Source organism: Paenibacillus nuruki, from assembly GCF_963311185.1.
Classification (GTDB): domain Bacteria; phylum Bacillota; class Bacilli; order Paenibacillales; family Paenibacillaceae; genus Saccharibacillus; species Saccharibacillus nuruki.
In genome coordinates this window covers 1079560-1137230 of the sequence record NZ_OY725677.1, presented here as the reverse complement: position 1 = coordinate 1137230, position 57671 = coordinate 1079560, and the positions used below count along the sequence as shown (strand labels likewise).

61 protein-coding genes and 1 other annotated feature (2 of these 62 only partly in view) are annotated in these 57671 nt (G+C 39.6%); of the genes, 5 read left to right on the top strand and 56 right to left on the bottom strand.

The features are described 5' to 3' along the window. Positions 1–308: the beginning of an ATP-dependent DNA helicase DinG gene (dinG, locus tag RCP16_RS05115; protein ID WP_069327947.1), read on the bottom strand. Its footprint begins 2587 nt before the window's first position; 308 of the gene's 2895 nt are visible here — the first part of the coding sequence; its start codon is at positions 306–308; its stop codon lies beyond the left edge, outside the window. A 454-nt stretch (positions 309–762) separates the two neighbouring features. On the opposite strand from dinG, the gene RCP16_RS05110 reads away from it, so the two are divergent. Then, on the top strand, positions 763–4482 hold the full coding sequence (locus RCP16_RS05110) for an S-layer homology domain-containing protein (RefSeq protein WP_308641795.1): 3720 nt from the start codon (positions 763–765) through the stop codon (positions 4480–4482). A 414-nt stretch (positions 4483–4896) separates the two neighbouring features. On the opposite strand, the gene panD is transcribed toward RCP16_RS05110, so the two are convergent. From panD to RCP16_RS05060, 10 genes are all read right to left on the bottom strand, one after another. Next, positions 4897–5280 (bottom strand): aspartate 1-decarboxylase, encoded by a 384-nt coding sequence (gene panD / locus RCP16_RS05105; protein ID WP_308641794.1) that lies wholly within the window; start codon positions 5278–5280, stop codon positions 4897–4899. Further along, the gene (gene panC / locus RCP16_RS05100; protein WP_273594321.1) at positions 5273–6178 is read right to left on the bottom strand and encodes a pantoate--beta-alanine ligase; all 906 of its coding nucleotides are present in this window, start codon (positions 6176–6178) and stop codon (positions 5273–5275) included. The genes panD and panC overlap by 8 nt, the downstream gene beginning before the upstream one ends. Further along, on the bottom strand, positions 6175–7047 hold the full coding sequence (gene panB / locus RCP16_RS05095) for a 3-methyl-2-oxobutanoate hydroxymethyltransferase (protein ID WP_308641793.1): 873 nt from the start codon (positions 7045–7047) through the stop codon (positions 6175–6177). The genes panC and panB overlap by 4 nt, the downstream gene beginning before the upstream one ends. Before the next feature lie 611 nt (positions 7048–7658). After that, positions 7659–8630 carry a biotin--[acetyl-CoA-carboxylase] ligase gene (locus RCP16_RS05090; protein WP_308641792.1) on the bottom strand — a complete coding sequence of 324 codons (972 nt, stop codon included), beginning with the start codon at positions 8628–8630 and terminating at the stop codon, positions 7659–7661. Continuing rightward, entirely contained in the window at positions 8627–9949 is a 1323-nt protein-coding gene (locus RCP16_RS05085) for a CCA tRNA nucleotidyltransferase (RefSeq protein ID WP_308641791.1), read from the bottom strand. Before RCP16_RS05085 ends, RCP16_RS05090 begins: the two co-directional genes overlap by 4 nt. Before the next feature lie 12 nt (positions 9950–9961). Further along, complete coding sequence (bshA, locus tag RCP16_RS05080) at positions 9962–11122, bottom strand: N-acetyl-alpha-D-glucosaminyl L-malate synthase BshA (RefSeq protein WP_069327940.1); 1161 nt, start codon at positions 11120–11122, stop codon at positions 9962–9964. 125 nt (positions 11123–11247) lie between these two features. After that, on the bottom strand, positions 11248–11949 hold the full coding sequence (gene bshB1, locus RCP16_RS05075; protein WP_273594325.1) for a bacillithiol biosynthesis deacetylase BshB1: 702 nt from the start codon (positions 11947–11949) through the stop codon (positions 11248–11250). Beyond that, positions 11949–12368 carry a methylglyoxal synthase gene (locus RCP16_RS05070; RefSeq protein ID WP_069327938.1) on the bottom strand — a complete coding sequence of 140 codons (420 nt, stop codon included), beginning with the start codon at positions 12366–12368 and terminating at the stop codon, positions 11949–11951. The genes bshB1 and RCP16_RS05070 overlap by 1 nt, the downstream gene beginning before the upstream one ends. A gap of 23 nt (positions 12369–12391) precedes the next feature. After that, a complete protein-coding gene (gene dapB, locus RCP16_RS05065) occupies positions 12392–13195 on the bottom strand; it encodes a 4-hydroxy-tetrahydrodipicolinate reductase (RefSeq protein WP_069327937.1) in 804 nt (267 codons plus the stop codon). A gap of 36 nt (positions 13196–13231) precedes the next feature. Beyond that, a complete protein-coding gene (locus RCP16_RS05060) occupies positions 13232–13579 on the bottom strand; it encodes a nucleotide pyrophosphohydrolase (RefSeq protein ID WP_069327936.1) in 348 nt (115 codons plus the stop codon). A 210-nt stretch (positions 13580–13789) separates the two neighbouring features. On the opposite strand from RCP16_RS05060, the gene RCP16_RS05055 reads away from it, so the two are divergent. Continuing rightward, positions 13790–14662, top strand: a complete 873-nt coding sequence (locus RCP16_RS05055; RefSeq protein ID WP_069327935.1) for a YitT family protein — start codon at positions 13790–13792, stop codon at positions 14660–14662. Positions 14663–14870: 208 nt separating this feature from the next. Here the strand turns inward: RCP16_RS05055 and RCP16_RS05050 are convergent, their stop codons facing one another. The 39 genes from RCP16_RS05050 to RCP16_RS04860 form a co-directional block, all read right to left on the bottom strand. Next, entirely contained in the window at positions 14871–15509 is a 639-nt protein-coding gene (locus RCP16_RS05050; protein WP_308641790.1) for a DUF1405 domain-containing protein, read from the bottom strand. 298 nt (positions 15510–15807) lie between these two features. Next, positions 15808–16047, bottom strand: a complete 240-nt coding sequence (locus RCP16_RS05045) for an IDEAL domain-containing protein (protein ID WP_069327933.1) — start codon at positions 16045–16047, stop codon at positions 15808–15810. A 24-nt stretch (positions 16048–16071) separates the two neighbouring features. Beyond that, positions 16072–16578, bottom strand: coding sequence for a gamma carbonic anhydrase family protein (locus tag RCP16_RS05040; RefSeq protein ID WP_069327932.1), 507 nt, complete (start codon positions 16576–16578; stop codon positions 16072–16074). Between the two features lie 97 nt (positions 16579–16675). After that, positions 16676–17257: a histidine phosphatase family protein gene (locus RCP16_RS05035; RefSeq protein WP_308641789.1), complete on the bottom strand. Its 582-nt coding sequence runs from the start codon at positions 17255–17257 to the stop codon at positions 16676–16678. 162 nt (positions 17258–17419) lie between these two features. Continuing rightward, positions 17420–18046: an anti-sigma factor family protein gene (locus RCP16_RS05030; protein WP_069327930.1), complete on the bottom strand. Its 627-nt coding sequence runs from the start codon at positions 18044–18046 to the stop codon at positions 17420–17422. Then, positions 18043–18642, bottom strand: coding sequence for an RNA polymerase sigma factor (locus tag RCP16_RS05025; RefSeq protein WP_069327929.1), 600 nt, complete (start codon positions 18640–18642; stop codon positions 18043–18045). The genes RCP16_RS05030 and RCP16_RS05025 overlap by 4 nt, the downstream gene beginning before the upstream one ends. A 536-nt stretch (positions 18643–19178) precedes the next feature. Continuing rightward, a complete protein-coding gene (locus RCP16_RS05020; RefSeq protein WP_308641788.1) occupies positions 19179–19628 on the bottom strand; it encodes an ASCH domain-containing protein in 450 nt (149 codons plus the stop codon). A 394-nt stretch (positions 19629–20022) separates the two neighbouring features. Continuing rightward, complete coding sequence (locus RCP16_RS05015) at positions 20023–21120, bottom strand: prephenate dehydrogenase (RefSeq protein ID WP_069327927.1); 1098 nt, start codon at positions 21118–21120, stop codon at positions 20023–20025. A 114-nt stretch (positions 21121–21234) separates the two neighbouring features. Then, entirely contained in the window at positions 21235–22332 is a 1098-nt protein-coding gene (gene hisC / locus RCP16_RS05010; RefSeq protein WP_069327926.1) for a histidinol-phosphate transaminase, read from the bottom strand. Positions 22333–22410: 78 nt separating this feature from the next. After that, positions 22411–23238: a tryptophan synthase subunit alpha gene (trpA, locus tag RCP16_RS05005; protein WP_371748180.1), complete on the bottom strand. Its 828-nt coding sequence runs from the start codon at positions 23236–23238 to the stop codon at positions 22411–22413. Continuing rightward, entirely contained in the window at positions 23235–24428 is a 1194-nt protein-coding gene (gene trpB / locus RCP16_RS05000; protein WP_308641787.1) for a tryptophan synthase subunit beta, read from the bottom strand. Before trpB ends, trpA begins: the two co-directional genes overlap by 4 nt. After that, positions 24428–25099, bottom strand: a complete 672-nt coding sequence (locus RCP16_RS04995; RefSeq protein WP_308641786.1) for a phosphoribosylanthranilate isomerase — start codon at positions 25097–25099, stop codon at positions 24428–24430. Before RCP16_RS04995 ends, trpB begins: the two co-directional genes overlap by 1 nt. Then, positions 25092–25907 carry an indole-3-glycerol phosphate synthase TrpC gene (trpC, locus tag RCP16_RS04990; protein ID WP_308641785.1) on the bottom strand — a complete coding sequence of 272 codons (816 nt, stop codon included), beginning with the start codon at positions 25905–25907 and terminating at the stop codon, positions 25092–25094. The genes RCP16_RS04995 and trpC overlap by 8 nt, the downstream gene beginning before the upstream one ends. Then, positions 25897–26937 (bottom strand): anthranilate phosphoribosyltransferase, encoded by a 1041-nt coding sequence (gene trpD, locus RCP16_RS04985; protein WP_308641784.1) that lies wholly within the window; start codon positions 26935–26937, stop codon positions 25897–25899. Before trpD ends, trpC begins: the two co-directional genes overlap by 11 nt. A gap of 54 nt (positions 26938–26991) precedes the next feature. Then, positions 26992–28548 (bottom strand): anthranilate synthase component I, encoded by a 1557-nt coding sequence (trpE, locus tag RCP16_RS04980; protein WP_069327921.1) that lies wholly within the window; start codon positions 28546–28548, stop codon positions 26992–26994. A 623-nt stretch (positions 28549–29171) separates the two neighbouring features. Beyond that, positions 29172–29543 (bottom strand): chorismate mutase, encoded by a 372-nt coding sequence (gene aroH, locus RCP16_RS04975; protein WP_137220632.1) that lies wholly within the window; start codon positions 29541–29543, stop codon positions 29172–29174. 3 nt (positions 29544–29546) lie between these two features. Further along, positions 29547–30641, bottom strand: coding sequence for a 3-dehydroquinate synthase (gene aroB, locus RCP16_RS04970; protein ID WP_308642446.1), 1095 nt, complete (start codon positions 30639–30641; stop codon positions 29547–29549). 8 nt (positions 30642–30649) lie between these two features. Continuing rightward, positions 30650–31819: a chorismate synthase gene (aroC, locus tag RCP16_RS04965; protein ID WP_069327919.1), complete on the bottom strand. Its 1170-nt coding sequence runs from the start codon at positions 31817–31819 to the stop codon at positions 30650–30652. A gap of 313 nt (positions 31820–32132) precedes the next feature. Next, positions 32133–32936: a CheR family methyltransferase gene (locus RCP16_RS04960; protein WP_069327918.1), complete on the bottom strand. Its 804-nt coding sequence runs from the start codon at positions 32934–32936 to the stop codon at positions 32133–32135. Positions 32937–32987: 51 nt separating this feature from the next. Further along, a complete protein-coding gene (gene ndk / locus RCP16_RS04955) occupies positions 32988–33431 on the bottom strand; it encodes a nucleoside-diphosphate kinase (RefSeq protein ID WP_069327917.1) in 444 nt (147 codons plus the stop codon). Between the two features lie 354 nt (positions 33432–33785). Continuing rightward, positions 33786–34760, bottom strand: a complete 975-nt coding sequence (locus RCP16_RS04950) for a polyprenyl synthetase family protein (RefSeq protein ID WP_137220633.1) — start codon at positions 34758–34760, stop codon at positions 33786–33788. After that, positions 34757–35626, bottom strand: coding sequence for a menaquinone biosynthesis protein (locus tag RCP16_RS04945; protein ID WP_137220857.1), 870 nt, complete (start codon positions 35624–35626; stop codon positions 34757–34759). The genes RCP16_RS04950 and RCP16_RS04945 overlap by 4 nt, the downstream gene beginning before the upstream one ends. After that, entirely contained in the window at positions 35607–36239 is a 633-nt protein-coding gene (locus RCP16_RS04940) for a UbiX family flavin prenyltransferase (protein WP_371748179.1), read from the bottom strand. Before RCP16_RS04940 ends, RCP16_RS04945 begins: the two co-directional genes overlap by 20 nt. After that, positions 36230–37105, bottom strand: coding sequence for a UbiA-like polyprenyltransferase (locus RCP16_RS04935; RefSeq protein ID WP_308641783.1), 876 nt, complete (start codon positions 37103–37105; stop codon positions 36230–36232). Before RCP16_RS04935 ends, RCP16_RS04940 begins: the two co-directional genes overlap by 10 nt. Before the next feature lies 1 nt (position 37106). After that, positions 37107–37829 carry a demethylmenaquinone methyltransferase gene (locus tag RCP16_RS04930; RefSeq protein ID WP_069327913.1) on the bottom strand — a complete coding sequence of 241 codons (723 nt, stop codon included), beginning with the start codon at positions 37827–37829 and terminating at the stop codon, positions 37107–37109. Positions 37830–37890: 61 nt separating this feature from the next. Continuing rightward, the gene (locus tag RCP16_RS04925; protein ID WP_308641782.1) at positions 37891–38751 is read right to left on the bottom strand and encodes a heptaprenyl diphosphate synthase component 1; all 861 of its coding nucleotides are present in this window, start codon (positions 38749–38751) and stop codon (positions 37891–37893) included. Positions 38752–38998: 247 nt separating this feature from the next. Next, entirely contained in the window at positions 38999–39235 is a 237-nt protein-coding gene (gene mtrB / locus RCP16_RS04920; RefSeq protein ID WP_069327911.1) for a trp RNA-binding attenuation protein MtrB, read from the bottom strand. Positions 39236–39333: 98 nt separating this feature from the next. Continuing rightward, positions 39334–39606 (bottom strand): non-specific DNA-binding protein Hbs, encoded by a 273-nt coding sequence (gene hbs / locus RCP16_RS04915; protein ID WP_069327910.1) that lies wholly within the window; start codon positions 39604–39606, stop codon positions 39334–39336. Positions 39607–39794: 188 nt separating this feature from the next. Further along, entirely contained in the window at positions 39795–40169 is a 375-nt protein-coding gene (locus RCP16_RS04910) for a 2Fe-2S iron-sulfur cluster-binding protein (RefSeq protein WP_069327909.1), read from the bottom strand. 12 nt (positions 40170–40181) lie between these two features. Beyond that, positions 40182–40802, bottom strand: a complete 621-nt coding sequence (locus RCP16_RS04905; protein WP_069327908.1) for a hypothetical protein — start codon at positions 40800–40802, stop codon at positions 40182–40184. Between the two features lie 74 nt (positions 40803–40876). Next, on the bottom strand, positions 40877–41920 hold the full coding sequence (locus tag RCP16_RS04900; RefSeq protein ID WP_069327907.1) for an NAD(P)H-dependent glycerol-3-phosphate dehydrogenase: 1044 nt from the start codon (positions 41918–41920) through the stop codon (positions 40877–40879). Continuing rightward, a complete protein-coding gene (gene plsY, locus RCP16_RS04895; RefSeq protein WP_137220637.1) occupies positions 41913–42548 on the bottom strand; it encodes a glycerol-3-phosphate 1-O-acyltransferase PlsY in 636 nt (211 codons plus the stop codon). The genes RCP16_RS04900 and plsY overlap by 8 nt, the downstream gene beginning before the upstream one ends. Before the next feature lie 12 nt (positions 42549–42560). Next, entirely contained in the window at positions 42561–43886 is a 1326-nt protein-coding gene (gene der, locus RCP16_RS04890; RefSeq protein ID WP_069327905.1) for a ribosome biogenesis GTPase Der, read from the bottom strand. Between the two features lie 328 nt (positions 43887–44214). After that, positions 44215–45450, bottom strand: coding sequence for a 30S ribosomal protein S1 (rpsA, locus tag RCP16_RS04885; protein ID WP_069327904.1), 1236 nt, complete (start codon positions 45448–45450; stop codon positions 44215–44217). A 73-nt stretch (positions 45451–45523) separates the two neighbouring features. Beyond that, on the bottom strand, positions 45524–46102 hold the full coding sequence (locus RCP16_RS04880; RefSeq protein WP_069327903.1) for a lysophospholipid acyltransferase family protein: 579 nt from the start codon (positions 46100–46102) through the stop codon (positions 45524–45526). 3 nt (positions 46103–46105) lie between these two features. Then, positions 46106–46807 (bottom strand): (d)CMP kinase, encoded by a 702-nt coding sequence (cmk, locus tag RCP16_RS04875; RefSeq protein ID WP_371748177.1) that lies wholly within the window; start codon positions 46805–46807, stop codon positions 46106–46108. Between the two features lie 111 nt (positions 46808–46918). Then, positions 46919–47563, bottom strand: a complete 645-nt coding sequence (locus RCP16_RS04870) for a flagellar brake protein (RefSeq protein WP_273594339.1) — start codon at positions 47561–47563, stop codon at positions 46919–46921. A 195-nt stretch (positions 47564–47758) separates the two neighbouring features. Then, on the bottom strand, positions 47759–48457 hold the full coding sequence (prsW, locus tag RCP16_RS04865) for a glutamic-type intramembrane protease PrsW (protein ID WP_069327900.1): 699 nt from the start codon (positions 48455–48457) through the stop codon (positions 47759–47761). A 132-nt stretch (positions 48458–48589) separates the two neighbouring features. Then, positions 48590–49201 carry a genetic competence negative regulator gene (locus RCP16_RS04860; protein WP_069327899.1) on the bottom strand — a complete coding sequence of 204 codons (612 nt, stop codon included), beginning with the start codon at positions 49199–49201 and terminating at the stop codon, positions 48590–48592. Positions 49202–49599: 398 nt separating this feature from the next. On the opposite strand from RCP16_RS04860, the gene RCP16_RS04855 reads away from it, so the two are divergent. Beyond that, entirely contained in the window at positions 49600–50505 is a 906-nt protein-coding gene (locus tag RCP16_RS04855; protein WP_137220640.1) for a polysaccharide deacetylase family protein, read from the top strand. 104 nt (positions 50506–50609) lie between these two features. Here the strand turns inward: RCP16_RS04855 and RCP16_RS04850 are convergent, their stop codons facing one another. After that, positions 50610–51053 carry a hypothetical protein gene (locus RCP16_RS04850; protein WP_069327897.1) on the bottom strand — a complete coding sequence of 148 codons (444 nt, stop codon included), beginning with the start codon at positions 51051–51053 and terminating at the stop codon, positions 50610–50612. Further along, complete coding sequence (locus tag RCP16_RS04845; protein WP_069327896.1) at positions 51050–51643, bottom strand: type II CAAX endopeptidase family protein; 594 nt, start codon at positions 51641–51643, stop codon at positions 51050–51052. Before RCP16_RS04845 ends, RCP16_RS04850 begins: the two co-directional genes overlap by 4 nt. A 234-nt stretch (positions 51644–51877) precedes the next feature. Further along, positions 51878–52107, top strand: a binding site (T-box leader). A gap of 213 nt (positions 52108–52320) precedes the next feature. Between RCP16_RS04845 and serA the strand changes: the two genes are divergently transcribed. Next, positions 52321–53913 carry a phosphoglycerate dehydrogenase gene (gene serA, locus RCP16_RS04840; RefSeq protein ID WP_069327895.1) on the top strand — a complete coding sequence of 531 codons (1593 nt, stop codon included), beginning with the start codon at positions 52321–52323 and terminating at the stop codon, positions 53911–53913. A gap of 188 nt (positions 53914–54101) precedes the next feature. On the opposite strand, the gene RCP16_RS04835 is transcribed toward serA, so the two are convergent. Together RCP16_RS04835 and RCP16_RS04830 are read right to left on the bottom strand one after the other, a co-directional pair. Further along, on the bottom strand, positions 54102–54434 hold the full coding sequence (locus RCP16_RS04835; RefSeq protein WP_308641781.1) for a hypothetical protein: 333 nt from the start codon (positions 54432–54434) through the stop codon (positions 54102–54104). Positions 54435–54494: 60 nt separating this feature from the next. Continuing rightward, positions 54495–54701 carry a DUF6199 family natural product biosynthesis protein gene (locus tag RCP16_RS04830; protein ID WP_308641780.1) on the bottom strand — a complete coding sequence of 69 codons (207 nt, stop codon included), beginning with the start codon at positions 54699–54701 and terminating at the stop codon, positions 54495–54497. A 139-nt stretch (positions 54702–54840) separates the two neighbouring features. On the opposite strand from RCP16_RS04830, the gene RCP16_RS04825 reads away from it, so the two are divergent. Beyond that, entirely contained in the window at positions 54841–55839 is a 999-nt protein-coding gene (locus tag RCP16_RS04825) for a hypothetical protein (RefSeq protein WP_308641779.1), read from the top strand. 252 nt (positions 55840–56091) lie between these two features. Here the strand turns inward: RCP16_RS04825 and RCP16_RS04820 are convergent, their stop codons facing one another. Beyond that, on the bottom strand, positions 56092–57510 hold the full coding sequence (locus tag RCP16_RS04820) for a HAMP domain-containing sensor histidine kinase (RefSeq protein ID WP_069327894.1): 1419 nt from the start codon (positions 57508–57510) through the stop codon (positions 56092–56094). Next, positions 57511–57671, bottom strand: partial view of a response regulator transcription factor gene (locus tag RCP16_RS04815; RefSeq protein WP_308641778.1) — the final stretch only. Its footprint extends 556 nt past the window's final position; the window shows 161 of its 717 coding nt (coding positions 557–717); its start codon lies beyond the right edge, outside the window; it ends in the stop codon at positions 57511–57513. It abuts the gene before it with no gap.

The window sequence follows — 57671 nt, the reverse complement described above, 5'->3', positions numbered from 1 at the left end:
GTCTGATCCAAAGCTCGTTGTAAAAATCCTAAATCAAATCCAACGTTATGCCCAACAAGCACAGCGTCTTCTAGTAGAGGAATCATCTCCAAAATGACATCATCCAACTCTGGAGCGTCGACTACATCTTCATTTTTAATTCCAGTTAAACCTTCTATAAAAGGAGGAATAGGCACTCCTGGCTTCACCATAGAAGAATATACGGTGGAAATACTTAAATCATGATCTATAATGGCAAGCCCAACTTGAATAATATCATCGGTGGACTGAGTACCTGTGGTCTCAAAATCCAGTACGGCAAATTTCATGGATGTCTAAATCCTCTCCTTGCTGTCGTCTCAACCTGATGTCGAAATGTTCACCTATCAGCATACCAGAAGAAGACGGTTTTGAAAATCAAAGGGTGGGTGGTTATTTAAATTTTAGCTTTTCTAGGGGTGGCGCTGCGAGGAGAAAATCGTTCTTGTCGTCGCTTGTTGTAAATGAATCCTTTAAATGACTGCTTCACAGTCAGGATTCATTTACAAAGGCGAGCGCTTCGCTCTTTCAGAATGATTTTCTCCTCTCCGCTGGTGTAGGTGGATAAGCATAATTTTGAATAACTCGTTTAGGAAGAAGCAGGAAATGAGGAACATATATAGAGTTACATAAAATATCATATAGCTTTAAATTGTGTGAATTTTAATTTACCCATATTGAGTAGCATCTGTTATATTAGTAAAGGATTTCAATATAATTATAAATGGAGGGAATTAAAGTAAAATGAGAAAGTTTATGATGATGTTTTTGGTGTTGGTGGTGACATTAATGGGGTCAGCGCCTGCCACGCTTTTTGCAAGTGAGGAAGGAACAAGTAATTTGATAGCAAGTAAAGAAAGTCAGGATTTAAGTTTCTTAAATTTATTTCTTTATGGAGACTATAATATGACATTAAAACAGGGAGAAGCTTTTATTGAAGAAGGCTGGAGTGTAGCAGACAGTGTATATAGTGAAAATGAGTTAAAAATAAATATTACATATACATTAAATTCTGTTCCAGTAAATCAAATTGATACTAATATACCTGGAATATACGTAATCACATATATTGCAGAAAATCCAGCTGGAAAACGTTCTTATCCTCAACAACGTACTATTGATGTTGTTGCTACTGAAAAACAGAAAGATCTTGATCAGCTAAATATCCGTGGTGCGTTAGGTATGGCATATCATAATGGTTCTGTCTATATTGCACAAGGCAGTTCAGGAATATCAAAAGTCGAATTAAGCTCTGGAACAGTTACTTCTATCGTGTACGGTGGATACTATGCCGATAATGTTGTTACTGTTGCTTTCAATCAAGCTGGCGACCTATTTTATACCTTAGAAAACAAATCACTCATCAACAAGATAGATGCTCAATATTTACAGGATGCTGCGTTAACTCCAGAACAATTTAAGAAATATAGTTCACTTTATTTAGATCTTAGTGACAAAGCATCTGATGGTAACGATCCTATAAAAAATATTTCTAATATTGCATTCAATTCTCAAGATCAGCTTTACATTGCTGTTCCGCTTGATTTTTTTGACACTACTCTTTATAGATGGAATTCAAATGATCAATTGTTGGAAAGAGTCACACAAGAAGACCTTGAAGATTTACAAGTGATGACATTCGACGAAAATGATAATCTATTCTTTAAAGCTACTTTATATAAACCAGATTTTTCAGACCGTGGATTTTTCAAAATTTCTGCCAATGAATTAAAAAACTTACCAGTAGCTGATACATCTTTCAAATCATATCTCGAAATTAATACAATGAATATTAATTCAGACGGCATCGTTTTTTTACCTGATGGTCGAGGTTATTATAGTGAAAATGGTAAAATAAAAGCAATTTTCCCTCGCTCCGCACCTTTAATTGCCTTAAAAGGAAATTATAATCCTGTTCTTTTTGCTGGAGATACTTATATTGAAGAAGGAGTAACAGTACAAGATGCTACCTATTCTAAACTGGATGTAAAAGTCACTTATACTTTGGATAGTAAAGCTATATCTTCTATAAATACGTCTATTCCAGGCGAGTACACGGTTCATTACAACGTGACCAATCCTGCAAATATCTCAGCGCTAGAAGTAACAAGAAGAGTAACTGTTAAACCTCTTCCTTTAAGTATAGAAGGATTAGATATTCGCAAGATAGCAACTATGACTGCTTGGAAAGATCACTTATATATTGCAGATTTTCAAAAAGGATTTTATGAGGTTATTAAAACCAGTACTGGTTACAAAAGATCGTTGCTTGCTGCCACCCCTCTGGCAAATGCTGTAGCTGTAGATCAACAAGGTAATTTATTTTTCTCGATGATTGCTTATCACTATATCTTTAAATTAGATGCTAAATATTTAAATCGTTCAACCCCATTAACCCAAGAAGAGCTTTTGACATTAAGCCAACCTTATTATCATTTTAAAGATACAGGACCGGTTTATATAGATGGGTTAGCTTTTGATCATCAAAATCAGCTTTATATGTCAGTAACTAAAAATAAGATGAGCCAAATTTTGAAAATGGATGGTTCTACTGCTACCACTCCGACATTAGTAATTGATTACCCTAATCGCACAAATGATATTGATATAAGTCCTGCTGGAAATTTATATATTAATGCAGATAATAGAAATGTATTTCAAGCAAAATCTTCATTATTAAAAAAATTACCTCTTGATATTAATGATTTAGTAGATATGGGAAGAAATGATAATAATAACAGCATCGTTTTCTTACCTGATGGTACTGCTTATGGAAGTAGTATTCAGCGCAGTGTAACTGGAGAACAAGTTATTCAAAAATTAGACTTTACAGATCCTAAGCAAACTGTAGATGTTACTGGTATTACACTAAGTACTTCTACACTTACAATCAATAAGAAAGATCAACCTGTAACTCTTCAAGCAACCGTTGCTCCTGTTAACGCAACTCAAGCAGATATCACTTGGATGAGTAGCAATGAGAAAGTAGCACTGGTGAAAAATGGAATGGTTACACCTATCGCTAAAGGAACTGCAATCATTACAGCAACTACTGTAGATGGCAATTTTAAAGCAACTGCAACAGTGAACGTCAAAGAATCCGATGATAAAAATACCAATTCATCGAATACAAATGGTAATTCTAATGTAGCAACCAATACTAGTAAATCAACTGTACTATCTGCTAATAATATAAGTAGCACAACACAAATATCTTTAGCAAATGGACAGCCGCAATCCAGTATTTTATTTTCTACAGACAGATTACAAACAGAAATTAATAAATTACAAGCAAACAATCAAAAAACAGCAACTATTACTATTCCAAACACTGCTAATTCATTGAAAATGACGATGCCGCAAACAGCTTTAAACAGTCTAAATCAAGCTAATATGAACTTGGATTTTAATACAGAACATGTTCAATTGGCTATTCCAACAGCATCATTACAATCGTTGAAAAACGATTTGCAATTTCAAGTCATTCCTTTAACCTCTTCTACCGATCAAAATGCTGTGAAGTTACGTGCACAACAACAATCACTTGTTAAAAATGTATCCAAAGATGGAAATATCACAGTCGTTGGTACACCGATGAATATTGAAACGAATTTGCAGAATCAGTCAGTAGATCTGGTTATGCCTGTAGATACTAATACTATTCCTCAAAATGCAATTGCTAAAACAGAATGGTTACAAGAACTTCGCATTTTTGTAGAACATAGCAATGGAGAGCATGAGTTAATTCAACCGATTGTAGTTAATGAAGCTAACGGTCAGACGGGTTTGAAATTTACAGTGACTGCGTTTAGCATATTTACCATATTGGATATTCCATCTTCCAAAGTGGAAACAACGACACCAATCCAAGCTAATCCATCAACTGTTAGCCAAAATGTGTACCAAGCTTATATTCAAGGATATAGTGATCAAACATTCCGTCCGAACCAACAAGTGACTCGCGCTGAAATGGCTTCTATGCTATCTCGATTAAGTACACATTCCACATCTGAGCAATCTATAACTTCTTACTCAGATGTTCCGAGTTCGCTGTGGGCTCACCAAGCGATTCAAGATGTACAAACCAATGGCTTGATGAGTGGACTACCTGATGGTACATTTAAGCCCAATCAAGCGATTACACGCGCTGAGATGGCAACGATCATCAGCCGCTGGCAAAAACTAAGTGGCACAGGAACATCAAATGCTACAGATATTCAAAACAACTGGGCTATTGCTGATATTAAACGAGTGAATCAAGCTGGATTTATGCAAGGTCTAACGCCAACAGCATTTAAACCTAATCAACCACTCACTCGTGCTGAAGCCGTAACCACTCTTAACCGTGTACTCAAATTAGATAAAACTCAAAACTCAACAACCCAATGGACTGACGTTCCATCCACCCACTGGGCAAAAGCAGCTATTATAGCCGCTTCATCTAACTACACCATCACTGATTAACATATATCCTCTATCCATAAAAAAAGAAGAAGCATCCTAAAAAGGATACTTCTTCTTTTTGCATTATCGACCAACCTCATTTCTATCATTTCAAAACAAAAAAGAACCTAGTCCCTTACCCACCAGATCCTCCCACTAACACAATCCTTCAATCTATAAAATGTTCTCCTACCAAGAATGCCCTTGGCAAGCCAACCTGAATAAACTATTTGTGAACAGCGTATTAGCTACCCGCTCTAGCGAAGGTAATGGAAATTGTTCTGAAAGAGCGAAGCGATCGCCTTTTGACTATAATCCCTATCGCTATGCGGTATATAACAGGGATTATAGTCAATCAGCGACGACAAGAACAATTCCATTCCCGAAGCGAGGTAACTAAAAACGCCCCCACCAAGCCTTATTCAACCCTCATTCTTACATAATCGTTGCGTGAACTTCTTTGTGAGCTTCCATAACTGCTTTGTTCGTTTCATCAACGAATACTAGCGTCGGACGGTGAGTGGCTAATTCCTCAGCACTCATCATCGCATACGAAATAATAATCACAGTGTCACCCGGCTGTACTAGACGTGCTGCTGCACCATTTAAACAGACAACTCCGCTCCCACGTTCACCTACGATCACATACGTTTCCAAGCGAGCACCATTGTTATTGTTAACAATTTGTACTTTTTCATTTTCAAGCAAATCTGCCGCATCCATTAAATCTTCATCTATCGTAATACTACCTACATAATTCAAGTTTGCTTCCGTTACTGTAGCACGGTGAATTTTGGATTTCATCATTGTTCTATACATGTAGCGCAACACCTTTCGCTTCCAGAATAACATTATCGATCAGACGGGTACGTCCGAATTTGACAGCCAATGCAATAATCACTTCATGATCCAACTCAGCTAAAACAGTATGCTCTGCCAACGATTCTAACCGTGGAAAACTTAAAATATCTGCATAATCAACCTCAGCAATGGTTGATTGAGCAATCGATGTACGCAGGAATTCACGTACTTGTCCTGCTGTCATATCCTCTTGATCACGAATCTGTTGCTGTACATTATTTAAGGAACGTGAAAGCACTAATGCTTGTTCGCGTTCTTCACGAGATAGGTACACATTACGAGAACTTAGTGCCAGTCCATCTTGTTCACGAACAATCGGACAAGGGACAATGTCCACATCCATATTCAAATCAGTCACCATTTGACGAAGCACAGCAACTTGTTGTGCATCTTTTGTACCGAAGAACGCATAATCAGGCTTTACAATATTGAAAAGCTTGGTGACTACAGTCGATACCCCATCAAAATGACCTGGACGCGAAGCACCACACAGGGTATCTGTGAGATCAGCAACAGTGACATGGGTTTTGATTGGTGTAGGATACATATCTTCAACATCTGGCATAAAGACCAGATCGACTCCATTTTTTTCAGCTAATGCAAGATCACGCTTCTCATCACGAGGATAACGTTCGAAATCTTCATTCGGTCCAAATTGAATCGGATTAACGAAAATACTGATCGCTACAATATCGCTCATTTCTGTTGCTTTTTGCATTAGACTAGCATGTCCATCATGCAAAAATCCCATTGTTGGAACAAGTCCAACTGTTGCTTCATGATCTATCGTCGAACGTTGTTTGCGTAATTGTTTGACTTCGGTTCTCATTTCGGTGATGCTACGTACTACTTTCACGATTGAGTCTCCACCTTCCGTTTGGCTCCATACAATGATCCTAATGCTTCTTGATCTCCACTAAACACATGCTGTTCTGTTGGGAATGCGCCGCTTCTCACTTCATTGACATACTCTTGCAAAGCCGTACGAATGGTATCGCCTATATCCGCATACGTTTTAACAAATCGTTTTTCACGGTAAGACGATGTGTATTTCACTGCATCGTGGAACACTAGCACTTGACCATCACAACCACGACCTGCTCCAATACCAATTGTTGGAATCGATAACTTTTGGCTAATGGTTGTCGCTGCTTCTTCGGTAACAAGCTCTAACACAATTCCAAATGCGCCTGCCGCTTCTAATGCCAGAGCATCGTCCAATAAACGTTGTGCATCTTTCTCGTCTTTCCCTTGAATCCGGTATCCGCCAATCTGATGTACCGATTGTGGAGTTAGACCGATATGCGCAATAACCGGCACACCTGCTTGTACAATCGCTTTGACGGTATCTGCAATCTCTGCACCACCTTCAAGTTTGATTGCATGAGCATGACCTTCTTGCATTAATCGACGAACACTTTTTAATGTCTCGTCAATACTTCCGTGATACGTCATAAAAGGCAAATCAGCTACGATAAACGTAGATCCTGCGCCGCGAGCAACTGCACGCGAATGGTATACAATATCATCTATAGTTACAGGAATCGTCGAATCATATCCAAGCACGACATTACCTAACGAATCTCCAATCAATAACATATCTACTCCTGCTTCTTCGGCAAGCTGAGCGGTTGGATAATCGTAGGCGGTAATCATCGTAATCGGATGACCTTCCTGTTTCATTTTTTTCATTTTCAAAATATTAAGCGGCATTTTGGCTGCCATGGTGACATCAAGCTCCTTTTAAGTTGGGTATAGTCTTTCGGACAAAATAAAAAACCTTTTAGTCTAGTCGTTCACTAAAAAGGTCCTGAGTCCAAAAAAGAGTCACTTTGCGATCATCTCTCCTGTCTCGGTCCTATAAAACGGCTCAGAGCAGAATTGAATGTAAGCCAACACCTCGCTTCACATGTGTATCCTGGATGGGATACCTATTCAGTTAGTACTCTAATCTGCGACTCAAAAATTGTAGGTTTATTTCTGCTGAATAACAGTGATCTTTTCAACAGACAGATAACCTCGGTAATTGAGTGAACATTAGAGTGGCTTGCATAATGCGCTTATATTGCCAAGCGCTGATAGAAAGATATTTTGCTTCGCAAAAATCATTTTCTCATTGAACTGGGGCGCGCTTATATTGCCAAGCGCTGGTAGAAAGATATTTTGCTTCGCAAAAATCATTTTCCATTGAACTTGGTCGCGCTTATATTGCCAAGCGCTGGTAACATCAAGTTAACATCAAAAAGTACGGTTCGGTCTTGCCGATACCGTCTTCCGATATAGTATAACAGAACAAATACTCAAATTCACTAGTTTGGCTCACAATTATTTTTAAATTAAAATTCGATATCTCCTGAATAAATAGGAACCACCTGATCATCAGCAAGACGTAGTAACAGTTCACCGTTCATCCCTAGACCTTGAGCAATCCCTTGTAAAGAACCTTGTGCATTGTGGACTTGAATCGATTTGCCGATTGAAATCGCCATACTTTCCCATAAAGCTGCAATGGGTGTGAATCCTTCTTCTGCATACAATTGATACAATGTTTCTAGTTCAGAGATCACTTCAGCAACAACAACTGTACGATCTACAATCTGACCGGATTCGATTCGTAGAGAAGTGGCAATCGACTGTAAATGTTCTGGCAGATCTTCTGCTGTTAAGTTAGCATCTATACCGATACCTGCAATCGCATAACGTACACGTCCATCTTCCGCTGCCGATTCGATCAGAATACCGCATACTTTGCGTCCATCTATTAATAGATCATTCGGCCATTTAATGCCGATATCTAATTGTGTGATGTTACGTAACGCTCTACATACCGCTACAGCAGCCAGTAATGTTAATTGAGACATATACTGTAATGGTTGTGTCGGACGCATCACCAGACTCATCCAGATGCCTCTACCGGATGGGGAAAAGAAAGGTCTTCCTTGTCTGCCACGACCTGCGGTCTGTTCTTCAGCAATTACTAATGTCCCTTCAGCGGTCTGTTGTTCTGCAAGAGTTCGTGCTTCATCCTGTGTAGAAAGTACAGATTCGAATAAATGTAGAGGCTGACCCCACGAACCTTTTTCACTTAATGCTAATTGTAGAGCTGTGACATCGAATCGATCCGGACGACGTGTGATCCGATATCCTTTGCGAGAAGTCGAGTCAAATTCATACCCTTTTTCTTTCAAACGATTAATTCCTTTCCAGATGGCTGTTCGACTCACCGACATGCGGCGACTGATTTCTTCACCTGAAATATATTGTCCTGGATGTTCATTCAGCAATTGAAGCAGATGTTCATCATTCATCGTAATCCCTTCCTTACTAAGGCCTGATCTGCATAATGTAATATAGCCTCTTTGTTATTTTCCAATTGCCCTGTAGCAACAACAAGTAGAATCTCATTAAATAATTCGCCCAACCATTTTCCAGCGGGAATCTTTACATATTCCAACACTTCTTGTCCTTTAATCGGTAGATCAGCTAGACTGTAAATCGTTAACTGCTCTAACCAACTATCTGCTTGCTGTCCGATGGTAGATAATCGTTGTTGATATGTGGATGGTAAAACAGCATACAGTGTACGCCAGTGTTGCGCAATCTCTTTCCCATAATCCAATACACAACTGACAAATCTCACATAAGACTGATCGATGCTGGATGTTGACTCTATAACCACTTCATTCTCTACCAGTGATACAGATTCTTGTTCTACTATTCCATCATATAAGCGCTGATTCATTCGTATGATTTTAGATGCTTGATCTGTGATTGTATTTGGAAATGTCCATGATTTGAAATATTGCTTGATCTGTTGTTCATCTATACCTAACGCTAATGCAATCAATGTCCAACGCAAAACCAATGGCGATGAGGGTAATGATTCTAATGAGCGTAGTAAATCAAGATTCAACTTTTCGCAAGGTACATCGACTTTCATATAAGGAATCAATCCACTGCTTAACAGCAATTCAATTCCATGATACGGATATGGACCTGCTATCATTTTTTCCATTTCGACACGAATACGTTCAGTAGCAATATGTTTGATTAAAGCTTGATGATTGAAAAGCGCTTGCCATGTCTGCTGTTCAATCTCAAAATCAAACACCGAAGCAAATCGAATCCCTCGTACCATCCGTAATGCATCTTCTTCAAACCGTTCATCCGCTATACCTACACAGCGAATAATTCCATTGCGTAAATCTTCGATGCCATGAAAAGGATCGACGTACTCTCCATCTATCCCCCGTGCAATAGCATTCATTGTAAAATCACGTCGGCGTAAATCTTCACTCAGTTCACGCACAAATTGTACCTGTTCTGGACGACGATGATCGACGTATTCCGTTTCCGTACGGTATGTAGTCACTTCAAAAGGCTCATTTTCAATCAAAACGGTAATTGTACCGTGTTCTAATCCTGTCGGAATGGTACGTTCAAATAAAGCCATCACCTGCTCTGGTGTGGCATTGGTTGCAATATCCATATCATTGACCGGTCGCCCCATTAATTCATCACGTACACATCCACCTACAAAATATCCTTCATATCCCTGATCAGTCAAACGGCGGAGCAGAGATTGTCCCTGCTCCGCCGTTTGCGGATCTACCCATTTCCATTGCATGGTATAATCCCCTCAACCACATACCGGAGAAGGCTGAGACAATTCACGTCCAAGTACCCGGTAGTAAATTTGTTCATATTCAGCCATCATGCGTTCGTTGCTAAATTCACGTTGCGAACGATCCAGACAATTTTTGATCATCGTCTGCATCAACTGATGGTTGGTTAATAATTCGATGGCATGTTCTGCCATTTTGTCTGTATCACCAATCGGCGCAAGATAACCCGTTTCTCCATGAATAATCAATTCAGGAATACCGCCTGCTTGTGAACCTACAGTAGGTACACCGCATGCCATAGCTTCTAACGCTACCAAGCCAAAGCTTTCTTTTTCCGAAGGCAGTAACAAAATATCAGCTAACGAGATCACTTGCGGGATATCATCTTGCTTACCGAGAAACATCACACGATCCGTTAAGCCCAATTCTTGAATCTGAAATTGAATTTTAGGCAGATCAGGCCCTTCACCTACAAGTAACAATCGGGAAGGTATCTTCTCATTGACTTTGGCAAAAATCTCTACCACATCGCTAACACGTTTGACCGGGCGAAAATTCGATACATGCATCAGTACACGATCATCACCAAAAGCATAATCTTTATGCAATTCAGTCGTATCTCGTGGATAATACATTCGTTTGTCTACAAAATTGTACGTCAAATCAATATTGCGTGTAATATCTAACAATTCGTGCGTCTCACGAATCAAGTCTTTCGATACAGCTGTTACAGCATCACTTTCGTTGATCGCCAATCGAATCAAATCTTTCAAAGATTCATCTTGTGCGAGTACTGTGATATCTGTTCCATGCAAAGTCGTAACGACTTTCAGATGATCGCCAACCATTTGCTTCGCTAGAAAAGCACATACCGCATGAGGCACAGCGTAATGCACATGCAGAACATCCAGCTGTTGCATTTTAGCGACTTGAGCCATTTTGTTAGCCAGTGTTAGATCATACGGCGGATATTTAAACACGTAATAATCATTCACTTCAACTTCATGATAAAAAATATTTTTGTGAAATGTTCCTAATCGAAAAGGAACACTGTGCGAAATAAAATGCACTTGATGCCCTTTTTCAGCAAGTAATTTGCCTAATTCTGTTGCCACGACGCCGGAGCCGCCCAGCGACGGATAACATGTGATGCCGATTTTGAGCATCGTGTCCATAAGGGCTGTCTCCTTTCACTTACATCATTTATCATGATGTAAGCTCTACGTTTTATATCAGGTAAGTTCATTACTTTATATTATATACATACTCTTTATAATTGTGTTAGCAAAAAAAAGAGATTTTAGCGAAAAAGATCAACGACAAAAGGAGTCTTCGTTACAAATCCTTCAGCAAACTTAATCTGACTGCGTTGACCTGCTAAGCTATCCCGATAACGTACTCGTTCGACATACCCTTGTGTTAGCGGTGTCTCAACCATATCGATATCTGCACCTAATCCACCAAATTGAGAACGATAACAAAGTAAAGCTTGTTCTTTCTGCTCATATACATCCGTGACATCTATAAGCAGATCGGTAGGCGCAGGATCATTGATAAAATAATAATAGGTCTGCTGCACAGTTACTGGAGGAAGTTCTGGCATATAACGACGCAACTTCGCATTAAATACAGCTTCTTCTACCAGTTGACTACAGATCATATGATCTGGATGACGATCGATCCAATACGGAGCAAATACAATTTTGGGAGATAGCTTACGAATCTCAGCAGTAATCGCATCCAATTGCTCTGTAGAACGTGCCAAACGGCGATCAGGCAATCCTAAGTTACTACGATAAGCTAATCCCAATACTTTACCTGCGGCCTCTGCTTCTTGCTTACGCAACTCCACATTCCCATTCGAAGACATCTCTGCTTCTGTCAAATCACAAATGCCTACTTTTAGACCTGCTGCGGCATGCTTAGCGATCGTACCCGCCATGCCAATCTCTGCATCATCTGCATGCGCACCAAATACAAGAATATCAACAGACTGACTCATTACAGTGCCTCCGGCTTGTATTTATGAACAAGCTCACGCCATGCAAAATCGCCACGATCTAACGCTTTAACCAGAATCTCAGCAGTTGCAATATTGGTAGCTACAGGAATCCCTTGTACATCACAAATACGAAGCAAAGCACTGATATCCGGTTCATGCGGCTGTGCCATCAATGGATCACGTAAAAAGATAATCAAATCCATATCATTTTGCGCAACCATAGCACCGATCTGTTGATCTCCACCTAGTGGACCTGATAAATAACGATGAATTTTCAACTGGGTATGTTCCATAATACGCATTCCTGTGGTACCTGTAGAATATAATTGATGTCCATCAAAAACATTTTCATAAGCAATCACAAAGTTGACCATCTCATCTTTTTTACGGTCATGGGCAATAAAAGCGATATTAAACATCGAAATCTCCCCTACTCTTCAAATTAATCGATAAAACGCTCAAATCCATAGATCATACCGCTGTATTCCATTACTTTTTGAACCCCTAGCTTTACACCTGGCATGTAGCTAGAACGCTCATACGAATCATTGCGGATTTTGAGTGATTCTCCAGCACCGCCAAAAATCACTTCTTGTTGTGCAAATACACCTGGCAAACGAACACTGTGGATACGGAATCCGTCATATTCTCCACCACGAGCACCTTTTATATTTTCTTTCTCATTTGGATTACCTTGTTTCATCGATTCACGAACTTCTGAGATCATTTCTGCTGTTTTGACAGCTGTGCCTGAAGGCGCATCTAATTTCTGATCACCGTGATATTCAATAATCTCTAGATTCGGAAAATGTTTGGCGGCTTGTGTTGCAAAACGCATCATTAAAATAGCACCGATCGAAAAGTTCGGTGCAATTAATCCACCTAGACCAGCTGCCTGACATTTCTGATCTAATTCCTGAATTTGCTCGGTTGTATATCCTGTTGTACCCATCACTGGACGCACACCTGCTTCGATAGCTAATGAAGCATGCTCATATGCATATTCAGGTGTCGTAAAGTCTACTAATACATCTGCTGGATAGTCTGCTAATGCTTGCTTCAGATCAGCAACGACTTGGATGTGTGCTGTAGGCAGACCAACTAATTCGCCAGCGTCTTTGCCCGCATCAGAGCGACCAATTGCCGCTGCTAACTCTAATTGTTTGTCACCTAGTACTAATTTCAAGACTTCTTTACCCATACGCCCGCCAGCTCCGGCGACGATTACTTTGATCAATGTTGTCATAACAGACTCCTTTTACTTTAAAATGCTTGATTGATATTATTGTTCTTCAGTGCTACTTTCGTCTATACGTGTCCAGCGATCTTTATCGCGTGTGTTAAATTTATGCATCACTTGATTATGTGCTTGTGTAAGATCAATTCCTAATGAATTGGCAAAGCACATCGTAATAAATAAAATATCACCCAGTTCCAATTCGATAGAATTATCATCTTCATCATTTTTTTTCGGTTTTTCGCCAAAAGAATGATTGACTTCACGTGCCAACTCGCCCACTTCTTCAGACATGCGTGCTAACATGGCGAGTGGAGAAAAATAACCTTCTTTGAATTGTGAAATATACGCATCGACTTCGCGCTGCATTTCTGCTAAAGATTTCTCTGTCATTAATTATAGCCTCCATTACACATTTTCAATCTTATGTACCCGGTATTTCCAACAAATTAACGATGTTCATTGTTACTACAATGTTATCCTAAAGCGATTTTGAACACAAATCAATATTTGTGACTATACTCATTGCAATAACTTTTATGCAATTATGCACGAAAAAATGTATACTGTTAAAGGTTAGTTTATTTTACGGAGGTATTGGCGATGTCAAAGCACAAATATTGGAATCAACTTCGATTGATTATTCCGATTATATTCGGAGCCGGCTTGTATGCATTTGGTTTGCTCTATTTTATTATTCCCAACACCTTGATGGAAGGTGGAGTCACAGGAATCACCGTACTGCTGAATTATGCATTTGGTATATCGCCCTCCTTATCTACACTTATTTTGAATATTCCTTTATTTCTAATTGGTCTTAAATTATTAGGTAAACGTCAGATGATCTATACTGGCGTAGGGATTGCTTCGCTTACCTTTTTCTTATGGTTATTTGAACGAATGATCAAAATGGGTTGGATCGGTACATTTCAGACCAAAAATGATTATATTTTAGCTGCGCTTTATGCAGGTGTAACGTTAGGTACAGGACTTGGGATTGTATTCCGCTTTGGAGGTACTACCGGTGGTTCAGATATTATTGCTCGTATTCTTCATTTAAAGTTCGGTTGGAGTATGGGTCAGATTATGTTAGTTATTGATATTGCGATTATTGGATCTTCATTATTTTTTATCAGTAAAGAATTAGTATTGTACACCTTAGTGACTGTCTATATTGCCTCCAAGTTAATCGACTTTATTCAAGATGGTGCGTATTCAGGTAAAGCGTTTACTATTATTAGTGATCATGCCGGTGAGATTGCTGAAATTATTATGAAAGAATTGGATCGTGGAGTCACTTTAATTCCAGCGATTGGCGCTTATTCTAAACACGCCAAAGAAATTGCGTATTGTGTCGTATCAAGGCAAGAGATTCGACGGGTGCAGATGATTGTTCGTTCTGTGGACCCGCGTGCTTTCATGATTATTAATGAAGTAAATGATGTACATGGTGAAGGATTTCGTGAGGATAGCTGAGTTGGTACCATTCAAGTCATAGAAGTAGTCGCTTTTGCATCATCCACTCCATCAAAATCATTGTTCTTATGGTCGCTATAAAACAAAAGAACCACAATCCTTAAAAAGGTTTGTGGTTCTTTTGTTGAATATACTGTTTTAGTGAATCTTTTTAACGTGTTCTTTCATTTACAGATTTTTTCGACGTATACAGATATAACAAAGTCTATTAATCAAACAACCGTATTTTACGGGCTTGTCTTAATGCTAGAGCTCCTGCCAAAGCAGACGCGAAAGTAAGCATGACTGTAAAATTCCGAACTTGATCTAATCGGTCGACAAGAAGCGGACTGAGCCATGGATAAATATGTTGCGAGTAATCCATATAATCGTTTAGCAGTGTCCATGCCAAAGCGATCAGAAGGTATTTCCAGCCAAAAACAAAAAAGCGTACAAACAATAACGATTCGACTGCCATCGTTAAATGAGAAGCGGTTAACATCCAATCTTGCCAGTATAATGGATCACCTAACGCTACGCCCCAGAAGATCATTACCACTGCCCAGACTCCATATTTTACAGAAGTGACCACTGCGAGTGCTTCGAACAATTTCCGAATCACAATCCATGCTTTTTGCTTGGGTGGATATAAAATAAAAGCTAAAGCTACCGTAAAAAATAAGCTTGCGGTTGGACTATCAGGTACAAAAACGATCATCCATGTCGGCTTGATCTCCAATGTATATTCTAATTGCAATCCATACCATATGTATCCATACACTGTCCCCAGTGCATTACAGATAAGTAGTAACCAGAGCACTCTACGATCTGTTAACAGTGCTTTACTCCACAATAATGAAATCGACATCAACATTCCCCTTTATCTGTTACCACTCTGCTGTATTCTTGGTTAGCCATGAATCTATATCATTTTAATAGGATGTGAGATCAGGCGCAAGTACTATACCTAGAGCCAACCGTTTTATTTGCGATTCATGTACACAAAAAAGCCTGCCTGATATAGGCAGACTCCGACAGTTAGCATACACTAACTTTTTATAATCAAATTCCGTTTCTTCCTTATGTCCGACAACGGCATCCATACGAATTATTATTGTTCTGCTTGCTACGCTTACAAACAGATCAGGATCTTACACACTTTTTGATTAAAAAGATAATGATTTTCGTTCAACGATTTCTAACACCGGTTCTTCCACAACAACTGTAGAAGCAAGAGTACGTAACTCATCGGTTAGACGTTGAAAAGAATCTTCATCTCTTTCCGCAAGTGCTTGATCAATTAAAAGATGTAATTCATTCATCCGATGCTCACGTAGTACTTGATCCCATACCATTTCAGCCGCTAGTCCCAGCATAACTTCATAGGTTACTTTCATCTTGTACATAGGGCGCACCTCCATAATGCTATTTCATGGATTCCTGAACTCTGCTCCTTTGTCCACATAACTCTGTGTAGTACGTGCCATCCGTTCCAAATCTTGCTCGGTAAGCTCGCGTATTACACGTGCTGGTGAACCTAAAGAAAGAGTATAAGGTGGTATTATTGTGTTCTCAGTGACGAGTGAACCTGCACCAATCAAAGCATACTCTCCAATATCAGCACCGTTCAGAATAATAGCTCCCATTCCAATGAGAGAACCTTTACCTATTCGGCAACCGTGTACGATAGCGGAGTGTCCGACAGAGACATCATCTTCAATCCATAACGGATGTTTCTCATGTACATGTCCTACAACTAAATCTTGAATATTACAACGCTCTCCAATGATTACTGGAGCTAGATCGCCACGAAGTACAGCGTTGAACCATATACTGCTGTCTTTGCCGGCAGTTACATGACCAATTAATTTGGCACCTTCTGCAACAAAAACAGTGGGATCGATATTCGGTAGTTGATTATGATAAGGCAATAACATGTGATTAACTCCTTAATGGCATTTAACCAATTTATTTGTAAGCGCATCACTAATTATACAAAAAAATAAAATAAAAAATAACCCGTCTAAAGAAGGGTTATTGTAAATGCTGTATATTGTTATATAAAATGGTCGTCCACTCCTGCTCTGTACGCTCCAAAACCGTCAAAGAAAGATTGCCAATTCGCTCGGTGTGAGCTTCTTTTAGTAGTAATGTAAATAACTGTGATAAAAATCCACCATGACTGACAACGAGAATATTTTGCTCTGGATATTGTTCCATCGTATGATTCAAAAATTCCAATCCACGCGCTTGAATATCTTCTACTTTTTCTTGACCCAATTCTAATGTTTCCCAATCAGCGCCCCACTTTTCTTCTCGTTCTTGCCATGTTAATCCTTCCACCTGTCCAAAAGAACGCTCTTTCAATCGTTGATCCGGTTCCAACAAAGGAATATGTAAACGATCTGCTATAATTTGAGCGGTTTCTTGAGCACGAGACAATTCACTTGCTACGATAAAATCCCATTGTACGGATTCACGTTCATTCACAAGACGTTCTGCTAATAATCCCGCTTGTCGTCTGCCTTCATCATTTAAAGGAATATCACTATGTCCTTGAATCCGTCCCAAAGCATTCCAATCAGTGAGTCCATGTCTTATTAAGCCTATACGCATTAGTGATTACCCTACTTTCTATTTTTATTCCATGTCACTTTAAATACAAAACAATAATCTATACTAACACAATTTACATGTATTCCAAACAAAAAACAGTTCACAATCCCCATGTTCCGTTCATGGTTACGATTGTGAACTGTTTTGAATATCAGCAAATGATTAATGACGCGCTTTGGCAAGCCAGCGTAATGACAGTAAAGCAAGCATCATACCTACTACCGACAAAATCATCCAGTATTGAGGATGGCTTGGGTTCATAGGAATCACCAAAGGATCGATTAGACCACGTTCAGAGCCTACAAAATGTAGAGAAGAATTAGCTACTGTTGCGCTATCGCTTGTGGCAATAGCCGTAGGTACAATCCCTGATACACGCTCTTGCGCCGCATCTCGATCAAATGTGCCTGAAAAATCAAGTGTTAAATATAACGAACTACATATAAATATAGCAAACAAGCAGAGAATCCAGGCCGATAAACGACGGCGGAACAAACGCAAAATAGGCCCATGCTTACGATCGGTCTGTAATACCCATGGAGATTCAGCGTAAATACGATCCATGACGCTAAGGTTTACTTTCTCTGCCTCAGCATTCATCATCAGCTCAGCAGCTTCATCTTCTGCAACCTGAGCTTGAATTAAATCATAACTTTCCTGCCATATTTGAAATTCCGCCGCACAAGCCGGACACTCTTCTATATGACGGTCAAGTGCCTGGCGGCGCGAATCATTTTTCGGAAGATCGTGATAAATCCCGAATAACTCTTCGGCCTCTCTGCAATTCATTTTCTTTTCATCCCTTCAATAGGCTCATCATAGACCGAATCATAAAAATACGGTTCTAACCGAATTTTTACACTCGCTCTTGCCCGGAACAAAAGAGACTTGACGGAGCTTACGCTCTGAGAAAGGATTTCAGCGATTTCCTGATAATCCATCTGATCATATTCGCGGAGGATCAATGCAGATCTTTGCTTTTCAGGTAACAGATCAATTGCTTCACGTACCATTTGTACACGTTCATTACGCAATGCAGCTTGCTCAGGCACCATACTATTCGGTGCTAATGGAACAAAACCACTTTCTTCAAGCGGTACACTGCCATTTTTTTGTTTGCGCAGTTCACTAAGTACAGTATTGCGTGCAATTGTATACAACCATGTCGAGAACGAAGCATCTACTTCCCGGAAGGAATGAAGGCTTTTATAAGCCTTGTAGAACGTCTCTGAACATAAATCCTCTGCCATCATTTCGAGACTGGAGTTTTTGAGCATGTGATACACAAATGCCAAAATTTTGCGCTGATAACGACGCATCAGCTCTGAATATAACTCCACATCACCGTTTTTAATTTCCTGAATCAACAGGGAATCATCTGTCATTCTAATGCGACCCTCCTCGTTGCTGCCGCCGCATCTTTCCGTTCCATGTATACTATGTAATACCGAAACGAACGGCAAAAGTTGCGGTAGAAAACCAAGTTTCCACAACTTTACAACAACTTCTCTAGTTTGAAATGTATTTGAATGATAAAAATTACGAATGTCATTAAACTGCAATATAATAAGCGATGAATGATCGTCAGCTGTTACGATTGAGAGAGCTTTATTGATTTAAAATAAGCCTCAGAAAAATGCCCTTTTATAACCTATCTAATTATCAGACGGAGCATGTACCAAAAAGGTTGCTGATTTTAGCAAAAAAATTAAAAAAATTCGAATTTATTTTTGAAAATCGATTTGAAGATTGGAGTAGGTTCGTCTAACAGGTACTCAATGCCTTCAATTTGGCTACTTTTATGCTTCTTTATGTAGTGTCTCCTTTTGACTATATATAGTTATCGGTTAGACCTGTATATCTGATGAAGTTATTTAGCAAGGGTATATGTTCAATTCACACTTATTATACTTATATTGCTTTAGTCCCCTTCTATACTTTCTTCCCAATTCCAAAGACTTAAGTATCCTTTAGCTGGAATAGGCTTTTGTAGTATGTTCATTTGATCTAATTCCCAAGCATATCGTCCTTCGGTATAATCTCCTACACATTCTTCAAAAGCAGTAATGTTTTTAATTCTGCCTGCTGATTCAAGTACAACTTGAGCTTCCTGTGTAAAAGATTGCCAACAATCCATTAACACTCCTGTAGCAATGACTGCACCTATTGGAAGATCGTTAGGTGTAGGATATCCATGCTTTGACAGTATCGTTTTTATCGCTGGATGTGCACACGCTTTTTTGTCTACTGCTTTACCTGCATGAATCGCTATGGCTCCGCGATGCTTGGTTGCCCAACTACGGGTTTCGAATCTTTTTTCTCCTAGCGCAATCAAAGTTGCCCACGGTTGTCTAATCGTTACGGCTCTCATGAATTGACCTCCTGTTACGTTGATACACTAGAATCCACAATGATTATAATTGATATATTTTCGATGTGTCTATTCTTAGTCATTGTATATTACCATAGCTAATTTTCCCTCAAAACACAAAAAGAAACCGCTAACATAAGTTAGCGGTTTGTTCCCACCTAATAAGGGGGAGCTAGTATTGGATAGGAGTGGAGAGAAACCATACTGTACTTTCAGTATACTGTATACGCTTTCATTCTGTCAACACTCTTAGCTAATTTTTTCATATTTTTCTAAAATTATTTTATCCATCCATATTTGGAAGCCAGTTTACTATAAGAGGTAGACTGGTTTCCTTGATATTTTGCTTTAGATATTTCAATTACTTTTCTGAACAAATGCTTGCTATTATTCTTTACACAAACACACTATATTGCTGATCTTGTAGCATAATCTTCGCTTTTTCCATATCATGTTCTTGTCTAAAGGATAACCGCATTACACCCGGTACATCTTCTCGACTCTCCACAATCTGAACATTGCTAATGTTAATGCCTTGATTACCAATTTCAGTTGTGATTTTACCAATAATCCCTGGATGATCGGGTACTTCGAGATAAAGATCATAAAGCGAAGCAATCATACCTTTACGACGTTCAGGCAATTGATCACGGAAAGCGCCTGCTTTTTCAAATTGTTCTTCAATCCCACGAGAGTCTTGTTGATTCAATAATTCAATAAAGTCAGCTACACCGCTATTCCAATCTTCTAACAAAGACAATATAATCTGTCGATTATTCAGTAAAATATCTCGCCATACGATCGGATCACTGGAAGCGATACGTGTAATATCACGGAATCCACCTGCGGCTAACATACGATACAATGGATTATCTTGATTGTATTGACGAATTTGATTGACCAGTGCGACTGCAATGACATGTGGTAAATGACTAATCGCCCCCACAATTTCATCATGCATAACCGGTTCTACTTTTACAATTTGTGCTCTTGTCGTCTGTTCCAAAAGATGACCTAAACGGTCTACAACGTCCTGTGGTACATTTTCTGGAGGTGTAAGTACGTAATATGCATTTTCAAATAAAAGCGCTGAGGCAGCTCCTACCCCTGCACGTTCTGAACCTGCCATAGGATGCCCACCTATAAAATACACGGAATCCAAATTCAATTGTTCTGCATGAGCAATTACAGATGCTTTAGTACTGCCTACATCTGTTATAATACAACCCTTTTTAAGTGGCAAATGACTTAACTTGTCCAAATAAGTACCAATCAAGCTAACAGGCACACATAAAAAAATAAAGTCGGCATCTAACGCCGCCTCTTCTATCGAAAGTGTAGCATGGTCAACAACTTCCCGTTCTTGATACGTATGTATTAATTCAGGGAGGTGCGTGTAGCCCGTTACATATAGATCAGGCTTGCCTTTAAAACATAGTGCAAGCGAGCCACCAATCAGCCCTACACCGAAAATTGCAATTTTAGTTGTCATCACATATCCCACTCATTCTTTATCTGATATCAAGTATGGTTCATATCAGGACCATGCTCAGCTAGATCTTTTCTGCTTGCATTGATCCTGATACGAACGCACTTGCTTACGAAATTAAACAGTTGTTGATTGTTCTTGCATCGACTCTTCTAATGCACGAATAAAGATTTCATTTTCACGTGCTGTTCCAACCGTAACACGAATATACGTTGGATATTTCTGATGCCCTGCACGTACAATGACTCCACGACGAAGCATCGATTGGAACAATTCTAATGCTTGATGCTTCACATCGACCATAATGAAGTTTGTCTGTGTTGGGAAGTAATGAAGTCCTAGACGGTCAAATTCAGCCGTTAGATACTCGATACCTTCTTTATTCTTGTTATGACATTCTTGTACGAAATCTTGATCTGCCAAAGCTTGACGTGCAGCTGCTTGACCAATACGTGAAGTATTGAACGGCTCGCGCACTTGATTGATCAATTTAATAACATCGGCATGTCCTACACCATAACCAATTCGGAGTGCAGCCAGACCATAGATTTTGGAGAATGTACGTAAGATCACTAGATTTGTATATTTTTCAAGCAATTTAAGACTTTGTGGGTAAGCCGCATCGGTTACATACTCATAGTATGCTTCGTCCAATACCACCATTACGCTACTAGGCACTTGTTCCAAAAAGCCAATTAATTCTTCATGAGATACAATCGTACCTGTCGGATTGTTAGGATTACATACCCAGATGATTTTGGTACGACCATTCACCTGTGCCATCATCCCTTCAAGATCATGTACGCCGTCTTTTAAAGGCACTTCATGCACAAGTGCTCCTTCGATATCGGCATTACTTTTATAGACTGAAAATGTCTGATCTGCCATAATCGTCTCGTCGCCGGGCTCTAAAAAAGCACGTGTGATCAATGCAATAATCTCATCTGATCCACAACCGAAAATAATCTGATCCGACTGAACACCTAGATGCGCGCCTAATTGTGCAGTTAGTTCTACAGCTCCACCATCAGGATAGATATGTAGTTGCGTTAATTCTTGAGCAATCGCAGCCTGAACAGATGGAGCAGAACCGTATGGATTTTCATTCGAAGCTAACTTAATGACTTCACTTAGACCTAATTCACGCTTTACTTCTTCTAAAGGCTTACCTGGTTGGTATACAGGAATATTGACAATACGAGATTTTGGCTTCATGGTTTTTGACTCCTTCATATAAAAGGCGGAGCCACTAATATAGGGCTCCATCTTTATTGGATATAGTAATGACTATTGTTATTCTTTTAATTCTGCCACAAATTTGCGAATTTGCAATAATCCTTCGATTTTGCGTTCTGGATTAGTTAGAAGAGGTATTTGTGATTCGATCTGGCGTACAATCGCACTACCTACAACAACACCATCACAGAATTTTGAAAATTCTCTCACTTGCTCACTACTTGAAATACCGAACCCAACAGCAACGGGAAGATCGGTATTGCTTTTCACATCACGGATAAATTGCTCTACGTTATTATGAAAAGAAGCTCGTTCTCCTGTCACTCCAAGTGAAGATACACAATAGACGAATCCTTGCGCACCGTCTAAAATGGCTGCAATTCGATCATTCGATGTAGGAGCCACTAGCGGAATTAAGCTAACACCTGCGGCTTTGGAACGCTCTCTCATTTCACCGGATTCTTCAACTGGTAGATCTGGAATAATCATGCCACTAATGCCATGAGCTTGCATCGTTTCAAAAAAGCGTTCCAGTCCAAATTGCAAAATCGGATTATAATACGTAAACAAAATAAACGGCATTTCTACCCCGCGTTGACGTGCTCCGTCAGCAACTTCGAGGCAAGTGTTGATCGTTACATGATGGGTAAGCGCACGCTGAGAAGCACGCTGGATGACAGGGCCATCTGCCAGTGGATCAGAATAAGGAACGCCTAATTCCAAAATATCGGCACCTGCTGCTTCCAATTCTACAATAATATCGATCGTTGTCTGCGGATCAGGATCGCCTACAGTGAGAAAGGGAATCAATGCTGTTTTGCCTTCTTCTTTGAGTCTAGCAAATGTAGCATCCATACGGTTCTGACTTTGATCAGTCATACTCATTGTACGCCCTCCTCATACTGCATAATTGACTCTACATCTTTGTCGCCACGACCGGAAAGGCAGATCACTAGCAACTGATCACTATTCATATCTTTAGCCATTTTAACCACATGGGCAATTGCATGTGAAGACTCGAGTGCAGGGATAATACCTTCGGTACGACACAATAATTTTAGAGCATCTAGCGCTTCTGCATCGGTTACAGGCACGTACTGAACGCGCTTGATATCTTTAAGATACGAATGTTCAGGACCTACACCCGGATAATCCAGACCAGCTGAAATCGAATGTGCAGGCTGTACTTGTCCATATTCATCTTGTAGTAAATAACTCATAGAGCCTTGAAAAACACCTTTGGTTCCCAGACTCATCGTTGCCGCATGCAAAGGCGTATCAATTCCACGTCCTGCTGCTTCTACACCGATCAAATTAACCTCAGTATCTTCAATAAATGGATAGAACATACCGATTGCATTACTACCGCCACCGATACAAGCTACGACTGTATCCGGTAAGCGATGTTCAAGTTCAAGTATCTGACGGCGTGTCTCATCTCCAATAATACGTTGGAAATTACGCACCATCATCGGATATGGATGAGGGCCTACCGCTGAGCCTAGAATATAAAACGTATCTTCAACATTACTTACCCAGTAGCGTAATGCTTCATTTCCTGCATCTTTAAGTGTCATCGTACCTGAAGTCACAGGAACCACTTCTGCTCCCAATAACTTCATCCGAAATACATTCAATTGCTGACGGCGAATATCTTCTTCACCCATAAATACTTTACACTCAAGTCCAAACAATGCGGCTACCGTCGCTGTCGCCACACCATGTTGCCCTGCACCCGTTTCAGCAATAACTTTCTTTTTACCGGTACGCTTCGCAAGCAACCCTTGAGCAAGCGCATTATTGATTTTATGTGCACCTGTATGATTTAAATCTTCACGTTTGAGATAAATTTTAGGACCGCCCAATTCTTCACTTAAGCGTTGTGCATAATAAAGAGGCGTTTCCCGACCTGAATATTCTTTGAGCAAATATTTCAGCTCAGTCTGAAATTCTTCATCTTCTGCATATTGATAATAAGACTGCTCCAATTCGATAAGTGCATTCATAAGAGTCTCAGGCACATATCTTCCTCCGAAATCGCCGAAACGTCCTTTTGCATCTGGTAATGTAGTCATTATGCCTTCACCCTTTCTACAAATGTTGTTATTTTCATGATGTCTTTGATACCATCCGTTTCCACGCCGCTCGATACATCAACGCCTTCAAGCAAATGGTTGTCCAATAGAGAAGATATATTCTCCGGTGTTAATCCTCCAGCTACAAGCAATGGAATCCCTTGTTGCGCTGTCCACTGGTGATACGGTTGTATCTGATCCCAAGCAAATGTCTTACCTGAGCCTCCTCCATATAGAGGGTCATACGTATCTAATAAAAAGGCATCGACTACGCCTTTATAAGGTAAAAGTTGTTGTTCTACCGGTTGTGGTTGGTCTGTCTGTGTGAGTGAAACCACTTTGAATACCTGCTTATGCAATTGTTCCTTGATCTGTCTGCATAGCTCAGGGCTTTCTTGACCATGAAGCTGAATCACATCAAGTGGAGCGATCTCAACAATCTCTTTGAGTTGTTCCAGCGTCGGGTTAACGAACACGCCAACACTTTGAGGAGCAGGGTAATCTTCCCATTCCTGAAGTGTTTGAATCAGAATAGAGGCTTGTTCAGCATTCACCTGACGCTTACTTGTAGCAAAAACGAAACCGATGTAATCAATCGGTAATTGTATCATAGATTTTAGCACTTCAACGCTTTGAAGTCCACAAATTTTTACGTATTTTTTTTCAGTCATGATTTTGTTTTTTGGTAGGTTCCATAAGTGTTTTTACAGCGTCACGAATATCGTCTTTACGCATAAAGTATTCGCCTACCAATACTCCTTTAGCTCCTGCACCCGATAAATAGACCATATCGTCCACACCAGAAATACCACTTTCACTGATCAAAGGAACATTTTCAGGAACAAGATTAATCAGTTCAACCGTTGTCGCCAGTGAAGTTTCGAATGTTTTGAGATTGCGATTGTTTACACCAATCAATCCATGTTCAGCAGCACCTTTTATTTGCAGGACGGTTGCCAATTCTTCATGATCATGCACTTCAATCAATACATCTAGCCCAATTGATAATGCTAGATCGAAATAGGATTGCAATTGTTCAGGTGTCAAAATAGCCGCGATAAGTAAAATAGCATCTGCACCGATTAAGCGTGCTTCGTAAATCTGTACTTCATCAATAATAAAATCTTTACGCAATAACGGAAGCTTTACCGCTTGATGAATAGCCGTTAAATACTCTTTACTTCCTTGAAAATAGTCAACATCAGTTAATACAGAAATACAATCAGCTCCTGCATCTTCATACGCTTGAGCAATCTGAACAGGATCAAAATCAGGACGAATCAAACCTTTAGACGGTGAAGCTTTTTTCACTTCTGCAATCAAGCCCATTGAATGATGAGGATGCTGAATTAAAGCTTTGCGAAAACCTTTAGTTGCAGGCAATGCTTTAATCTGTTCTTTGACTTGTTCTACCGAAAATGTTTTTTTCAATAGTTCTACTTCCTGCTGTTTGGTCACTACAATACGATCAAGATACATAACTTAATCCCTCCGTTGTGTCTATTAATTGTTGTAACTTATGAGCAGCCGCACCTGAATCTATCGCTTGTGCTGCTATAATCGCTCCTTGAGCCAATGTTTCTGCTTGCCCTGAAAGGTAAATACAAGCTGCGCTATTCGCTACGACTACATCTCGATAAGCACTTTCTTCTCCACGAAGTACACTACGAATAATATCTGCATTTTCCATGGCGTCTCCGCCTAATGTATGTTCAATCGGATGAGTCGGTAATCCAAAATCGCTAGGACTGATCTCATATGTGTGTACGTGTCCATCTTTTAATTCAGCGACTCTTGTAGGTGCAGATATACTGATCTCATCCAGACCATCCAGACTTGCGACAACCAGTGCACGTTTTAGCCCTAATAAATGAAGGGTATGTGCTACGATCTCGATTTTTGTAATATCATACAGTCCAATCAATTGACGATCTGCTCCTGCTGGATTGGTTAAAGGCCCTAACATATTAAATACCGTTCGTACGCCTAATTCACGACGAGTCGCTGCGGCATGCTTCATCGATGGATGAAAGACCTGTGCAAACATAAAGCAGATGCCGATATCTTCTAGACATTTAGCTGCTTGATCCGGATTAAGACTAATATTCACACCCAAAGCTTCTAATACGTCTGCACTTCCAGCTTTACCTGAAGCAGAGCGGTTACCATGCTTTGCTACCCTTACACCGATCGAAGAAGCAATAATCGCCGATACGGTTGAAATATTGAATTTGTGAATCCCGGAACCGCCTGTTCCACAAGTATCTAATAATCCATCGGATAATACAGGAACACTCCCACCATTTGTACGCATTGCTTCAGCCAAACCTGTGATTTCTTCGACCGTTTCTCCTTTAATACGAAGAGCTGTCAGTAACCCTCCAATCTGTGAAGGTGTCGCAATACCGCTCATAATCACATGCATCACTTGATTGGATTGTTCTCGTGTTAAGTGCTTGCCTTCTATAATTGTAGCTATCGCTTGTTGCATCAGTTCATTCCCAACCATCTCTGTCTCTCCTTTAACTCTTTTATCTTTTTATACCTATGGGTTTAATGCTATTTAACGATCATATCCGTACATATAATCTTGATTAATTTCAGAATCATGATCTTGTGGTTTAGGTAAAAACATCGCTTCAGCTACACGAATCGACTTCAGCATCCCTTTTGCTTTATTAACAGTTTCTTCATATTCTTTTTCTGGAACCGAATCCCATACAATGCCTGCTCCGGCTTGCACATAAGCTTTACCATTTTTGAAAATAATCGTCCGAATCGTGATACAAGCATCCATATTGCCAGAGAATCCAAGATATCCGATAGCACCTGCATATGCACCCCGTGCTTCATTTTCGATCTCAGCGATAATCTCCATCGCTCTTAACTTAGGTGCACCTGATACGGTTCCTGCGGGTAGACAAGATAAGAAAGCATCGAAAAAGTCTTTATCTTTATGCAGTGTACCTGATACTCCAGACACAATATGCATTACATGCGAATAACGTTCAATTTCCATAAACGTATCTGTTTTGACACTTCCGAATTCAGAGACACGTCCTAGATCATTACGTCCTAGATCGACAAGCATAAGGTGCTCTGCACGTTCTTTTTCATCTTGAAGCAATTCTTCAGCCAAAGCTTGATCTTCCGCTTCTGTTTTACCGCGAGGACGTGTGCCTGCTATCGGTCGAGTCTCTAAGCGATCACCCGCTACTTTGACAAGCGCTTCTGGTGATGTCCCGACGATAATCTCATCATCCATTTTCAAATAATACATATAAGGCGACGGGTTCATCGTACGTAACACCCGATACACTTCAAGTGGTGAAACTTCAGTCTCGATATGAAAACGTTGTGACAACACCACTTGAAAAATGTCACCGGCACGAATATATTCTTTGGCACGATGTACACCATCTATATATTCTTCTTTGGTCATATTGGATTGAATTTCGCCCATTTCTACATCTTCCGATACCGGGCTACGTCCCATCGTGCTTATAGAAGGTTGTGTTTTCAACAAATCTTCTGTTGCTTCTAGCTTACGACTAGCTTTGATATACGCTTCACGAATCTGTTGTTCTGTTGCGTTATCCGGTACATGTACATTACCAACTAGCAAAATATGTTGCTTCACATGATCAAAGACGACAATCTGATCACAGAACATAAACTGAATATCGTCCATCTGCATATCATCTATGCGATGAGCAGGTAATTTTTCATAATATTGCTGTAGATCGTAACCGAAGAAACCAATAGCTCCACCTGTAAATGGAGGTAAGCCTTCTACTTTTGGACTGCGATAACGCTGTAATAATGTTTTGAGTTGTTCAATCGGCTTACCTGCTAATTCAGCTTCTTGACCATTGATTTCAAGCTTGATTCTGCCCTTTTTCCCGGAGATCAATAAAAATGGATCACTACCAATAAATGAATATCGCGCCCATTTGCTACCGCCCTCTACGCTTTCCAACAGAAATGCACGCTTATGATCAGCATAACGTTGAAAAATCCGAATCGGTGTCTCCATATCTCCTAGCAAACGTTTGACAATAGGAATCAAATTATATTCTTTCGATGTTGCAATCACTTGTTCGATATTAGGTTGAATCATAGAAGTCGCTCCTCAGATTTGTATTTTGGGTACTAAAAAAGCCTTCACGCGTGTTGACGCATGAAGGCTACAATAGACGTACAAAATGTACAAATGTCAGAATCGACTACCTCAGATTCTGGCAGACCCGAAGTATTACACTACAAATAGTATAAAGAAAGTAGCAATCGTATAACATATCTATGTATACGGCTGACTTATAATCTGTTAGCGATCAAGTTAGCATCTATGAATCTCTTATTGTTTATTTAGCATAACAGCGATACACTCTTGTACCTCTCGTTATCTATAAATAATGAATACAATAATAATCCAATCGATGATGACTATCTCACCATACAGTTCTTTCTATGATTCTATTTCTAGCTATACTCCGTTATACTGCTTGAAACGTCTTCGCTGTTGTCTTCCTGCTGGCACACGATCCGAATTGAATAACATACAGTGTCTTCACACCTATGGATCAATCCGCTCTGCCCGCCGACAAGGCTTACGTTTCATTCTCATCTATACTCTTCTCTACCTCTAACTTGCATCTCAGCTCATTACACGGCTCTTACTATTTATCTTAACGACTACTATACAGCAAAAGAAACGTCTAACGCAACCCTTACATCTTATCCCTATTCTGAAAGTGCCAAATCAGGACGTAACCGCTTGGCTTCGTTTAAATACACATGTCTGATTTCTTGTTGTGATTTCGTCGTATTCACTTGAATCATTAACCGGATACATTGAGGTAAGCTGTTCTGTACCGCTGCTTCTACCGCACACATTAAAGGAACCATATTCCAACCTTCCATCTCACGAATAGCAAGTGCTGGAAAAATAGCATCCAGATCAGGGGTCATCGTAATCCAGATACAGCTGATATCTTCAGGTTCAAATTGATTACGGTCTACAATCTCCTTCAGCAATACTACGGTTTCATCCAATATTTCCTTTTTGTCGTTATTGATCACTGTAGTAGCCCCACGAATTCCTCGATTGTACATCGTTTACACCTCTTCCTTTAATTGCTCAACAACCCGGCGTACCAGATCATAATCTACGTTGTGATTGATTTCCACAACACCGATTGATTTGGGAACCACAAATGTCATTGATCCTTCTTGGAATTTCTTATCATGCATCATTGCTTCCATAATCTGATCGACATCTAAACGCTGAGGCAATACTGTAGGTAATCCAAGAGCTGTCAACATATGACGGGTGGTATCAACAAGACCCTGTTCTCCACCTAATTGTTCACCGATAAGCGCAGAACCAACCATACCGATAGAGATCGCTTCACCGTGAATAATCTCGCCATATCCTGCTACAGCTTCGATGGCATGCCCTATCGTATGTCCCAAATTAAGAATAGCTCGCAAGTCGTTCTCACGCTCATCACGAGAAACCACGATCGCTTTGATAGAACAGCCTTTTTCCAGACCATAACCCATCGCTGTCATATCGACTGATTTCAGTTCGTCAGCGTGTTCCAGACACCAGTAAGCAAATTCTTTATCCCAGATTAAACCATGCTTCACCATCTCTGCAAGTCCGGCATAAACTTCACGTTTGGGTAATGTTTGAAGTGTTGTCAGATCATATAATACGAACTCCGGCTGATGAAAAACACCAATCATATTTTTCGCTAGACGATGATTAATCGCTACTTTACCACCCACACTACTATCATGAGCAAGTACACTGGTGGGCATTTGGATAAAACGAATCCCGCGCATATATGAACCAGCTACAAACCCAGCTAGATCGCCCACTACGCCGCCACCGAGTGCAATTACAGTCGATTTGCGATCCAGACCGCCTTGAATGGCTTTGGTCATCACTTCTTCAAATACAGACATCGATTTGGATTGTTCACCTGCACCTACAATCGCTGTCACCACTGTAAATCCAGAAGCAGTCAAAGACTGCTCCACGATAGCAAGATAAGGATCAGCCACATGTTCATCGGTGACGATCAGTACCGGGCTTTGCTTGGAAATGCGATGATTGTCTAAATACGTTCCTGCCTGTTGTAACAAATCTTCTCCAATATAAATCGGATAAGAGCGTTCGCCAAGTTGGACATCAACGGTTCTCACCGCAGACATTAGTATTGCTCCACTTGAGCTAAATAATTTTTAAGATTATTACGAATCTCATCCATCGAATCGCCACCAAATTTCTCAAGGAAAGCCTTGGCTACTTCCCAAGCAACAACACTTTCAAGCACAACACTAGCGGCAGGTACAGCACAAGCATCTGAACGCTCGACTTGAGCTGTAAATGCTTCTTTGGTATCGATATCTACACTTTGTAGCGGTTTGTACAAAGTAGGAATAGGTTTCATGACACCACGAACCACGATAGGCATACCATTTGTCATTCCGCCTTCAAATCCGCCTAAACGATTGCTTGCACGGTGATATCCACGCTCTTCATTATATAAAATCTCATCATGCACTTGTGAACCACGAAGTTCACCTGCTTCAAAGCCTATACCAATCTCTACGCCTTTAAAAGCATTGATCGACATTACAGCTTGAGCGATACGTGCATCGAGCTTGCGATCATATTGAACAAAACTTCCCAAACCTACAGGTACGCCCTCGATAATACATTCAACTACACCACCGATCGAGTCGCCTTCTTTTTTGATTTGCTCAATATAAGCTTCCATTTTTTGCTCGGTTTCTTTATCCACTACACGTACAGAAGACTCTTCTGTCTGAGCAACCAGCTCATCCAGTGGAAGATTGTGAGGTGGAGCTACAATTTCACCGATACGAATGACTTGTCCAGCTACTTTGATTCCGAATGCTTCAAGGAACTGACGTGCTACTGCTCCACAAGCTACACGAATAGCAGTTTCACGCGCACTGGAGCGCTCTAATACGTTACGCAAATCTTTATGATTATATTTAAGACCGCCATTCAGATCCGCATGACCTGGACGTGGACGGTGTACACGACGTTTTTCTTCATCTGTACCTTCCATCGGCTCAATATTCATAATCTTTGTCCAGTGTTTCCAATCATTGTTCGCTACAACTAGAGCTACAGGCGCTCCTGTTGTGTATCCATGACGTACACCGCCTACGATATCAGCTGTATCTTTTTCAATTTGCATCCGGCGACCTCGTCCATACCCTTTCTGACGACGTGCTAGTTGGAAATTCAATGCTTCAAAATCCAGCTCAAGCTGGCTTGGTAATCCTTCAATAATCGCAGTCAATTGGGGACCATGTGTCTCCCCTGCTGTTAAATAACGTAAACTCATTGTTGCGTTCCCCCTTTAAACTGTTAAACTGTGCATTGCTAAAATCCGTAATTATCTTTGCTTATTATAGTACAGCATCTAGCGGTTTGACAAGAAAGCGCAAAACATTGATTTAAAGTGTTCTTTCTCCCTGTGTATCATAAAAAACACGCTACCTTTTCGTCATCGACGATACAAGCAGCGTGTTTTTATTTAAAGTTATTGTATCGTTTTTCTGCATGTAGAACATAACAGATCACTCTATACATAGATAAGTATCGCGTAGTACTAGCCTCAATCATGTGCACTTTTTCTATTACAGTCTAGGCAATAATTAGCCTTTTTTGTAATAGAAGAATGTTTCTGATGTCTCAAACCCATATTGTGCCGGAGAGAAAATCTGCTCCGTACTGCCTACAAATAATACTCCACCAGGACGCAGACTGTTAGCGAATTTATGATACAGCATGTTTTTGGCTTCTTCTGTAAAATAAATCATAACATTGCGACATACGATTAGATCGTATCCTGTTTCAAACGTATCGGTCAGTAGATTACCTTTACGGAAATTAACCGCTTTTTTCAGCGAGTCACTAATATGGAACATATGACCATCTGCTGTAAAATGACGTTTGGCTACATCAGCAGGAACATCTTTAAGCGAACGTTCTAGATACATTCCTTTTTTAGCTTTTTCCAATGCGCCATCATCAATATCCGTAGCATGTAAAGTTGTACTGGACAACAGATTTTTGTCAGCAAGGATCATAGACAATGTATATGGCTCTTCACCTGTAGAACATGCTGCGCTCCATACTTTCAAGTTTTTACCGTTGTTTTTTTGCAATTGCGGTAAAATGGAATCACGCAATACTTCCCAACGGTTCGGGTTACGCCAAAATTCAGATACGTTGATCGTCATACGATCCAAAAATTCATAAAATAACGTTTTATCTTTTAACATTGCATCGAAAAAAGCGCTAAATGTAGAAAAACCATTTTTGGTACGTAATGTAGTCAGACGACGCTTCATTTGAGCTTCTTTGTATTGAGACAAATCGATTCCAGTATTATCTTTTACTTTTTTTATAAAACCTACATAATCCGAATCTGAATGAATAGTATCATTAATAAGCATGGGATCACTTCCTTGATCATCATTATAAGTGCAGTCCATGCGAGGGTATGTTTAGATCCATGCTGAAATATTTTTGTCGTAAACGCTTAGTTCGTTCTCGTCAAAAAAATTAGCAATCTCCCGTTCAGCACTTTCAACTGAATCGGAACCGTGAATCAGATTGAGTGGAGTATGATTAGCAAAGTCACCACGAATCGTTCCAGGTTGTGCTTCAGTTACTTTGGTTTTGCCGATAACCATGCGAGAGATTGTGATGATATCATCACCTTCCCAGACCATAGCGAATACCGGACCTGAAGTAATAAAGCTAATCAAATTATCATAGAATGCTTTGCCTTCGTGCTCAGCATAATGACGTTTTGCCTGTTCCTCTGTTGCGGTTACGAATTTGCCACCTACCAGCTTAAAGCCTTTGTCCTCCAAACGACTGACAATGCGTCCTATTAACCCCCGCTGCACACCATCAGGTTTAATCATCAAAAATGTGCGTTCCATTGGTTCACTCTCCCATTATCTACAATGTGATCTGCATTGGACACGATTGGTAATTATGCCCACCTGTGTATTCTAACAGAAACCATTGTTTACAGAAAGGAAGCGTTTCATAGCAATTTTCGACATTTTCTGATTGTACTCAAACCTGAGTAGCATACATTACTGGACATATCGAATATTTGAACAAAATATAGCTTTGAACCGCTATTCAATATGCTTTGTAATGTATATATCGACCGTATGATCCCACTCTATTAGTGATTAAGAAATATTTTACGTATCCAAAAGACTTTTATTTTACACAATCTTCTATATTGTGCCATAAAACATTAAATTGTCGAACATTGTTGTAGGTTAATGTGAACGATTAGCGACAAATTTAGCAATCTCTTGCAAATGCTTTTGGGTTCTACCCGCTGGCAATTGACTCAGTGCATGCATTGCTTTTTGAATATAACGATCAGCTAACAATTCAGCTTCTTGAATACCCTGACTTTCACGTACCATACGTACTGCTGTCGTTACATCTGTTTCACCGTTGGCGTTATGAATTCTTGTAATTTCAGCAAGTAGCGGTTCTCTACGTGATTCATCTTGAAGAGCATACAGAACAGGGATCGTAATATTGCCTTGACGCAAATCACTACCCGGTGGTTTACCTAATTGCTTCTCGGTACCACACAGATCAAGTACATCATCACGAATCTGAAAAGCCATGCCTACGTTGTAGCCATAACGATACAACTCGCGAGTGACTTCTTTGGGTGCATTCGCTGCAATTCCACCTAATTGGCAACTGATCGCAATCAATAGCGCTGTTTTACGACGAATACGCAGTAAGTAGCGACGAATACTTTGCCCTGTATTGAAAAAGTCTCTAATCTGCTCCATCTCACCAATCGACATCTGTACCATCGCTTTAGATAATACCTGATGAATTTGAGGATTTTCCAGACGAGCAACAATCATCAATGCTTTGGCATAAATATAATCGCCTGTATACATCGCTATCCGGTTATCCCATTTGGATTTGACAGTGGGCTGACCACGACGTGTATCTGCATCATCAATCACATCATCATGTACCAGTGAAGCCATATGAATCAATTCCAAAGCTACAGCGACATTACTAAGACGATCTAGATCATACGTACCATACTTGCCTCCAAGTAACACAAAAGCGGGACGAAGTCGTTTGCCTCCCGCTTTGAGCAGATGCAGTGATGTCTCATTCAATAAAGGATGTTCACTGTCTATACTATGACTAAGCTGTCTTTCTATCACATTCATATCTTTTTTTAGTGTCCCGAAAATATCCAGTAGTTTCATTCGTTCACCCGTATCAGTGTATTGTCAGTCCATAATTCCATGTGTACTTCATGATCTAATAATTCTAGTTCATACGCATATTTAAAATATAATGCTAGACCTTGTTGCTCTTTTTCTCCAAAATCATACCATAATTGCTGAAAATAATGTTTCCAATACGCATGATCGCCGCCCATTTTTTGCTGAGCTTCTTGAATCACTGGATTCAGATCAGCGATAGAACGTTGTTTACTTTTCACTAATTGTTGCGCTGTTTCGGTTACAAACTCAGGATATGTAGCTGCAAATTTCTTGTTAACAGCCCATACAGCAAAAGTCATACTAAGTCCTGTCCATGACTTCCACTCTTGCCCTAAATCGGTCACAATATAACCTGTTTCTTTTTGTGCCGCTGCAATAGCATGATCGCCAATCAATAATGCTGCATCTGCTTGTTCCATCATTTCATCCAAACTTGGATCCATCGAAATATATTCTGGTGTCAATTGATAACGTTTATGCAGAATAATTTTGAGTAGATTGATCGAAGTAGCTGACGTATTGGTCAGTGCGATCGTTCCATTTCCCAGTTCCGCAATAGGCTTTCTGGAAAACAGAAGAATCGATCCGACTGCATTTTTAGCACTCACTGATAGATCAGGCAATAACCAGAAATCAGATGAACGCGTACCATAAGCAAATGAGGACACAGGGGTAAGATACAATGTTTCTTCTAACAAACCACGATTCAAGTTAGCAGGAAGATCGCTATGAATCTCTGCGGGCAAGGATAGAGCCGACGGATCAAAATGATGATACACCGGCCAATCGTTTGTATATTCTATTTTACCAATTTTGAAAGGCTGTTCAAAACTTTTCACGACCATTCCCCCATCGTTCAAATAATTGATGTTCGATGTCCAGAATATCGAGCACCTTGCCAACCATGAAGTCGACCGTATCATCCAACGTTTTCGGACGATAATAAAAAGCAGGCATAGCCGGAACAATACTCACGCCCATACGTGCTAGTTTTAACATATTTTCTAAATGTATCGCTTGAAGCGGAGTCTCTCTTGGTACTATAACCAGTTTACGCTCCTCTTTAAGCACCACATCTGCTGCTCGTGTCATTAAGTTAGCAGACATTCCCCCTGCAATATTCGCCAGAGTGCCCATCGAACAAGGAACAATGATCATTGCTTTGACCCGAAATGATCCACTCGCTATCGTAGCTCCGATGTCTGCAAAGGAATGATAGACTAATTGTGCTGACCATGTACTGAAATACTGCTCTAGCATTTCTTCCCGGCTTGAGGCTTCCCAGTCCATCTCTTCTTTAAGTACGCGCCAACCCGCATTCGAGATCACTAGATGAACAGTATAACCGAGGGATAATAATACCTCGGTTAGTCGAATGCCATATATCGAACCACTAGCACCTGTAATTCCTACAATATAGCGTTGATTCGCTGTATGTTCTGTAGAATTTACCACCACTGTTTCACCACCAGATCGATCAATGTAAATACAAATACGATCAGACTCAGCGTACTATTTAATGTAAAGAATGAAGTCTGTAGACGACTTAAATCTTTAGGTGTCAAAATATAATGTTGATAGAACAAGATAGCAAGTGCAATCACAGCACCGGCGAAATACCACCAATCCAATCCTGCCATAATACCAATCGCAATCAGACCGACTGCTGTAATCACATGGAATCCTTGTGCAATTTTGAGCGCTCTAGCAATACCAAAGCGACTTGGAATCGAATATAACCCTTCTTCACGGTCAAATTCTTCATCTGCACAAGCATAAATCACATCAAAACCAGCTGTCCAAAATGTAACTGCAATATAAAACACAATCGCTGTCCAGCTAAAATGACCGGTTACTGCAATCCATCCACCTAATGGAGCTAGACCCAGCGTCATACCCAGTATCACATGACAAAGCCATGTAAAACGTTTGGTGTAGGAATAGATCACCAGCATGAAGATAGCAATCGGTAATAATTTCAAAGCTAACGGATCTAACTGTGTCACTGCCCAGAAAAAGATCACTAATGAAATCAGTGTAAATAATACCACTTCACTTGAACGCAACAGACCTGCTGGAATCGCACGCATCATTGTACGTGGATTTTTGCCATCAAATACCTGATCTATGAGACGGTTAAGACTCATCGCAGCTGTACGCGCTCCGATCATCGCTAACAAAATCCATCCAATCTGTGACCATAAAGGCAAATGACCATTAATCACATAGGATCCTAAGATTGCTCCCATAAAAGCAAAAGGCAACGCAAATAGCGTATGCTCTATTTTAATCATTTCTAAAAATACTTTAAATTTCTTAAACATTCTACTTCTCCTTGATCCCAATATGAAGTGCCGCAATACCACCTGTTAAGGGGTACGCCTGAACATTATCTAGCCCAACATCTCGGAAAATTTGCGCCAGTTCTGCACGTCCCGGGAACAGCTTGAGTGAATCAGGCAGCCATTTGTATTGCTCGTAATGTTTGGCTACAAGTTTGCCCATAAGTGGCAATAAGTTTTGGAAATAGAAATAATACAGCCCTTTAAATGGTTGCCATGTGGGTTTGGATAATTCTAAACAAACTACCATACCCCCAGGTTTCACAACACGCTGCATTTCTTTTAACACTTGAACCAGATCTGGTACATTACGTAATCCGAACCCTATTGTGACATAATCAAAAGAATTATCTTCATATGGAAGATCCATTGCATTCCCTTGAGTCAACGTAATATTATCTTTCCAACCATCACGGTTGATTTTGTGCTGACCAACTTGCAACATATTTGGACTGAAATCTAGCCCTTTGATTTGACCAGTACCGCTAGCTTCAGCAATACTTAGTGTCCAATCACATGTTCCGCAACACACATCCAGCGCCGAAGTCCCTGGTTGCACGTTCATCTTTTTCATTGTAAATTTGCGCCATGCTTTGTGGCGACGGAAACTGAGCAAATCATTCATCATATCGTATTTTGGAGCAATAGACTCAAAAACAGATTGTACAAATTGCTCTTTAGGTTTGACAGCTTCTGGTTTACTCACGATACAATCACCTCATTTTAAAGTAACTACTTTGGGAATATTATGATTTTAACTAAAAGACTTAGCGATTTTTAGTCGATGCTATATCCTGATAAGCCTCTGTCAGCTGTACAATTTCAGTCTGCAATTCAGCATAACCGGCTTGCGCTAGACGTTGCTTAATATCTGTCAACACAGCATTTAATTCTGAACGAAGATGTTCATTAATCTGATACGTCTGATCCCATTTATTCCAATGGTCTGTAGTGACGGCATCACTCATCAGATTCACTTTATTTTGCTCTTGTACATGTGCAAGCACTTTATACAGAGCATAGCTACCAAAAGGCCCTTGTTCTCCATGTGCGCGTGTCAATTCATTAGCTAGTATCTCTGCACGACTAAAATCAACCAATAATGATTGCCATAATTCAGCTACTTCTGTAGGAATATACGGTGTAAACAAAATAAACAGCTCCATTTTAAGCTGTGTCAGCGACTCTACATATTGCTCTGCTGTAAATTGTTCACTTTGAACATTGTGATACAGATTCATCTTGAGACGATTTGTTTCACAAATAGCTGCACTTAGTAATGAGATCATTTCAATCTCGCCTGCTTTGGACAACAATTCGTAAAAACGACTACTGAAAAAGTCGCCTGCTAACACATTTAACTGTCTAGCACGCATCGCTTCTTCTTCTTGATGAACAGCCAGTGTATCGATCATATCATGGGTATCCATTGCCATCTGTACAATACCTGCTACAAGGGGGAATAATTCTCCACGATGTGAGACAGTATCATCCTGATCTTTCATATTCAAAAAGGCATGAAGTAAATGTACACGAGTGTCTGGAAACTCGGGAACTCCTGTATGCTTTTGAATCATATCGTATTCTGTGTATTTTCGGGATGTTTCCAACAAACGGTATGGTTTCATCTCAGCCTCCGACGCCTTTATAGTGCAAGTCTTTATTTTCACAAACATAGTATAGCCTAAAAGATATCTTTTCAGCCATTTCAGTTCATTATACCATATGTTTTTTTGACAAGACAGGGCTAGTGAAGATTTGTAAGTTCATTCATGACATAGAAAAATACTGGTTTCCTCAACCTTAATCAACTATTAAACATGAGGAAGCCAGTATTTAAGTACATTACGTATTCAAGATTAGATGCCATATTGATTATACTTCTGTATCCATAGAGCCATGTTTAGTCATGACTTCCGCTTTACCACGCACTTTAATCGCTGATGTATTCTCTGTAAATTGAACAACCATAATTTCGCCTTTGTCCAATTTCTCTGTATGATGAAAACGAGTATCACGTCCACGAGTCAAGCCAATTACCTGTACTCCGTTATCTTTCGCTTTGATCACAATATAGTCACTATTGGTATAATTATTGTCTGGTGATTCCATAAATGTTATCCCCTTTTCGTATTCAACGTAGATCAGATATGGAAAAGACCGTGAACATGATCGTCACGGTCTTTCCTGCACATGGAATATGTAATAACTTATTTAATTCCATCTTTCAATGCTTTACCAGGTTTAAAAGCCGGGATTTTGCTAGCTGCGATATCGATCTCTTCACCTGTTTGTGGGTTACGTCCTTTACGTGCAGAACGCTCACGAACTTCGAAGTTACCAAATCCAACTAATTGTACTTTATCACCACTTTGTAGTGCACCAGCGATAGCTTCAAAAACAGCATCAACTGCTTTAGTTACGTCTTTTTTCGGCAAATCAGTTGTTTCTGATACTTGCGCGATCAATTCGGATTTGTTCATATGTTTCACCTCCTAAAGTATTTGTATCGATTGCTCCACTTGCTGCTAGGTTTTTCGTTTGCACGAAATATACGTAAACACCGCGGAATTTTCGAAAATATCACCAACTGCCTATAGAGCGCAGAAGGCGGAACAAACCTATAGTAATATACTCACCCTTTAATTTCAAGCATTTTACGCTTTTTTATCTACCAATCACTCAGATCTTCGTTTTGTTGCTCCATTTGTTTGCGAATCGCGGCTTTCAGCCGATCTTCTGGAACTTCTACCGTCAAATCACCGATCACTTTGGCTTGACATGACAATCGTACACCCTGACCGATCAAAACTCCTAATTTGCGTGTTTCGGCAGGTTCTGCTGTTGAAATACATGACTGATTCTCTTCATCATAGGGATGAGCAATATTTACTTTGCACATCAAACAAGCAGCTTTGCCATCGCAACGCACAGCAATATGAACACCTGCTTTACGTGCGGCTGTAAGTACTGTGGTTCCTGAACTGACCTGTATCGACTTACCAGATGGCAAAAAGGTGACTTGAGCTTTGTCTGTTCTGGACATTATTTTCTCCTTTTAACCGTTTATTCCAGCTAATCTACGTATACGCTGCATAAATTGAGGATGAAATCCATTATGTTGAATGATCTGTTCAATCAGTGTTGCATGATCCTGTGATTGCTCACGAATACGCTCACTAATAGGTTCATAACGATCCGGTCGATCACGCAATAGATTAAAAATCAACTCATGGGCTAAAGGCATCAAATGAATACTACCACCTGATTCTAGCGTATATACAGGAGCAGCAGGATAAAGCACAGGCTCTACATGCACACGATAATAGGACTCTCTGGCTCGAACTTCAAATCCACCTACCAATTCGATTGTATAAGTACCTAACTGATAATGGCTTAATGTTGAGCGATAGGTTCTTGTCTCGTCAAGTATTGGTTCATCCAAAATAGAGAACTCACTCGACAATTGTTTGTGAAGCGTATCTATCCGAATCTCATCGGTATATAAATCAATATCGCGTGGAGCTTTGTCTAATTTCACACCATGCAGTAAAAGACCACAGCTTCCACCAAGCAACCATGGAGATTGCTCCTCCAAAGGTTGAAGCAGACGAACAAGCTGCTCCAGAGACGGTATCAGCTCTTTTTTCTGCTGTACCTGCTGCTGCGTTTCCACCATGATTTCCTACTCCTTCCTGTGCAAAAAGAACGAAAGGATGATATCTACCCCGTCGTTCCTGCCTATTTCTTTTTTTAGGAATGCCATTGTTGCCATGTTTCTAGCTTCATGACTTCCATTTCATTTTTGGGATTACGTCCCATTAACGTTTCTACTGCTGTACGAGGATCGCTTTGCTCAAATAAAACATGATACAATTGCTCAGCTATCGGCATTTGTACATTGTATTTTAAAGAGATATCCCGTGCTGCTTCCGTCGTACGTATACCTTCAACAACCATATTCATCGAAGCCATCACTTCATCGAGTGATTTGCCTTGACCTAACATATAGCCTGCTCTCCAGTTACGACTATGTTGGCTACTAGCTGTGACCATCAAGTCACCAATCCCGGCAAGTCCTGAAAAGGTTAATGGATTCGCACCCATTTCACTACCTACACGTACCATTTCAGCAAGTCCACGAGTCAACAAAGCGGCTTTGGCATTATCACCAAATCCGAGACCATCGACCATTCCTGCGCCTAGCGCAATAATGTTTTTAAGCGCACCTGCAAGCTCTACACCAACTAGATCTAGATTGGTATAGACACGGAAATAATCTTCATTCATAAATAAAGACTGGGCTGCCGCTGCTGCTTTGGCATTGTGAGAAGCAACCACTACCGTAGTCGGTAGACGTTTCACCACTTCTTCGGCATGACTAGGGCCAGATAGAACAACCACATCTGACTCTAAACAGCCTAGTTCTTCGCTGATGACAGTAGACATGCGTTTCAGTGTCTTAGTTTCAAACCCTTTGGTCGCATGAATACAGAGCATATCAGGATGGTAATAAGGCTTAAGATCACTACATACTTGACGCATTGCTTTGGAAGGGGCAACAATCACAACTGCTTTTGTTCCATCCATTGCAGCAGCAAGATCAGAAGTTGCTGTAATTTGAGTGGACAGAACTGCATCTGGTAAATACTTTGTATTGGTGTGCTGTTGATTCATCTCGGCAACTTGCTCTTCACTACGCGCCCATACGGTTACTTGTAGACCATTGTCTGCAAGCACAGAAGCAAGCGCAGTTCCCCAACTACCAGCTACTAGAACGGTCACTTTTTCAGACAACTTTGTTTCCTCCCTTGTCTGCTTTGGATCCGATTTTGTTTTCAGTGCCTTTGAATATTTTTACAATATTCGTCTGATGGCGCCATACTGCAAGCAACCAGATAATTACACTGACTGTAACAATCGGTGCAGAATATCCTTGAATCAGTAATACAATAGGCGTTAACGTAACAAAAATTAACGAACCTAATGATACATAACGAGTGATCACAATCGATGCAATAGCGAATACGCCTGCAATCAATGTCGGAACAATACATAACGTGGCGAGAACACCAATCGTTGTTGCAATTCCTTTACCTCCGCGAAAACGGAAATAGATCGGCCAGTTATGCCCCAAAATAGCTGCAATTCCGCATAAAGCAGGAACCCAGTACATCGTATGTCCGGATAGCCCGATACTGAACCAAACGCCAAGCCAAATAGCTGCCACACCTTTGAGCGCATCTAACAAAAGTACAAATATAGCAGGTCCTTTGCCTAGTACGCGCAATGTATTGGTTGCTCCGGCGTTGCCGCTTCCGTGATCACGGATATCGATTCCTTTCAGCCATTTAGCAATAAGTACGCTAAAGCTGATCGAACCAATCAGATAACTAATAATAATAGCCACGACTGATAAAATCACATGCTTCTCTCCTTAATTATCTGATGCTGATTTTCGGCGTGTAAATATTCGAATCGGTGTACCAATAAAGTCGAACGCCGCACGAATTTTATTTTCCAAATAACGCTCATACGAAAAGTGCATCATTTCCGGTTCATTCACAAAGACAATCACTGTTGGTGGCTTAACTGCAACCTGAGTTACATAGTTAATACGCATCCGTTTCCCTTTATCTGTCGGTGGAGGATTGATAGCAATCGCATCAGAGACTACATCATTTAATAAATGAGTTGGAATACGTAGTGCATGTTGCTCAGCTACTTGTTGCACAACCGGTAATAATTTGTGAACACGTTGCTTCGTCAATGCAGACAAGAATACAACAGGAGCATAACTCATAAATAAGAAATGATCACGGATATTGGATTCAAATTGACGCATGGTTTTGTCATCTTTTTCTACAACATCCCATTTGTTTACTACGAAAATAGCTGCTTTTCCTGCTTCATGTGCATAACCTGCTACGTGTTTATCCTGGTCAATAATACCTTCTTCACCATTGATAACCGTTAACACTACATCTGCACGTTCAATCGCTTTCATCGCACGCATGACACTATATTTTTCTGTATTCTCATATACTTTACCACGTTTACGCATACCTGCTGTATCAATTAATACATAACGTTGTCCGTCACGCTCAAAAGGAGTATCAATCGCATCACGTGTTGTACCTGCTACACTACTTACGATAACACGTTCTTCACCCAAAATCGCATTGACCAACGAAGATTTACCTACGTTAGGACGACCGATTAGAGCTACACGAATTACATCATCGCCATACTCATCATCAACAGTTTCAGGCAATTCTTTCACTACAGCATCTAGCAAATCACCCATACCGCTACCGTGACTTCCTGAGATTCCAATTGGCTCGCCAAATCCTAAATTATAAAATTCATAAATATCATTCATACGACCCATGTTATCTACTTTGTTAATAGCAACAATAATCGGTTTACCTGAACGATAGAGTATTCCAGCTACTTCTTCATCGGATTGAGTCAATCCGCTTTTGACATCACACATAAATACGATAACATCTGCTTCTTCGATCGCAAGTTCAGCTTGCATCCGAATCGACTTCAGCATCATATCTTCCCCATCTAATTCGATACCTCCGGTATCAATCACACTGAATGCTTTACCATTCCATTCAGATGTTCCATAGATACGGTCACGCGTAATACCAGGCTTATCTTCAACAATAGCTAGCCGATCACCGATCATGCGGTTAAATACTGTGGATTTCCCCACATTCGGGCGGCCCACGATTGCAACTACAGGTCTTGCCATACGATCCATTCCTCCTGTTCATTCTTTCCGCTTTTCATCATAGCAAAAAACATTGCACTTGGCTAACATTATGATGAAGTTTACGACTGTTTCATTTATTCCTTTAAAACCAATAATCGACGAATCCATTGCGGATTCGCCGATTGATTGAGTGACTTTTACTAGAAAGGCGGTCGCTTGACTATCAATGGACCGTCCATAAAAAGCCCGTACTATGATTTAAATAATGAAGTGAGAAAATCACTCGCTATCGTTTTGAAGTTCAAAACAGTGCAAACATTATTAAAATGTTAATGTTTGCTTAAGCGAGGAAATCACTCGCTCATGATCACTTAAATTTGCTTAATTTGTCACCGAAACGTTCGCCAAGAGTGATGCTTAATCCTTGGTTGCTTAGAGATACGTTAGGGTTGTTCAATTCTTCTTGTTTAGGAGCTCTGTCACCACGGTTGTTGCTGCGTTCTGGTTTAGCAGATTGTGCAGGAGCTTCTTCTGTTTCTTTGATACTCAAGCTAACACGTTTTTCTTCTGTGTTAACATCAAGCACTTTAACAGAAACCGTTTGTCCTTCTTCAAGAACTTCTTGTGGAGTACCGATGTGTTTGTGAGAGATTTGAGAAATATGAACCAAACCTTCTACTCCTGGAGCGATCTCAACGAAAGCACCAAAGTTCACAAGACGTTTAACTTCACCAGTTACGATATCACCGATGTTGAATTTGTCAGAAGCTGAATCCCAAGGTCCTGGTTGAGCAGCTTTGATACTCAAGCTGATTTTACCTTTTTCAGGGTCAACACGAAGTACTTTTACTTTTACTTCGTCGCCTTCAGACAATACATCAGATGGTTTGTCTACGTGATTCCAAGCGATCTCGGATACGTGAACCAAACCGTCTACGCCGCCAACGTCTACAAAAGCACCGAATTGAGTCAAGCGTTGTACAGTACCTGTCAATTCTTGTCCTTCTTTAAGACTTTCCATCACTGTGTGTTTGTTAGCTTCGTATTCAGCTTCCAATACATCTTTTTGTGAAAGAATGACTTTGTTGTTTTCGCGATCCAATTCTTTTACTTTAACGCGCAATGTGCGTCCTTTGTAATCGCTGAAATCTTCTACGAAATGACGTTCTACCATAGAAGCCGGGATAAAACCGCGTACGCCAACATCAGCAACTACGCCACCTTTAACCACGTCTGATACAGTCACTTCAAATATTTCGCCTGATTCAAAGTTCTTTTCAAGAACTTCCCAAGCATTTTCGCTGTCAATCGCACGTTTGGAAAGAACCAATTTCTCTTTCTCATCGTCGATACTTACAACTTTACATTCTACTTCTTGTCCTACTTCAACAGCTGCAGAAGCATTGTCTACTTGTAGTGAAGAAAGTTCACGGATCGGAATGATACCGTCATATTTATATCCGATGCTTACATAAGCTTGGTTATCTTCAATTTTGACGATCGTTCCTGTGACAGTGTCACCTTTGTTCAGTGAGACGAACTGATCAAGCGCCTCCTGATTTGTAACTTCGGTAGTTTCTTGGTTATTATTTTCTTCCGACATGTCAATGCCCTCCTCAATTCAAACCCCATTTATTTAAACCCGCAAAATGCAGGGTTCAAAACTTCATTAAACATTATTGATTTTCTTGAATTAATTGGCGTATCGCTAGCATAATCTTGTCTGTTGCTTCATCTACAGTACCTATTGCCCCTTTACCCCGATAATTATCGAGATTAATAGGTGGACCATAGACGACTTTCGTTTTGCCGAACAGCTTGTATTGACCTACAATAGCGACAGGTACTACTGCTGCATCGGTTCGTAGTGCAAAGCTTGCAGCGCCATTTTTGGCAGCAGCATCTCCTGCATTACGACTACCTTCAGGAAAAATCCCCAATACACCGCCTTCACGTAAAATCAAAAGGGATGTTTTGATCGATTCTTTGCTTACACCGCCACGTTTGACAGGATAAGCACCGAGCTGTCTAATCAATGGACCCAGAACAGGAACTTTGAATAACTCTTCCTTTGCCATAAAGCGAACTTTACGGTTTAGCAGAATGCCTACAGTAGGCGGATCCAAATTACTAATATGATTAGAACAAAGTAATACTCCACCTTGCTCGGGAACGTGCTCTTTACCTACAGCTTTAAGTCTAAATAGAAAAACATACAAGATGCGTAAAATGGTGCTACAGATGGTATATACCATGAATCAGACTCTCCCTGACTGCACACTCTGTGCCATTGCAATAATACTCTCGACCACTTCTTCAATAGGCATGAAAGTAGTATCAAGCACTGTGGCGTCTTCTGCACAAACGAGCGGAGAAAATTCACGCTGTTCATCCAATTGATCACGCGCTGCAATTTCACGTTCAAGTTGCTCTAATGTAATACTTTCCGAAGCATTCATTTCTGCGTATCTGCGTCTTGCTCTTTCTTGTACAGTAGCAGTCATAAAAACTTTGATTTCTGCATCCGGAAGCACATGAGTACCGATATCGCGTCCATCCATCACAACGCCTTTACGCAAAGCCATTTGCCGCTGTAAAGCTGCAAGCTTCACTCTCAGCCCCTCGATTTGCGCATATCGTGAAACAATCCGGTTTATGGCAAGGCTACGAATATCTGCTGTAACGTCTACTTCATTAGCAAGGACTTTTTGCCCTTCTTCATCCGGTATTAATTCAATCACCAGATTTTGTGCCTCTTGAAGCACTTCTACAGTATTTTCTGGATCGATATTTCGTTCTAACATATGCCATGTTACTGCTCTGTACATTGCACCGGTGTCCACATATACGTAACCGAGACGTTTAGCTACCAACCTGGCTATTGTACTTTTACCAGCCCCAGCAGGGCCATCAATCGCAATGTTCATTTTCCCGCTATGTTCTAATCCTTGGCGCACCAATCGGGAATCCCCCTCAACACTTCATACTACAACTCACTAAAAAAGCAGGCATTGCCTGCGACAAGCAAATTATACCACAGTACAATATAACATGCAAAAACCATACGTCATTTAAAGCACTCTAAAATCGAATTGACGTTCAAAACAATACCGTATCATTTTTTGTCGATCCATTTCCGATATCACAGTGTACTCTGCTAAATATCTAGGAGTCAGCGATGTAGAATCAATCACACTCATCACTTTGGCTGTTAAAGGAATATGATCAATCTTCCCATTTTTCATATGAAGCAATAACCAACATTCTAGCAGATCATTTTTCTGTATTTTATTCATGACATCTGTTGTAAAAGAAAGCCCACCTGCACTTACGTTGTCCGTAATAGCCACAAAGCGATGATCTTCTTTTTTGATTGCAACTTCGATTTGAGCTTTGACACGCAAATATTGCCGTCTTTGAACCACTGAAATTTCTTCTTGATGAGGTTTGCGAATACGACTGAATGAAGAGGTGGAATCGAAGCCTGTTACGATGGTGCTAAAATAATGTTTGATCTCATTATCAATCAAATAATAAGCATACAACTCTTCACCTAAGACTAATTTTTTAACAGAAGAAGACTTTTTGTGACTGAGCTGTCCGATATACAAAGAATCATCATCTACACGTCCTACGATCGCTTGATAAATCTCTGTCTGATCTCCTTCTACCGCTTGAAATTGAAAATAAATAATATCCCCCGATTGAACCGACATACCTTCTTCCTCCTTGAACAATATCCAACCATTTCTACTGATATCCTGATGTGATCAACACCGTTTATAGTTATACGAATTATACCATTTTGCGCTATAAATGATACGTATTAATTTGCCACTTTACACAAAAAAAAGCAATCAACCTTCTCTGCACTATAGCAACAGATCGATTGATTACTTTTTATGAAAATACTACAAGTTAACTTCTTCCTCACGTTTGATAAAGCGGAAAGGTGAACGGTTACTTGCTCTTGTGATCTTACTCATTCCTCCATACCAGAGAACAATCATCAACGGAATAATGTACCATAACCAGTATTGGCTCATCATATGCAAAATCAAATCATATAATCCATGCCAGAAAATAGGAAGTATTAATCCTAAAGCAAGAAATATATTACGTTTACGCTTTGTTGTCGTAAATTTGGCTTTGCCGATATAATCGCCCATAATCACTCCAAATAAAGCATGTCCGGAAACAGGAAGTAATCCTCTTAATAGTAAAGACATGACTGACATAGAATTGTATAAGGCATATAGTACATTTTCTAATGTCGCAAAACCAAGTGATAGTGCGACAGTGTAGAGTATTCCATCATAAGGTTCATCGAACTCTGTATGGTTATACAAAATATGATAGATAATAAACCATTTGGCGAATTCTTCGACTCCTGCTGACGTTAAAAATGAAAATACATAAGGACTATCGCCGAGTCCAAGCACCATAGTCCGTTGTATGATCATAAGCGGAAATACGATAGCTACGCCCAAGAAAAAAAATTTGATCACCAAATGGAGTGGTTCTGGTTCATATCTGTCCTTGAGGTAAAAATAGATCAACAGAGCAATACCCGGAGCTATTGCTGCCATCATGATCGAAAATAAAGACACTCGATATTCTCCCTCCATTCTTGCGTAAACCCCGTCCGACGTTGTGCCAAATGCTGATACGATTAGGAACTCCTTCCGGTCGGTTCACGCTATACATACGAAGGATATACCTGAAGTGCCTTTATATAAGGCTTAGTCGTTACGATCAAAATGTTCACAGATTGTTGCGATTGCATTTTCAGCCATGACGACTTTGCCGTATTCTTCTAAAACAGCTTCTGTTAATGATGTGGTATCACCAAACTCAGCCAATACAGCGATCAATGCAGCGTGTTTTGTTAGATCAACATCAGCTGGATCCATCGTCAAAATCCATTTATCTTTATAATGGTACAGCCGTCCGGCTTCAGTGACATTTTTGGAGAGAGTATGAGCTGCTTCAATAAGAACTTCAAAATCTTTGAAAGAGTACGCTATAAAATCAGTTTCTTCAAGCGTAACTTCCATTTCATATATTTCGTCAGCCATATCTTCTTCATTGATCGTGCCCAAGTGTTGGTCATACTTGCCACGCGTCACGATAACAACCATTCCTTGTGCAGGAAGTGCAAATACTTCCACTGCAAGCGGACCGGTAGCATCAAATCCAAGCTCGCTATAAGCTTGATCCATCATTTCCGTAAAAAGATCATGGACTTTAGGAATTTCCTGCCACATGTCTTCTTTTTGAATTCCACGCTCAGTGAGATCATCAAACGTAAGGAAAATCCGTATTTTGTCTGAGCTCAATCGTTCTATTTTCATAATAGGATCCCCCTTGGAAAACATAGGTCATAACCGCTATATTAGTATAGGTTATGTCACTGCCTATTCATATCGATGATAAATATAGCAATGCTATATTAGGTATGTTACCATTTATTATCCTTAAATGCACGCACTAAAACGCTTGATTACGAATAATACATAGGGTAGACTATTTTGTCTCAAAAATGTTTCAGTGACTACCTATTTTGTTTAAAGAATAGTTTGTGCTTTTTAGGTCTTGTCCTATTTATAGCTAGATTGTAACTTATTGTTTTATATTTGTGGTTGACCTTGCACAGGGTTTAAGGATTTAATTTACATATGCGGTATTTTGCACCACCGTGTTTTTGATGATGTTATTTTCTCACAATTCAGACAGAAAAGAGCGTGAATGTATGTTTAAAAAAACAGCAAGTTGGTTGTTGTTATCTGTGATTATATTGTCTGCTTGTAGCAATCAAGCACCGGCAAATACTACAGAAACACCTACCACAAGCACAGAACAAAGTAATACTAGCACTCCAGCGGCAACAACACCTGAAAGTAGCGAGACAGCTACATCAGAGACTCCGGCAACTCCTGCGACTTCTACAGAAGGAACGACAACTGGACAATCTTCTGAAAGTACATCTGCCAAAGACAGCGAAGCTACAGCTCCTGCTGAATATACATATCATATGAACAAAAATTATGATATCGTACCTAACAAAGAATCAAAAGAAACGCCTAAAAAAGTGATTCTTTTAACTTTCGATGATGGTCCGAAAGAGAAAAAAATGATCGACAGCATGATGGATACGTTAGACAAACATAATGCTAAAGCGATTTTCTTCGTTAACGGCTATCGAATCAAAACTCATCCTGAATTGCTGAAATTGATTCATGATCGTGGTGGAATTATCGGTAATCACACACAAGATCATATCGTGCTCAAACATGAATCCAAAGCCAAAGTTACTCAACAAATCGAGGACACTCAGAAGCTGATCGAAGATACAATTGATGAATCACCACGCTTCCTTCGTGCTCCAAATGGTGCTACCAATGATACTGTGCATGCCTTAGCGAAAAAACATAATATGCTGTATATGAACTGGTCTGTAGGTTCACTGGACTGGGTAAATCAAAAAGATCCAGATGCTGTGATTTCTAACGTAATGGATCAATTACATTCAGGCAGTATTATTTTGATGCATGAATTGCCATGGACTGTTGAAGCATTGGATGAACTATTAACCAAACTTGAAGCCAAAGGATATACTTTTGTTGATCCGAATGCGATTGAGCCTAAAGCGCGTTAATACCATTCTTTTGAGCGAATAATGAAAAAGCAAGAGTTACAGTGTAATAACTGCGACTCTTGCTTTTTTTGTTGGATGAATTAATGTGTTCCACAGCAATGATGTTATAGACCAGAACGACCTGCTAAATTTTGAAGCCAATACCAATTCGGCATAAATCCAGATAGCTTAATCCCCCACCATAACAACATAATCGTCAAGGCAACAAACAAGAAAATAAGATAACCATAAAAAAACTTAGCAATTTTGATTTTGCGAGATGGATAAATTGTACTTCGAGGTACATATTCTTTATCTTTTTCGTTCTCTTCTTCATCGGTTTCGCTAACTTCGCCTGTTCTAGATCGCGTCAATACCCCTTGTTCATTTACAGCTCTACGAACGGTATGTGCAGCATTCTTTTTACGACCTGCTGGTAAACGAATACGGCCTCCTGTAAGAAGTCCTTCTTCGCCACTACTGTATTTGGCTACTCTACTGGATTGTTTTGTTTCTCGTGTTGTTGCTGTATTACTATAACGTTCTAACCTACTTAGGCGCTCGCTCATTTTTCCCTCCGCAATGAAATAATTAGACCGGATATCAGGTCAATCGCAAAGTGACATAATATAGGTGCCCACAATGTTCCGGATTCAATATATATATACCCAAGTGCGTAGCTACTGACGAATACCCAAGCTGTAGGAATCCAATGTCGTAGATAACGGAAATGAATAGCTGCAAATATAATGCTAGTCCAATAAGGACCTACTGCATATTGAATAGCTCCCCGAAACAAAATCTCTTCGCAGACCCCTACCAGTAGTGTAATGATAATAATATGCCAGATTGGACGATTTTTGAAGATCATTTCGTTAATTCCGCCATCGTCCATACTATTTTCAGGCACGACTTTGGAAATAAACAGATCAACAATTAACATTAGCGCTGCAAGTCCTAATCCCCAAAAAATAAATGTAAGCTCTTGTGGTAACTTTAACAATGTAAATGGATTACGACCTTGTAACCATATCCATATCAGTCCCACAAGTAGTGTTAATCCTTGAGTTAAATACAAATTAATCAATAATAATTTATCGGTTAATTGTTCAGGTTGTACTCGTTTGATCTTGAATGAACGAAACTTGCTTTTTTTCATAATCACAATCCTTTAGCTACGTAAAATAGTGTATCTGTCTATTATATCATTTTATCGGATACAAGCTTCTATCTCTGCTCCTAATTATTTACGATTGTATTATCTCACATCTTTACGTTCGAATACATTTGTCGTTTCAGATAAAATTCATTTTGGACTTTTGTTATGACTTTCTCACTTTGCTGTATTGACATGATATGTAACCCATGTTACATTATGAAAAATTAAATGATTCTAACGTCTATGAAGGAAAAAAGGTACATGATGGTTTTCAGAGAGCCGATGGTTGGTGCAAATCGGTAAGCCAAATGTTATCTTTGAGCGATCCTGAGTCACTGTATTGAACTCAAGTAGGTACAGTCGGTTGATCCCGTTAGCGATCCGGTCAATACATTGACCATAAGGCTGATTCTTGTGAAAGAACAGCGAATTAGGGTGGTACCACGACAGCTCTCGTCCCTTTGCTACAGTAGTAGTGTGCGGATGGGTGCTTTTTTTGTATGATTTTCACTTTCATGCGGTAGTGCGTTCACTCATTGAACTCGCCAAAAAGAATGTGTACGATAGATATTAGCATAGCATAGCTGTTTTCAGCGCTGACAGCAGATGCGAGTGTTTATATAAATGACAAATAACGATTGTACAGAGACTGACCATTTTGGAGGAGGAAAGAAATTATGTTTAAGGTATTGGTATCAGACCCGATTAGTGATCTAGGAATTCAGCAATTGGTAGACGCTCAAGATATTATTGTGGATAAGCAGACTGGACTTAGCGAAGATGAATTAGTGGCTATTATTGGCGACTACGATGCTTTGCTTGTACGTAGTCAAACAACTGTCACTAAAAAAATAATGGACGCTGCCACCAAGCTCAAAGTCGTTGGACGTGCAGGTGTAGGCGTAGACAATATTGATCTGAATGCTGCAACAGAACGCGGTATCATTGTTATCAATGCACCAGACGGTAATACAATCACTACCTGTGAACATACTTTTGCAATGATGATGGCTCTAGCTCGTCATATTCCTCAAGCATATGCCAAAACCATCGGCGGTACTTGGGATCGTAAATCTTTCCTCGGGGTTGAACTTCGTAACAAAACGTTAGGTGTACTCGGTATGGGTCGCATCGGTAGCGAAGTGGCGAAGCGTGCCAAAGCATTCGGGATGGAAATTTTGGGATACGATCCATTCTTAACGCAAGAACGTGCAGATAAAATGGGTGTAACTTTAGCCAGTGTAGACGAAATTATCCGCAATGCTGATTTTATGACGGTACATACACCGTTAACGCCAGAAACAAAACATATGATCTCTACTGCTCAATTTCAGGTCATGAAAAAAGGCATGCGTATTATTAACTGTGCACGTGGTGGGGTTATTGATGAGACGGCTTTAATTACAGCTGTGAATGAAGGTATTGTAGCTGGTGCTGCTTTTGACGTATTTGAAAGCGAACCTCCTCAAGCCGATCATCCATTTTTGAGTCATCCGCAAATTATCGTAACTCCGCATTTAGGTGCATCTACGATTGAAGCACAGGAAAATGTAGCGATTGATGTATCTGAGCAAGTATTGCACATTTTGCGTGATGAGCCTTTCAAAAATGCTGTTAACATGCCTCCAGTCGCAGCAAGTGTGATGAACAAACTGCAACCTTACTTCTCCCTCGGTGAGAAATTAGGTAGCTTTGCGGCTCAAATGGCAACACAAGCGATTCAAGAAATCCGCATTGATTATGCAGGTGACCTATCTGAAGTCGATACTCAACCGTTGACTCGTTATATTCTAAAAGGTATTCTTTCCCGTCATATGGGAGACGAAGCAAATATCGTGAACTCGATGCACCTTGCTAAAGTACGTGATCTCAACGTGATCATTACAAGTGCTCCATCGACGAAAGGCTTTACGAACTTGATTACGGTGAGTCTTAAAGGACAAAACGGCGAAGAACCTCGTGTTGCCGGTACATTGTTAGCTGGTTATGGCGAGCGCATCGTGCGTATCAATGATTATTCTGTCGATGTATTGCCAAGCGGTCACCAAATTCTTATCTCTCATACTGATAAGCCAGGTATTATCGGTAATGTGGGTTCACTACTTGGTCAAAAAGATGTCAATATTGCATCCATGCAAGTAGGACGTAAGCAAGAAGGCGGCGAAGCAATTATGATCTTGACGGTAGATAAAGATGTCAACAAAGATGTATTATCTGCACTTGTCGACTTGCCTAACTTGAACAAAGCACAAGAAGTGGTATTGGTATAATTTATAAATATATAGGATTAACAAAAAAATAGATTTGATAAATAAAGCTGTTCTACACAATAACATATTGTATAGAACAGCTTTTTATTTTGGACAAAAAAATCCCTTTCAGTGTTAAGTCATATTTACGACATCTCTTTTTCACTCTCTACTTTTAGGAGATCATATAAAACACATTATTTTTATAATTAATTTGAAAATCCTATTTTTTGATTTACAGTTTGGTCATTAATAAGCATTATACCTTTAATATATTCGTATCTTACTAAAACACTTAGTTCCTCTTTTTTACTTACTTGATTGTTCTCAGAAATAGGGTTTCCTTCTGTATCATAAAAGTAAGTTACGTTATGAAACCCTTCAAGCCAGATTCCTATTGAATCGACTCCAAGTAACTTATCACCAAGAAGGTCTTGATGACGATCTACATCATACACCATCTTTAAAATCTTATCTGCTTTTCCTTCTTTAGTTAAATCCACATAAATATTTTTCCCAACATATTGTTTTAAATATTCCATATAAAACCTCCAAAATATTATATTTATCAGAATCATATTGAATTAAAATCAAATATATAATTAAATTTCAGATACACCAGGTACAGTAAGACCTAAAACACCAAGTACAACGAACACCACACCAACACCTCGTATCATCCAAGAATAAAATGTAGATGGTTCTGTAGCTCCATTAGATTTCCATTGTTCTGTTACCATCCAAACAATCGACGGTCTTATTAACATCAAAATGCCAATAATAACTAAAATAATAGATAATATAAACATGAAAATTCCTCCTTTACTATTACTATCTAGAATAATTTACCCATTTTAAAAAAGGTTTCACAGCAATAAATTCGTTTAATATATATATGTATATATTAAAAAGGTGTTATATACAATCATACTATAAGGAGTTGTTTGAATGAAGTTTAAGAAAAGAATAATATTATCTTCTGTATCTGTTTTTCTCATTTTCTCGTTAGCACAAGTCTCTTATGCTGAAACAAATTCAACAAATGAGACTACTATGGATCAAGAACAACAACAAATTATTGAGATTTTTTCTGAATTAGGAGAGCAAGCTGCAAAAAACGGTCTTCCTCAAAACAACAGTTTAACCGATAAACTTCAAACATCTTCAATTTCCACTGATTCTGAAACAAGAAAAGAGTTAGAATCTCGGTTATCTGACTTAGGTGTTAAAGAAATTTCTCAAGAAGAAGTTAATCGTCAATTTGGAGGTTCAAATAGTGGAACAAATCATCCAAATGTGGCATTACCACCAACAACAAGTTCAGTAAAATGGTATTCTAAGAGTTCCAATGTAAACAAAAATGGAAAAACATATGTTGTGCAAATGTTGTTCGCCCAAGGTTTAAGTCCAAGTTCTAACCTTTATAGTGCTGTAAACAATGCAGTACTTTATTCTAATCAATCTGTTGTTGCTAAAAATGTAAAATATCTTATTCAAATGTATGCTCAAAAAGCTATTGGTACTATTCCTATTGTACAATGGACACCTTATGAATTACTTTTCGGAGATGCTGCCCAAGCTACTAATAATGATTATTTAATCACACATCGTGAAAGTACTACAATGATTTATTCCTATGTTAGAGAAAGCACTCAACCCACAAGTTATTTTAAAAATACTTATGTTTCCAATATGATTTCAGTAGCTTCAACTCATACCTTAGCTTATTACGATAAGGCTGTAAACAAACCAAAAACAAAATCTACAGACTTCTCTAATACTAGCTACGATGAAAATTTTGGTAATACTACAAAAGCAGTAGATTCTTTTGTAAGTGGAATCAAAGGAATATCTAATATTACTTCTTTTACCTTCTATAACCATGATAAAACAAAAAGTTTAACTTATCCTATTAGTACACCACTTACAATATTACAAGTAAATTAACAGATTTATCAAATTACATTACCTACTAAAAATAAATATAAATAAAACAAGCATACTGATAATATTATCAGTATGCTTGTTTTACGATTAAATAATATAGAATTATTTATACTACCATTTACTTCACTATATTTTCTTCTGAAACATATAACCACAAAAAATCCCCTTCTAGCTTTCAGCGTTGAGATCATTGAATGATATCTCTTTTTTCACTGTCTACTGGGAGGGGATGATACTCAAAATCAAATCTGATTAGACTTCATCAGGATGCTTAATTGGAAGTAATAATGTAAATTCAGTACCTTTACCTAATATACTATCCGCTGTAATACTTCCATGATGGGCTTCTACGATATTACGTACAATCGCAAGACCTAGACCTGTACCGCCAGCTTCGCCGCGTACACGAGCTTTGTCTGCTTTGTAAAAGCGTTCAAAAATAAAAGGAAGATCATCAATCGGTATCCCTGCACCTGTATCTTGGAATACGACACGAATCACTTCTTTTTCTTTATGAGCGGTTACTGTAATGATGCCACCGGCAGAAGTATGACGAAAAGCATTATCTAGCAAGTTGGTGAAGATCTGCTCTAACCGATCAACATCTGCATACAACTGTAGAGAATCGTCCCGTACAAAGTTCAGCTTGAGCTCTCGTTCTTTGGCTCGCACTGTAAATTTACGATATACTCGATCCATCAATTCATTCAGATCAATCTGATCGAAGTTCATATCAATATGTCCGGCTTCCATACGCGCTAGATCTAATAGATCTTGCACCAATCTCCCCATACGTAGAGATTCATCGTAAATGACCTGCACCAATTCATCGCTTTCTTCTTTGGATGTTGCCATCCCATCAAGCAATGCTTCACTATACCCTTGAATCATCTGTAATGGTGTACGAATCTCATGAGAAACATTAGCGACAAAATCACGTCGCATCTTCTCTGCTTTCACTTCATCCGTTACATTACGAAGCACAGATACCGTTCCACGTACATCATCTCCTGAGTACAATGGAGCCATATTAACAGACCAGACTTGTTGTTTGACATGGATATTCGAACTTTGATCCTGACGTTCACTTATCACACTCTGGAACATCGGATACAGTGGTTCGGGCACTTTGGTATCAGCTGTGATTCCATCTTGTTCTTGACGTTCCCAGCCTGCTTTGTGCCATGTATCCATAATCATTTCGCCTGGCGGATTATGCAGAATCATATTTCCAGATTTATCGAATGTAATCACAGCATCTCCCATACTGCGGAGTATACTTGCCATTTGTTCTTTTTCCAGTTGTAAATTCTGAATATTCTTTTCCAATTCTTCTGCCATATGATTAAAGGCGCTCGCTAATTGCCCAATTTCATCACTGGTTTGCAAAGAAACACGTGTATTGTACTTTCCTTTGCGAATCCCGTCTGCGGCTTGAATTAATTGCTGCATCGGTTGTGTAATTTTGGTCAATAAAAAAAGAGCGAAAAAGGTAGTCATCGAGAATCCTACGATAGAGACATAGGTAAATAAACGTTTGATTGAACCGGAATTGGTAAATGTGCTATCAATATAAGGCAACAAAAATAAACCAAGTGTTAAAAGTACACAAGCCACTAATGCGCTAATCGTCAGCCACAACTTACCGACAAGCGTTCTCCAGAAGTCCACTTACTTTGGAACCTCTAACTTGTAACCAACGCCCCATACCGTAGTGATCATTGCGGCTGATTCAGGTGATACTTTATTTAGTTTTTCACGCAACCGTTTTACATGGGTATCTACAGTACGCAAATCACCAAAAAATTCATAATTCCAGACATCTTTGAGCA

What these genes read in the sequence shown, in the direction of transcription:
- RCP16_RS05110 (WP_308641795.1), top strand. Translation starts at nt 763, where the DNA reads ATGAGAAAGTTTATGATGATGTTTTTGGTGTTGGTGGTGACATTAATG.
- panD (WP_308641794.1), bottom strand. Translation starts at nt 5,280, where the DNA reads ATGTATAGAACAATGATGAAATCCAAAATTCACCGTGCTACAGTAACG.
- panB (WP_308641793.1), bottom strand. Translation starts at nt 7,047, where the DNA reads ATGGCAGCCAAAATGCCGCTTAATATTTTGAAAATGAAAAAAATGAAA.
- RCP16_RS05090 (WP_308641792.1), bottom strand. Translation starts at nt 8,630, where the DNA reads ATGAATGATGAACATCTGCTTCAATTGCTGAATGAACATCCAGGACAA.
- RCP16_RS05085 (WP_308641791.1), bottom strand. Translation starts at nt 9,949, where the DNA reads ATGCAATGGAAATGGGTAGATCCGCAAACGGCGGAGCAGGGACAATCT.
- bshA (WP_069327940.1), bottom strand. Translation starts at nt 11,122, where the DNA reads ATGGACACGATGCTCAAAATCGGCATCACATGTTATCCGTCGCTGGGC.
- bshB1 (WP_273594325.1), bottom strand. Translation starts at nt 11,949, where the DNA reads ATGAGTCAGTCTGTTGATATTCTTGTATTTGGTGCGCATGCAGATGAT.
- RCP16_RS05070 (WP_069327938.1), bottom strand. Translation starts at nt 12,368, where the DNA reads ATGTTTAATATCGCTTTTATTGCCCATGACCGTAAAAAAGATGAGATG.
- dapB (WP_069327937.1), bottom strand. Translation starts at nt 13,195, where the DNA reads ATGACAACATTGATCAAAGTAATCGTCGCCGGAGCTGGCGGGCGTATG.
- RCP16_RS05060 (WP_069327936.1), bottom strand. Translation starts at nt 13,579, where the DNA reads ATGACAGAGAAATCTTTAGCAGAAATGCAGCGCGAAGTCGATGCGTAT.
- RCP16_RS05055 (WP_069327935.1), top strand. Translation starts at nt 13,790, where the DNA reads ATGTCAAAGCACAAATATTGGAATCAACTTCGATTGATTATTCCGATT.
- RCP16_RS05050 (WP_308641790.1), bottom strand. Translation starts at nt 15,509, where the DNA reads ATGTCGATTTCATTATTGTGGAGTAAAGCACTGTTAACAGATCGTAGA.
- RCP16_RS05045 (WP_069327933.1), bottom strand. Translation starts at nt 16,047, where the DNA reads ATGTACAAGATGAAAGTAACCTATGAAGTTATGCTGGGACTAGCGGCT.
- RCP16_RS05040 (WP_069327932.1), bottom strand. Translation starts at nt 16,578, where the DNA reads ATGTTATTGCCTTATCATAATCAACTACCGAATATCGATCCCACTGTT.
- RCP16_RS05035 (WP_308641789.1), bottom strand. Translation starts at nt 17,257, where the DNA reads ATGCGTATAGGCTTAATAAGACATGGACTCACTGATTGGAATGCTTTG.
- RCP16_RS05030 (WP_069327930.1), bottom strand. Translation starts at nt 18,046, where the DNA reads ATGAATTGCAGAGAGGCCGAAGAGTTATTCGGGATTTATCACGATCTT.
- RCP16_RS05025 (WP_069327929.1), bottom strand. Translation starts at nt 18,642, where the DNA reads ATGACAGATGATTCCCTGTTGATTCAGGAAATTAAAAACGGTGATGTG.
- RCP16_RS05020 (WP_308641788.1), bottom strand. Translation starts at nt 19,628, where the DNA reads ATGAGAGCCGTAACGATTAGACAACCGTGGGCAACTTTGATTGCGCTA.
- RCP16_RS05015 (WP_069327927.1), bottom strand. Translation starts at nt 21,120, where the DNA reads ATGACAACTAAAATTGCAATTTTCGGTGTAGGGCTGATTGGTGGCTCG.
- hisC (WP_069327926.1), bottom strand. Translation starts at nt 22,332, where the DNA reads ATGAAGCCAAAATCTCGTATTGTCAATATTCCTGTATACCAACCAGGT.
- trpA (WP_371748180.1), bottom strand. Translation starts at nt 23,238, where the DNA reads ATGAGTATGACTGATCAAAGTCAGAACCGTATGGATGCTACATTTGCT.
- trpB (WP_308641787.1), bottom strand. Translation starts at nt 24,428, where the DNA reads ATGACTACATTACCAGATGCAAAAGGACGTTTCGGCGATTTCGGAGGA.
- RCP16_RS04995 (WP_308641786.1), bottom strand. Translation starts at nt 25,099, where the DNA reads ATGACTGAAAAAAAATACGTAAAAATTTGTGGACTTCAAAGCGTTGAA.
- trpC (WP_308641785.1), bottom strand. Translation starts at nt 25,907, where the DNA reads ATGTATCTTGATCGTATTGTAGTGACCAAACAGCAGGAAGTAGAACTA.
- trpD (WP_308641784.1), bottom strand. Translation starts at nt 26,937, where the DNA reads ATGGTTGGGAATGAACTGATGCAACAAGCGATAGCTACAATTATAGAA.
- trpE (WP_069327921.1), bottom strand. Translation starts at nt 28,548, where the DNA reads ATGATTCAACCTAATATCGAACAAGTGATTGCAACATCGAAAGAATAT.
- aroH (WP_137220632.1), bottom strand. Translation starts at nt 29,543, where the DNA reads ATGTACAATCGAGGAATTCGTGGGGCTACTACAGTGATCAATAACGAC.
- aroC (WP_069327919.1), bottom strand. Translation starts at nt 31,819, where the DNA reads ATGAGTTTACGTTATTTAACAGCAGGGGAGACACATGGTCCCCAATTG.
- RCP16_RS04960 (WP_069327918.1), bottom strand. Translation starts at nt 32,936, where the DNA reads ATGCTTATTAATGATACTATTCATTCAGATTCGGATTATGTAGGTTTT.
- ndk (WP_069327917.1), bottom strand. Translation starts at nt 33,431, where the DNA reads ATGGAACGCACATTTTTGATGATTAAACCTGATGGTGTGCAGCGGGGG.
- RCP16_RS04950 (WP_137220633.1), bottom strand. Translation starts at nt 34,760, where the DNA reads ATGAAACTACTGGATATTTTCGGGACACTAAAAAAAGATATGAATGTG.
- RCP16_RS04945 (WP_137220857.1), bottom strand. Translation starts at nt 35,626, where the DNA reads ATGGTCGTGAAAAGTTTTGAACAGCCTTTCAAAATTGGTAAAATAGAA.
- RCP16_RS04935 (WP_308641783.1), bottom strand. Translation starts at nt 37,105, where the DNA reads ATGTTTAAGAAATTTAAAGTATTTTTAGAAATGATTAAAATAGAGCAT.
- RCP16_RS04925 (WP_308641782.1), bottom strand. Translation starts at nt 38,751, where the DNA reads ATGAAACCATACCGTTTGTTGGAAACATCCCGAAAATACACAGAATAC.
- mtrB (WP_069327911.1), bottom strand. Translation starts at nt 39,235, where the DNA reads ATGGAATCACCAGACAATAATTATACCAATAGTGACTATATTGTGATC.
- hbs (WP_069327910.1), bottom strand. Translation starts at nt 39,606, where the DNA reads ATGAACAAATCCGAATTGATCGCGCAAGTATCAGAAACAACTGATTTG.
- RCP16_RS04910 (WP_069327909.1), bottom strand. Translation starts at nt 40,169, where the DNA reads ATGTCCAGAACAGACAAAGCTCAAGTCACCTTTTTGCCATCTGGTAAG.
- RCP16_RS04905 (WP_069327908.1), bottom strand. Translation starts at nt 40,802, where the DNA reads ATGGTGGAAACGCAGCAGCAGGTACAGCAGAAAAAAGAGCTGATACCG.
- der (WP_069327905.1), bottom strand. Translation starts at nt 43,886, where the DNA reads ATGGCAAGACCTGTAGTTGCAATCGTGGGCCGCCCGAATGTGGGGAAA.
- rpsA (WP_069327904.1), bottom strand. Translation starts at nt 45,450, where the DNA reads ATGTCGGAAGAAAATAATAACCAAGAAACTACCGAAGTTACAAATCAG.
- RCP16_RS04880 (WP_069327903.1), bottom strand. Translation starts at nt 46,102, where the DNA reads ATGGTATATACCATCTGTAGCACCATTTTACGCATCTTGTATGTTTTT.
- RCP16_RS04870 (WP_273594339.1), bottom strand. Translation starts at nt 47,563, where the DNA reads ATGTCGGTTCAATCGGGGGATATTATTTATTTTCAATTTCAAGCGGTA.
- RCP16_RS04860 (WP_069327899.1), bottom strand. Translation starts at nt 49,201, where the DNA reads ATGAAAATAGAACGATTGAGCTCAGACAAAATACGGATTTTCCTTACG.
- RCP16_RS04855 (WP_137220640.1), top strand. Translation starts at nt 49,600, where the DNA reads ATGTTTAAAAAAACAGCAAGTTGGTTGTTGTTATCTGTGATTATATTG.
- RCP16_RS04850 (WP_069327897.1), bottom strand. Translation starts at nt 51,053, where the DNA reads ATGAGCGAGCGCCTAAGTAGGTTAGAACGTTATAGTAATACAGCAACA.
- RCP16_RS04845 (WP_069327896.1), bottom strand. Translation starts at nt 51,643, where the DNA reads ATGAAAAAAAGCAAGTTTCGTTCATTCAAGATCAAACGAGTACAACCT.
- serA (WP_069327895.1), top strand. Translation starts at nt 52,321, where the DNA reads ATGTTTAAGGTATTGGTATCAGACCCGATTAGTGATCTAGGAATTCAG.
- RCP16_RS04835 (WP_308641781.1), bottom strand. Translation starts at nt 54,434, where the DNA reads ATGGAATATTTAAAACAATATGTTGGGAAAAATATTTATGTGGATTTA.
- RCP16_RS04830 (WP_308641780.1), bottom strand. Translation starts at nt 54,701, where the DNA reads ATGTTTATATTATCTATTATTTTAGTTATTATTGGCATTTTGATGTTA.
- RCP16_RS04825 (WP_308641779.1), top strand. Translation starts at nt 54,841, where the DNA reads ATGAAGTTTAAGAAAAGAATAATATTATCTTCTGTATCTGTTTTTCTC.